48 protein-coding genes (1 of these 48 running past the window's edge) are annotated in these 57,671 nt (G+C 34.2%); 26 read left to right on the top strand and 22 right to left on the bottom strand.

The features are described from left to right. From EV145_RS00240 to porU, 6 genes are all read right to left on the bottom strand, one after another. A protein-coding gene (locus tag EV145_RS00240) for a hydrolase/aminopeptidase (protein ID WP_133523249.1) crosses the window boundary here: on the bottom strand, positions 1–374 show its 5' portion. It extends 1,474 nt beyond the left edge of the window; only the first 374 of its 1,848 coding nucleotides appear in the window; it begins with the start codon at positions 372–374; the stop codon falls past the left edge of the window. A 113-nt stretch (positions 375–487) separates the two neighbouring features. After that, positions 488–2,131: a pyruvate dehydrogenase complex dihydrolipoamide acetyltransferase gene (locus EV145_RS00235; RefSeq protein WP_133523248.1), complete on the bottom strand. Its 1,644-nt coding sequence runs from the start codon at positions 2,129–2,131 to the stop codon at positions 488–490. A 4-nt stretch (positions 2,132–2,135) separates the two neighbouring features. After that, positions 2,136–3,134, bottom strand: a complete 999-nt coding sequence (gene pdhA / locus EV145_RS00230) for a pyruvate dehydrogenase (acetyl-transferring) E1 component subunit alpha (RefSeq protein ID WP_035645485.1) — start codon at positions 3,132–3,134, stop codon at positions 2,136–2,138. A gap of 158 nt (positions 3,135–3,292) precedes the next feature. Then, on the bottom strand, positions 3,293–3,775 hold the full coding sequence (gene cdd / locus EV145_RS00225; RefSeq protein WP_133523247.1) for a cytidine deaminase: 483 nt from the start codon (positions 3,773–3,775) through the stop codon (positions 3,293–3,295). Between the two features lie 75 nt (positions 3,776–3,850). Then, positions 3,851–5,056 carry a type IX secretion system outer membrane channel protein PorV gene (gene porV, locus EV145_RS00220; protein ID WP_133523246.1) on the bottom strand — a complete coding sequence of 402 codons (1,206 nt, stop codon included), beginning with the start codon at positions 5,054–5,056 and terminating at the stop codon, positions 3,851–3,853. Between the two features lie 41 nt (positions 5,057–5,097). Further along, positions 5,098–8,934 carry a type IX secretion system sortase PorU gene (gene porU, locus EV145_RS00215; protein WP_133523245.1) on the bottom strand — a complete coding sequence of 1,279 codons (3,837 nt, stop codon included), beginning with the start codon at positions 8,932–8,934 and terminating at the stop codon, positions 5,098–5,100. 212 nt (positions 8,935–9,146) lie between these two features. Between porU and gldJ the strand changes: the two genes are divergently transcribed. Together gldJ and EV145_RS00205 are read left to right on the top strand one after the other, a co-directional pair. After that, on the top strand, positions 9,147–10,832 hold the full coding sequence (gldJ, locus tag EV145_RS00210; RefSeq protein ID WP_133523787.1) for a gliding motility lipoprotein GldJ: 1,686 nt from the start codon (positions 9,147–9,149) through the stop codon (positions 10,830–10,832). A 117-nt stretch (positions 10,833–10,949) separates the two neighbouring features. Further along, positions 10,950–12,236, top strand: a complete 1,287-nt coding sequence (locus tag EV145_RS00205) for a UDP-N-acetylmuramoyl-tripeptide--D-alanyl-D-alanine ligase (RefSeq protein WP_133523244.1) — start codon at positions 10,950–10,952, stop codon at positions 12,234–12,236. A gap of 36 nt (positions 12,237–12,272) precedes the next feature. On the opposite strand, the gene EV145_RS00200 is transcribed toward EV145_RS00205, so the two are convergent. After that, positions 12,273–15,143 carry a triple tyrosine motif-containing protein gene (locus EV145_RS00200; RefSeq protein ID WP_133523243.1) on the bottom strand — a complete coding sequence of 957 codons (2,871 nt, stop codon included), beginning with the start codon at positions 15,141–15,143 and terminating at the stop codon, positions 12,273–12,275. A gap of 345 nt (positions 15,144–15,488) precedes the next feature. On the opposite strand from EV145_RS00200, the gene EV145_RS00195 reads away from it, so the two are divergent. From EV145_RS00195 to EV145_RS00145, 11 genes are all read left to right on the top strand, one after another. Continuing rightward, positions 15,489–18,599 (top strand): SusC/RagA family TonB-linked outer membrane protein, encoded by a 3,111-nt coding sequence (locus EV145_RS00195; RefSeq protein WP_133523242.1) that lies wholly within the window; start codon positions 15,489–15,491, stop codon positions 18,597–18,599. Between the two features lie 14 nt (positions 18,600–18,613). Next, positions 18,614–20,119: a RagB/SusD family nutrient uptake outer membrane protein gene (locus tag EV145_RS00190; protein ID WP_133523241.1), complete on the top strand. Its 1,506-nt coding sequence runs from the start codon at positions 18,614–18,616 to the stop codon at positions 20,117–20,119. A 27-nt stretch (positions 20,120–20,146) separates the two neighbouring features. Then, the gene (locus EV145_RS00185; RefSeq protein ID WP_133523240.1) at positions 20,147–21,004 is read left to right on the top strand and encodes a hypothetical protein; all 858 of its coding nucleotides are present in this window, start codon (positions 20,147–20,149) and stop codon (positions 21,002–21,004) included. Positions 21,005–21,144: 140 nt separating this feature from the next. Next, positions 21,145–22,596 (top strand): glycoside hydrolase family 30 protein, encoded by a 1,452-nt coding sequence (locus EV145_RS00180; protein ID WP_133523239.1) that lies wholly within the window; start codon positions 21,145–21,147, stop codon positions 22,594–22,596. A 92-nt stretch (positions 22,597–22,688) separates the two neighbouring features. After that, the gene (locus EV145_RS00175) at positions 22,689–24,158 is read left to right on the top strand and encodes a glycoside hydrolase family 30 protein (protein WP_133523238.1); all 1,470 of its coding nucleotides are present in this window, start codon (positions 22,689–22,691) and stop codon (positions 24,156–24,158) included. A 28-nt stretch (positions 24,159–24,186) separates the two neighbouring features. Then, positions 24,187–25,662, top strand: coding sequence for a glycoside hydrolase family 30 protein (locus tag EV145_RS00170; protein WP_133523237.1), 1,476 nt, complete (start codon positions 24,187–24,189; stop codon positions 25,660–25,662). A gap of 38 nt (positions 25,663–25,700) precedes the next feature. Then, the gene (locus tag EV145_RS00165; protein WP_133523236.1) at positions 25,701–27,443 is read left to right on the top strand and encodes a cellulase family glycosylhydrolase; all 1,743 of its coding nucleotides are present in this window, start codon (positions 25,701–25,703) and stop codon (positions 27,441–27,443) included. Between the two features lie 35 nt (positions 27,444–27,478). After that, positions 27,479–28,552 (top strand): glycoside hydrolase family 16 protein, encoded by a 1,074-nt coding sequence (locus EV145_RS00160; protein ID WP_133523235.1) that lies wholly within the window; start codon positions 27,479–27,481, stop codon positions 28,550–28,552. Positions 28,553–28,614: 62 nt separating this feature from the next. Further along, positions 28,615–29,454, top strand: a complete 840-nt coding sequence (locus EV145_RS00155; RefSeq protein WP_133523234.1) for an endonuclease/exonuclease/phosphatase family protein — start codon at positions 28,615–28,617, stop codon at positions 29,452–29,454. Positions 29,455–29,456: 2 nt separating this feature from the next. Then, positions 29,457–30,881 (top strand): glycoside hydrolase family 30 protein, encoded by a 1,425-nt coding sequence (locus EV145_RS00150; RefSeq protein ID WP_133523233.1) that lies wholly within the window; start codon positions 29,457–29,459, stop codon positions 30,879–30,881. Between the two features lie 14 nt (positions 30,882–30,895). Continuing rightward, the gene (locus tag EV145_RS00145; protein ID WP_133523232.1) at positions 30,896–33,124 is read left to right on the top strand and encodes a glycoside hydrolase family 3 N-terminal domain-containing protein; all 2,229 of its coding nucleotides are present in this window, start codon (positions 30,896–30,898) and stop codon (positions 33,122–33,124) included. Between the two features lie 48 nt (positions 33,125–33,172). Here the strand turns inward: EV145_RS00145 and EV145_RS00140 are convergent, their stop codons facing one another. Beyond that, positions 33,173–33,430, bottom strand: coding sequence for a hypothetical protein (locus EV145_RS00140; protein ID WP_133523231.1), 258 nt, complete (start codon positions 33,428–33,430; stop codon positions 33,173–33,175). Positions 33,431–33,715: 285 nt separating this feature from the next. Here EV145_RS00140 and EV145_RS00135 point away from each other — a divergent pair, with 285 nt between their 5' ends. Together EV145_RS00135 and EV145_RS00130 are read left to right on the top strand one after the other, a co-directional pair. Continuing rightward, on the top strand, positions 33,716–34,480 hold the full coding sequence (locus EV145_RS00135) for an NUDIX hydrolase (protein WP_243739179.1): 765 nt from the start codon (positions 33,716–33,718) through the stop codon (positions 34,478–34,480). A gap of 52 nt (positions 34,481–34,532) precedes the next feature. After that, on the top strand, positions 34,533–34,853 hold the full coding sequence (locus EV145_RS00130) for an MmcQ/YjbR family DNA-binding protein (RefSeq protein ID WP_133523230.1): 321 nt from the start codon (positions 34,533–34,535) through the stop codon (positions 34,851–34,853). A 3-nt stretch (positions 34,854–34,856) separates the two neighbouring features. Here EV145_RS00130 and EV145_RS00125 read toward each other — a convergent pair whose 3' ends face one another. The 9 genes from EV145_RS00125 to ahcY all read right to left on the bottom strand — a co-directional run bounded on the left by EV145_RS00125 (position 34,857) and on the right by ahcY (position 43,309). Next, entirely contained in the window at positions 34,857–35,465 is a 609-nt protein-coding gene (locus tag EV145_RS00125; protein ID WP_133523229.1) for an alpha-ketoglutarate-dependent dioxygenase AlkB family protein, read from the bottom strand. Continuing rightward, the gene (locus EV145_RS00120; RefSeq protein WP_133523228.1) at positions 35,452–35,697 is read right to left on the bottom strand and encodes an Ada metal-binding domain-containing protein; all 246 of its coding nucleotides are present in this window, start codon (positions 35,695–35,697) and stop codon (positions 35,452–35,454) included. Before EV145_RS00120 ends, EV145_RS00125 begins: the two co-directional genes overlap by 14 nt. Positions 35,698–36,098: 401 nt before the next feature. Further along, positions 36,099–36,812, bottom strand: coding sequence for a 2OG-Fe(II) oxygenase (locus EV145_RS00115; RefSeq protein ID WP_133523227.1), 714 nt, complete (start codon positions 36,810–36,812; stop codon positions 36,099–36,101). 146 nt (positions 36,813–36,958) lie between these two features. Beyond that, entirely contained in the window at positions 36,959–37,801 is an 843-nt protein-coding gene (locus EV145_RS00110) for a bifunctional helix-turn-helix domain-containing protein/methylated-DNA--[protein]-cysteine S-methyltransferase (protein ID WP_133523226.1), read from the bottom strand. A gap of 269 nt (positions 37,802–38,070) precedes the next feature. Next, on the bottom strand, positions 38,071–38,532 hold the full coding sequence (locus EV145_RS00105; protein WP_133523225.1) for a GNAT family N-acetyltransferase: 462 nt from the start codon (positions 38,530–38,532) through the stop codon (positions 38,071–38,073). Positions 38,533–38,548: 16 nt separating this feature from the next. Continuing rightward, the gene (locus EV145_RS00100; protein ID WP_133523224.1) at positions 38,549–38,881 is read right to left on the bottom strand and encodes a DMT family transporter; all 333 of its coding nucleotides are present in this window, start codon (positions 38,879–38,881) and stop codon (positions 38,549–38,551) included. Between the two features lie 52 nt (positions 38,882–38,933). After that, positions 38,934–39,218: a hypothetical protein gene (locus tag EV145_RS00095; protein WP_133523223.1), complete on the bottom strand. Its 285-nt coding sequence runs from the start codon at positions 39,216–39,218 to the stop codon at positions 38,934–38,936. A 246-nt stretch (positions 39,219–39,464) separates the two neighbouring features. Next, positions 39,465–41,783, bottom strand: coding sequence for a patatin-like phospholipase family protein (locus EV145_RS00090; RefSeq protein ID WP_133523222.1), 2,319 nt, complete (start codon positions 41,781–41,783; stop codon positions 39,465–39,467). Between the two features lie 209 nt (positions 41,784–41,992). Next, the gene (ahcY, locus tag EV145_RS00085) at positions 41,993–43,309 is read right to left on the bottom strand and encodes an adenosylhomocysteinase (RefSeq protein WP_133523221.1); all 1,317 of its coding nucleotides are present in this window, start codon (positions 43,307–43,309) and stop codon (positions 41,993–41,995) included. A 366-nt stretch (positions 43,310–43,675) separates the two neighbouring features. Here ahcY and EV145_RS00080 point away from each other — a divergent pair, with 366 nt between their 5' ends. Beyond that, complete coding sequence (locus EV145_RS00080) at positions 43,676–44,326, top strand: 4'-phosphopantetheinyl transferase family protein (protein ID WP_133523220.1); 651 nt, start codon at positions 43,676–43,678, stop codon at positions 44,324–44,326. 19 nt (positions 44,327–44,345) lie between these two features. On the opposite strand, the gene EV145_RS00075 is transcribed toward EV145_RS00080, so the two are convergent. The 3 genes from EV145_RS00075 to EV145_RS00065 form a co-directional block, all read right to left on the bottom strand. Then, complete coding sequence (locus tag EV145_RS00075; protein WP_133523219.1) at positions 44,346–44,744, bottom strand: group III truncated hemoglobin; 399 nt, start codon at positions 44,742–44,744, stop codon at positions 44,346–44,348. Next, on the bottom strand, positions 44,741–45,028 hold the full coding sequence (locus EV145_RS00070; protein ID WP_133523218.1) for a hypothetical protein: 288 nt from the start codon (positions 45,026–45,028) through the stop codon (positions 44,741–44,743). The genes EV145_RS00075 and EV145_RS00070 overlap by 4 nt, the downstream gene beginning before the upstream one ends. An 81-nt stretch (positions 45,029–45,109) precedes the next feature. Beyond that, positions 45,110–45,706 carry a Crp/Fnr family transcriptional regulator gene (locus EV145_RS00065; protein ID WP_133523217.1) on the bottom strand — a complete coding sequence of 199 codons (597 nt, stop codon included), beginning with the start codon at positions 45,704–45,706 and terminating at the stop codon, positions 45,110–45,112. 93 nt (positions 45,707–45,799) lie between these two features. Between EV145_RS00065 and EV145_RS00060 the strand changes: the two genes are divergently transcribed. The 5 genes from EV145_RS00060 to EV145_RS00040 all read left to right on the top strand — a co-directional run bounded on the left by EV145_RS00060 (position 45,800) and on the right by EV145_RS00040 (position 52,125). Next, a complete protein-coding gene (locus EV145_RS00060; protein ID WP_133523216.1) occupies positions 45,800–46,528 on the top strand; it encodes a geranylgeranylglyceryl/heptaprenylglyceryl phosphate synthase in 729 nt (242 codons plus the stop codon). A 24-nt stretch (positions 46,529–46,552) separates the two neighbouring features. Further along, positions 46,553–47,176: a nicotinamide riboside transporter PnuC gene (pnuC, locus tag EV145_RS00055; protein WP_133523215.1), complete on the top strand. Its 624-nt coding sequence runs from the start codon at positions 46,553–46,555 to the stop codon at positions 47,174–47,176. Further along, a complete protein-coding gene (locus EV145_RS00050; protein ID WP_133523214.1) occupies positions 47,137–49,251 on the top strand; it encodes a DUF4301 family protein in 2,115 nt (704 codons plus the stop codon). Before pnuC ends, EV145_RS00050 begins: the two co-directional genes overlap by 40 nt. Beyond that, entirely contained in the window at positions 49,251–49,655 is a 405-nt protein-coding gene (arfB, locus tag EV145_RS00045) for an alternative ribosome rescue aminoacyl-tRNA hydrolase ArfB (RefSeq protein WP_133523213.1), read from the top strand. Before EV145_RS00050 ends, arfB begins: the two co-directional genes overlap by 1 nt. A 283-nt stretch (positions 49,656–49,938) precedes the next feature. Next, positions 49,939–52,125 (top strand): TonB-dependent receptor, encoded by a 2,187-nt coding sequence (locus EV145_RS00040; RefSeq protein ID WP_133523212.1) that lies wholly within the window; start codon positions 49,939–49,941, stop codon positions 52,123–52,125. A 44-nt stretch (positions 52,126–52,169) separates the two neighbouring features. Here EV145_RS00040 and EV145_RS00035 read toward each other — a convergent pair whose 3' ends face one another. Further along, positions 52,170–52,583 (bottom strand): Rieske (2Fe-2S) protein, encoded by a 414-nt coding sequence (locus EV145_RS00035; protein ID WP_133523211.1) that lies wholly within the window; start codon positions 52,581–52,583, stop codon positions 52,170–52,172. A 155-nt stretch (positions 52,584–52,738) separates the two neighbouring features. Here EV145_RS00035 and greA point away from each other — a divergent pair, with 155 nt between their 5' ends. From greA to EV145_RS00020, 3 genes are all read left to right on the top strand, one after another. Continuing rightward, positions 52,739–53,215, top strand: a complete 477-nt coding sequence (gene greA / locus EV145_RS00030; RefSeq protein ID WP_029271926.1) for a transcription elongation factor GreA — start codon at positions 52,739–52,741, stop codon at positions 53,213–53,215. Between the two features lie 76 nt (positions 53,216–53,291). Next, entirely contained in the window at positions 53,292–53,678 is a 387-nt protein-coding gene (locus EV145_RS00025; protein WP_133523210.1) for an HIT family protein, read from the top strand. A 68-nt stretch (positions 53,679–53,746) separates the two neighbouring features. Beyond that, positions 53,747–54,898 (top strand): transglutaminase domain-containing protein, encoded by a 1,152-nt coding sequence (locus EV145_RS00020; RefSeq protein ID WP_133523209.1) that lies wholly within the window; start codon positions 53,747–53,749, stop codon positions 54,896–54,898. Here the strand turns inward: EV145_RS00020 and EV145_RS00015 are convergent. Next, positions 54,895–56,043 carry a sensor histidine kinase gene (locus tag EV145_RS00015; RefSeq protein ID WP_133523208.1) on the bottom strand — a complete coding sequence of 383 codons (1,149 nt, stop codon included), beginning with the start codon at positions 56,041–56,043 and terminating at the stop codon, positions 54,895–54,897. The two genes, EV145_RS00020 and EV145_RS00015, sit on opposite strands and share 4 nt — an antisense overlap. Positions 56,044–56,203: 160 nt before the next feature. Here EV145_RS00015 and EV145_RS00010 point away from each other — a divergent pair, with 160 nt between their 5' ends. Further along, on the top strand, positions 56,204–57,079 hold the full coding sequence (locus EV145_RS00010; RefSeq protein ID WP_133523207.1) for a flavin reductase family protein: 876 nt from the start codon (positions 56,204–56,206) through the stop codon (positions 57,077–57,079). A gap of 31 nt (positions 57,080–57,110) precedes the next feature. Further along, a complete protein-coding gene (locus EV145_RS00005) occupies positions 57,111–57,482 on the top strand; it encodes a DUF3127 domain-containing protein (protein ID WP_133523206.1) in 372 nt (123 codons plus the stop codon). The last annotated feature ends 189 nt before the right edge of the window (positions 57,483–57,671 follow it).

Raw genomic sequence — 57,671 nt, 5'->3', positions numbered from 1 at the left:
TAGATGTTTACTTTAGTTGTATTCGGTTCAATAGTAATATGAAGCGGTTTTCCGTGAAATTCAGTTTCAGCACCCAATTCAAATTTGGTTTCTTTCTCTTCGTCGCCTAAAGTTACTTTTGTAATGTTTAAAGTGTTTTCATCAAAGATAATCTCATTTCCTTTGCTGAGATTGTCAATTTGCCAAGAAGCTTTTCCTGAGATAGTTTGTGTGTCAAAATCAACTTTAATTTCAAGATCAAGGTGTTTAACTACTGCAAGCTCTGGTTTTGAGTAGCTGTGTTCGTCTGTAACGGCTGCTGGTTTTTCTGTTTGGTCTTTTTTCTGGCAGGCAAGTGCTGTAAGAAATAAGATTAGCAAGGTTAGTTTTTTCATATTATGAAGTATTGAATTTTGAGGATGAAAATTAAACAAAAAATCCCGTTTTGAATAAACAAAACGGGATTTAATTATAAATTACCTTCGACTTCGCTCAGGTTGACAAAGAATTATGCCAACATTGTAACAGGGCTTTCGATGTATTGTTTTAATGTTTGTAAGAATTGAGCGCCAGTTGCACCGTCAATTGTTCTGTGGTCGCACGCCAAAGATAGCATCATTGTGTTTCCAACTACGATTTGACCATTTTTAACTACTGGTTTCTCAACAATTGCACCTACAGAAAGGATAGCAGAGTTTGGCTGGTTGATAATTGAATTAAATTCAGTAATACCAAACATTCCAAGGTTAGATACTGTAAAAGTACTTCCTTCCATTTCTTGTGGTCCTAATTTTTTGTTTTTAGCTCTTCCCGCAAGATCTCTTACTGAGCCACCAATTTGAGATAAACTCATAGCATCTGTAAATCTCAAAACAGGAACTACTAATCCGTCTTCAACTGCTACAGCAACACCAATATTTACGTGGTGGTTGATGATGATAGCATCTTCTTTCCAAGTAGAGTTGATTTTTGGATGTTTTTTCAATGCTAAAGCACAAGCTTTAATTACCATATCGTTGAAAGATACTTTTGTATCTGGAACGCTATTGATAGCAGCTCTTGCTTGCATTGCTTCGTCCATACTTACTTCAATCACTAAGTTGTAGTGAGGAGCTGTAAATAAAGATTCTGCAAGACGTTTAGCAATGATTTTTCGCATTTGAGAGTTTTTGATCTCTTCTGTGAAAACTTCTCCAGCAGGAACAAATACTTTTGGTGCAGCAGGAGCAGATGCTTCTTGTTTAGCAGCAGGAGCCGAAGCAGCAGCAGGTTGTGCCTGTGCAGATGGAGTAAAGTTTTCGATATCGCTTTTTACAATACGTCCGTTTTCTCCAGAACCTTTAACCTGAGTTAATTGGATTCCTTTGTCAGAAGCGATTTTTTTAGCTAAAGGTGAAGCTAAAATTCTTCCTCCGTTTGAAGTCTCAGCAACAGCTTCAGTCGCTTTTTCAGCAACAGGTGCAGCTTTTTCTTCAGTTGCAGGAGCACTTGCAGTTGCAGCGCCTCCAGCAGTATAATTTTCAGCAATTCCAGAAATGTCAGTTCCTGCAGGTCCAATGATAGCTAATAAGCTGTCAACTGGCGCAGTGTTTCCTTCTTGAATTCCGATGTATAATAATGTTCCAGCATTGAAAGACTCAAACTCCATAGTAGCTTTGTCTGTTTCAATTTCTGCTAAAATATCACCTTCAGCTACAGCATCGCCCACTTTTTTCAACCAAGTTGCTACTGTACCTTCCGTCATTGTGTCGCTCAAACGTGGCATAGTTACAACTACAACACCTTTTGGTAATTCTGTTGCAGCTTTTGCAGGAGCAGCAGTTTCAGTTTTTGCTTCAGCAACCAGAGTGTCTGCTTTTGGAGCTTCAGCAGCAGGAGCATCACCACCAGCTAAAAGAGCAGAAATATCTTCTCCTTCGTTACCAATGATTGCTAATAATGAATCAACCGGAGCAGTTTCTCCAGTCTGAATTCCAATATGTAAAAGAGTTCCTTCGTTAAAAGATTCGAACTCCATAGTTGCTTTGTCTGTTTCAATTTCAGCTAAGATATCTCCTTCGCTAATTTTGTCGCCTACTTTTTTTAACCAAGTCGCTACCGTTCCTTCCGTCATAGTATCGCTCAAACGAGGCATTGTTACTTTAATCGCCATGATGTTATAGTTTATGAGGTGTAAATGGATAGTCTTCTTGTGCGTATACTACATCGTATAATTGTTGTAAGTCTGGATATGGAGATTCTTCAGCGAATTTCTGACATTCTTCAACTAAGTCTTTAACTCTTTGGTCAATAACTTCAATTTCTTCTTCTGTAGCATATTTTTGATCCAAGATTACATCAAGTACTTGTGTAATTGGGTCGATTTTTTTGTACTCTTCAACCTCTTCTTTAGAACGGTATAATTGTGCATCAGACATAGAGTGTCCCCTGTAACGGTACGTTTTCATTTCAAGGAAAGTTGGTCCGTCTCCACGACGCGCTCTTTCGATAGCTTCGTGCATTGCTTCAGCAACTTTTACAGGATTCATTCCGTCAACAGGTCCGCAAGGCATTTCATAACCTAAACCTAATTTCCAGATGTCAGTGTGGTTTGCAGTTCTTTCTACAGAAGTTCCCATTGCGTAACCGTTGTTTTCAACGATAAATACAACTGGAAGTTTCCATAACATAGCCATGTTGAAAGCTTCATGTAAAGAACCTTGTCTAGCAGCACCGTCGCCAAAATAAGTCATAGTTACACCGCCAGTGTTGAAATATTTATCAGCGAAAGCTAAACCAGCTCCCACAGGGATTTGTCCACCAACGATTCCGTGACCTCCATAAAAACGGTGTTCTTTAGAGAAAATGTGCATAGAACCTCCCATACCTTTAGAAGTTCCTGTTGCTTTTCCTAAAAGTTCTGCCATTACGTTTCTAGGATCAACTCCCATACCAATTGGCTGAACGTGATTTCTGTAAGCAGTAATCATTTTGTCTTTAGTCAGGTCCATAGCGTGCAATGCACCCGCTAATACAGCTTCCTGACCATTATATAGGTGTAAAAAACCTCTAACTTTTTGTTGAATGTATAACGCTGCAAGTTTGTCTTCAAACTTTCTCCAAAGCAGCATGTCTTCGTACCACTTTAAATATACTTCTTTTGTAACTTCTTTCATCTGAATTCTTTCTTTTGCTAAAGTTTGTTTGTGTTATCAATTGTTGCCTATAACGCAAAATAGTTTCCTCCCACAAATTTGCGCCCGAAAGGTCGGGATGCAAAAATAAGACATTACATTTAAGAACTAAAATTTAAACGCTACTTTTTGGCTTTTTTTTACAAGAACTTTTTGTCAAACATAAAAGGAAGCAAATTTTTTAGGGATGCCGATTTATAAACTTCGCCAATTTCACCCATAAAATAGATTTCGATAGGGGTATCTTGTTTGATTTCGTATTCTGCAATTGATTGTCGGCAAGAACCGCATGGAGGAATAGGAGCGGTTGTCTGATTGGTATCTGAAGCAGCTGTAATGGCTATTTTCAAAATTTTTGCTTCTGGATAAATGCTTCCGGCATGAAAAATTGCAACACGCTCTGCACATAACCCTGACGGATATGCCGCGTTTTCCTGATTTGATCCTAAAACTATTTTTCCGTTATCAAGCAACAAAGCGGCTCCGACTTTAAATTGTGAATAGGGTGCATAGGCTTTTTTTCTAATTTCAACAGCCTGGCTCATTAAATCCTGAATTTCTTCTGAAAGTTCTTTAATGTCGTTATAAGCTAAAAATGAAGTTGTGATATTGATTTCTTTCATTGTTTTTATGGGAAAAAAAATCCAAATTCCTAAAAATAGAAATTTGGATTGTTGTTATTTTTTTATTTAGATCGTTTAATATTCGTCATATTTGTCTCCAAAGTTAAACGTTAAAGAAAAACGAAGTGTGTTTTCTAACGGATTTTTAACTTTTGAAGTTGAGAATAAGTATGAAACGTCAACTTTTACGATGTTATATTTGAAACCCGCTCCTAAAGAAAAAAACTGTCTGGCTCCTTTCTGAGGGCTTTCATGAAAATATCCGGCACGTAATGCAAATGCATCTTGGTACATATATTCTCCTGCAAGACTATAGGTAACTTCTTTCAATTCTTCACTAAATCCGCCTGGAGCGTCTCCAAAAGATTTAAAAATTCCTTCAAACCACCCTATGTCATTATATTTATTGTAAGCAATTGTGTTTGCTTGTTCTTGTGTGGTTTCTCCTGGATCAGTATAATCACCATCTCCATTTAAATCTACTGGTGTTCCAGGTCCTGGAGGAGTTGGTACAAGTAGTTTAGTGAATTCAAGACTTACTGCTACTTTATTATAGTCATCAAGTATAAAATCAAAACCACCTCCAAGACGCATATTTGCAGGTAAAAAATTACTGCTCAAATCGTCATTGTCATAGCTGATTTTTGGTCCTATATTCTGAAAATTAAATCCTGCTCTCCATCTTCCGTTAAAATCACTGTACGCGATTTCTTCAGATTGATAAAATCCGGCAACATCAACGGCAAATGAAGTTCCTGCAGTTGCATCTACATCTTCTGAAGCAACTTTTAAATTAGAGCGAATATATCGTGCTCCAACGGCCATCGAAAAGGTTTCGCTTAGCTTTTGTGAGTATGATCCGTCTAGGGCAATTTCGTTTGGTGATACGATGTTTGGAATTTCATTTGGATCACCCGTTCTTCTTAGTTCGATGTCTCCAAAACCAAAATAACGAAAACTTGCTGCAAATGCGCTTCGATCACTGATTTTATTGTAATAGGTTAATTGGCCTAATGAAATATCATTTGCTAAGTCAGTAAGATAAGGAGTGTAACTGATTGAAAGTCCTTGTGCATCTGTAGAAAATGCATATTTGGCAGGGTTCCACTGCTGCGAGAAAACGTCTGCCGAAGTAGCTACTCCTTGATCAGCTAAACCCGCTGCTCTTGCATCGGCAGCAACTAATAGGAATGGAACTCCAGTGGTGATTGGTCGAGTTTCTTGGGCTTTTGCGTACGTTATAATTAAAAAACAAATTAATAAATGTGATATTTTTTTCATTTAGGGAAATAATGGTATTTATGGTACAAATATATATATTATTATAGGATGACAAGCTTTTCGTATTTTTCTGCTTTTTTGTTTGTCAAATTTGATTTGACAGTCAATTTATAAATATAAACTCCTTTACCTATCCGATCACCATAATCGTCTTTTCCGTCCCAGGATATTTCCCTTGACAGAAATCCTTCTGTTGTAATAATTTGGTTTGTTGTCCAGACTACCTTTCCTGTAATAGTCATAACCTGTACCTGAACTTCCAATGGTTCATAAGGTCTATTGTGTGAAAACCAAAATTGTGTGTAAGTTGAAAACGGATTTGGGTAATTAAGAACGTGGGTTAAAGATAATGATTCATCTCCAACAACAATAAATTGTATTTCACTTGTAACAGGGTTGTTGTAAACATCCCATGCGGTAAAAGTTATTGTATGCAGTCCGGCTTTTAAATCTCGAAGCGGAAAGCGTAAATTTCCATTTGTATAATCATCTAATTTTGTCTGATAATAATCATTCAAAATGTATGGATTGCTGACGTCTCCATCTAGTATTGCAACAATATCGTGCCCAATTCCACTTGCGGTATTAATTCCGTTTTCATCTTCCAGAAATGCTAGAAGGAATGGAGAATCATTTGTTATACCGCCCGAAACGAATGTTTCATCGTTCATATATAACTTCACTTTTGGACTAATATTGTCCTGAGGTGCATTTTCGTTTATACCTCCTACTTTTATGGTGGTGTTATATCCAGACTGATTTTCTAATCCTTGATTTTTCTTAGAGTAAAAACTGATTCGGCCATAATCGACAGCGATTCGAATGTCTCTTGGAACAACAAAACTAAATTCGAACTGGCCGTTTGTGACAGTGGCGTTTCCTCTAAAAATAGTTTCGCCTAAAGTTTTAAATGACATTACTGGGCTGAATCCGTCATTATTTAGGGTAGATGCCGTGATTAGTTTGTCAAAAATTGCCGTTGCTAATTCACCATTGTAATTGCTTAAAAGCGTATTGTTTTCATCGGTAATTTCGCCAGAAATCTTAATTTTTGAAAGAGACTTCAAATCTGGAATGGGTTGAGAAATCACAATATCATTTACTTTTGTTAAATTGATTCGGGGTTTTGGAATGGCAAGCATTATTGCTGGATCTCCAATATAAAAAATGACATTGCTAGAAGAACTTGGGTTTTCGTTTTTTGAAATTCTAAGCGCTTCGGCAATGGTTGTATATTGATTCGATCCGTACGAAAGTAAATTTTTGCTCAGGCTGTCGTTGAAATTTTCTGCGTTAAACTGACCAATAGAACGAATTGTAGTTAACATTGAAATTGCACCTCCTTTCGGATTCCAATACGTGTATTCTCCTGCAGTAGGTCGAGTTGGGTCATCAAATCTGGAAAATTCGCAGGTAATTGTAATAAATAAAGGATACTTATATTGATTATTAAGATTTTGTCCGTCTGATTTCTCCCAAATTCGTTCACTTGCTAATCCATCTTCACCGCCGTGTCCGAGATAATTGAAAACTAAAGCGCCTTTTTCAAAAGCATTAAACAAATCGGTTCGAGCTTTAGGGTATCTCGATCCTCCTGCTGAAGCTTCCTGTGTGTAGGAGTCTAAAATGATTTTGTCAATATTGAAAAAAGGTTTTTGCGTAGCAATAACATCTGCTAAAGTATTTTGGCGCGATTGGAGTGTGGCGTCAGAACTTTGGTCAGAATCATCGCTTATTAATACAAAATTGTTTCTCCAGTTTCCGTATGATTTTATATCGTGATATTCCAAAACTTTATTTACCATTTCGCTGGCCTGTGCATTGTCAGAAACAAGCATTCTGCCTGTTGCAATGTCAATTCCGCCAAAAAAATTGGTAATATTTCCTTCATCAGCATCCATTAATCCGTAAAAATCATCAGATGCAAATGAAGCTTCGCCTGTGGTGTTGCTTATTATGGAATGATATATAGGTACAATATTAGTATTATTTGAAATTCTGTCTTTATAATCATATGAAGCATCTCCAAATAAATTTACATACCTAATTCTTTTATCTGGCGAAGATGCGTTTTCGTAAATATATTTGATGCAATTTCTGATGGCGGCAATGTCTTGTTTTCCTGATGAAAATTCCTGATAGATATTTTCTAAAGGAATCACTTTTACATTCAGATTTGAGTAGCTTCGGTGAAAAGCGGCTAATTTTTCGGCCTGCGAAACTAAAGATTTAGGTGAAATAATTACATAATCAATATCCTGAAAGCTGTTTTGAGCATTTTTGAAAAGAGTTCCTTTTAGATTTTGGTTAGTAACCTTTGACTGACTCTCTTTTAGAGGTGTAAAATAATCTGAAGCATCAATGGCAATATATTTTCTGATTTCTCCCAGCGATGCTTTGAAGCTAAAATTGGCTTGATTTGAGTTTTCAACTTTAGAAACATTATAGGTGTCGGTAATATCCCAAATCTGAGATACTCCGGCTGCGTTTCCAATGGTGTAATTTACAATTCCAGGTGTCGAGCCAGCCAAATCATATTGGAACTTGAATTGTTTTCCTATTCCTAATAGTTTTCTTTTTGCGGTTATATTAATGTAATCGAGATATCCTTTTGATCCTGGTACGCCGTTATTATTATAGGTAAGTTTTATTTTAACGCTTTCAGAACCTGTAAAAGTGGTGTTTGCGGGTAATTTGCCAGTATAAAATTTAATATCTGAACTAGAGACGAGTGTGTTGAAATTGATATTTCCAATACTTTGTCCATTTGCGCTTACTGCAAACGAAGTGGGAGTAAAGGCAGCAGAAGCGGCAACAACTTCTATTTTTGCTGGAACTGATGTGTCTAAATTTGGAAAGGCAAAAGTAAATTCCTGTTCTTGATTAATATCAAATGATTCTCCAAACCATTGGCGGCCTAAATGTGCAATATTGGTTTGGTCAATTTCGTGGTATTGATAGTCATCAAACGTGTTCAGTTCTAAAGTAGTACTGCCAGAAGGCTGACCTAAGTTTAAAATTCGTTTTCCATCGCCACCAACAGTTGTGATATAATAATAAGATTTTGAGTCAAATAAATTAAGATTGGTCTGGCTTTCAGAGTTCCAATTCTCAACTCCTTCGGCATAAAACAGGATATAATCTTCATTGTTGAAGATTCCGTCTGTTTCGCCAATAATTTGAATTGCATTTTCTGTTAAATCATTTGGGTAATAAGTGTTGTTGGCTAAAGGAAGCATTCTTCCTCCGTTTCCATATATTTTAATTCTTCGTGGATCTGTTTTGCTAGGATCAAAGCCTAAACTTTGCAAGAAAGATTTTGAAATTTTGTAAACGCCTGATTTTTCGATGTAAAAGCGATACCAATCTCCAGATGCTAAAACAGAATTAGATATGATGTTGGTTTTTTGAGACGAAAAAGTGCTGCTATTTTTTGATGTTGTCCCGATTGAAGAATACGAAAAAGATTTGATTCGTTTAAAGCTATTTCCTTCTCGGATAATTGGTGAAAGCGATAGAAAAATTTGCCTTTGACCTCTCGAAGAAGTCGTTTTTAACGTTTCATTTGGTTTTTCAGGAATGTTTTCTGTGGTTAAATCACCAAGATCATTAACTGAAATTGCTTCATAAATAATATTCGATAATTGAATTGAAGTGTTTGCCGTGTAGTTCGATTCGCTTACATTAAGGAGCAGTGTTATGTTTTTTTTAGTAGTATCATACCGAAAGCTGTTTCCAGAAAAATAAGGAATTGTAGTTTTGAAATCGCCAAAACTCATTTCTTTTTTGCCTTGCCAATCTATCGTTAAGCTCCCATTTACCTGAGAAAAAGTAAGAATGGGAATTAAAAAAAAATATAAAATCAAGGCTTGTTTCATAGGTTGAGAAAACGAAATTATTTACAAAATATTTTAGTAAGTAAAAATATAGTATTTAATGTTATAGTAATAATAAAAAGTATATTTTTGCGTTCGTAACTATAGGTTATTTTCTGGTAAAAAACAGCTAAATAAAATTATTAGAACAGATGTTGCTAATTAAATGTTAATTATTATATTGCAACACCTAAATTTATCACCTAAGAATGAGTATGAAAGTAAACAAAATTGTAGTCTTGCAATTAATGATGTCAATGGTATTGATGTTGGGCACGGCTAGTTGTAGCAAAAAATCGAGTTCCTCTCACGCTTCTCGAGCGACAGGATGGGATGTAGATAGTCAGAATGGAACGGCTGCTAGAAATGCAGGGAAAAAACAACAGGCTGGTCCTGGTTTAGTTTTTGTTGAAGGAGGTACATTTACTATGGGTAAAGTACAGGATGATGTTATGCACGATTGGAATAACACGCCAACTCAACAACACGTTCAGTCATTCTATATGGATGAAACCGAAGTTACGAATGGTATGTACTTAGAATACCTTGAGTGGTTGAAAAAAGTTTTCCCTCCAACAGAAGAAAATTACAAAAACATTTATGAAGGAGCGTCTCCTGATACATTGGTATGGAGAAATCGTTTAGGATATAACGAAACGATGACTAATAACTACTTAAGACATCCTTCTTATGCTGAATACCCTGTAGTTGGTGTAAACTGGATTCAGGCTGTTGAATTCAGCAAATGGAGAACAGACCGTGTAAACGAAGCTGTTTTAGAAAAAGACGGATACATCAAAAAAGGTGCTAAAACCCAAGATGTAAGCGCTGAAAGTTTATTTAATACTGAGGCTTACTTAGCTTCTCCATCTACATCTTACGGAGGTAATGAAGAAATTGTATTAAAGAAAAACCCTAGCGGAAGAAGACCTAAAGCAGGAAAAGATGGAGTAGTTCCAGAAGAGAAAAATGTATATGCACAACGTTCTTCAGGAGTTATTTTGCCAGAATACAGACTTCCAACTGAAGCAGAATGGGAGTATGCGGCAGCTGCTGATGTTGGACAAAGAGAGTACAATATTTACAAAGGACAAAAGAAATATCCTTGGTCTGGAGATTATACTCGTTCATCTAAACGTAAAAACAGAGGCGATCAATTAGCTAACTTTAAACAAGGAAACGGTGATTACGGTGGAATTGCAGGTTGGTCTGATGACGGAGCTGATATTACTAATAAAGTAAAAAGCTATGCAGCAAACGATTTTGGATTGTATGACATGGCTGGTAACGTTGCAGAATGGGTAGCCGATGTTTACAGACCTATTATCGATAACGAAGCAAACGACTTCAACTACTTTAGAGGTAACCTTTATGCTAAAAATAAAATTGGCAAAGATGGTAAAATCGAAATCGTTTCAACTTCTAACATTAAATATGATACTTTAAGCAACGGTAAAGTTGTAGCAAGAAATCTTCCAGGAGAAATTGCTCAGGTTCCAGTTGATGAACAAGAGACTTATTTGAGACAAAACTTTAGCACAAGCAATAATATCAACTATAGAGATGGTGATAAACAATCTTCTAGATATTTTGACTTCGGTGATTCAGAGTCAGGTCCTAAAGCTGATCAGGCAATGTACAACTCTCCTAAACATAATGTTACTACTGACAGTTTAGGAACAATGATCAGAAAATATGACAACTCAAGTAAACGTACTACTTTAATCGATGATAAAGTAAGAGTTTATAAAGGAGGTTCTTGGAGAGACAGAGCTTACTGGTTAGATCCAGCTCAAAGAAGATATTTCCCTCAAGATATGGCAACTGATTACATTGGTTTCAGATGTGCAATGTCTAGAGTAGGTTCTAAATCTGAAAAAAGAAAATCACCAAGGAATTAAGATTTAGAAATTCCAATATAAAAAATTCCAAATTCCAAAAGCTGTATATTCAGTTTGGAATTTGGAATTTTTTTGTTGTTTTTTTTCTACTTTTATCATCTATTAAAAAATATATAAATGAATATTCAAGACATTCATAATCTTTTTTTGCAGTGCAAATCGCTTTCAATTGATACAAGAAAAATTGAAAACGAGTCTATGTTTTTTGCTATTAAAGGAGAAAATTTTGACGCGAATACCTTTGCAGAAGAAGCATTGAAATTAGGTGCATTATTTGTTGTTATAGACAATGAATCCTACTTTGTAGACGAAAGGACTATTCTGGTTCAAAATAGTTTAGAAACATTGCAGGAATTGGCTAAGTTTCATCGATCTTATTTAAAATTGCCTATTGTGGCATTAACGGGAAGCAATGGAAAAACGACAACTAAAGAGCTTATCAATGTTGTTCTTTCCAAGAAATACAAAACAAAGGCTACTGTTGGAAATTTAAACAACCATATTGGTGTGCCTTTGACTTTGCTTTCTTTTACTAAGGAAACGGAAGTGGGGATCGTAGAAATGGGCGCCAATCATAAAAAAGAAATTGAATTTTTATGTGAAATTGCGCAGCCAGATTATGGTTATATAACCAATTTTGGAAAAGCACATTTGGAGGGTTTTGGAGGTGTTGAAGGTGTGATTCAAGGCAAAAGTGAAATGTATCAATATTTGGCAAAAAACGATAAAACTGCTTTTGTAAATCTTGACGATCCAATTCAGATTGAAAAATCTGCTGGAATAAAATCATTTACTTTCGGATTAAATAATAAAGAGGCCGATCTAAATATCAAAAAGATCGAAGCAAATCCTTTTGTTGTGATCGATTATGAAAATTTTAGTGTTGAATCGCATTTGATTGGCTTATACAATTCAAATAACATAAATGCCGCAGTTTCTATTGGCCATTATTTTAAAGTGGCTGACGAGGCAGTTAAAGAAGCAATTGAGAATTACATTCCAGAAAACAATAGATCTCAATTATTAAAAAAAGGTTCCAATCAAATTATCTTAGATGCTTATAATGCTAATCCTAGTAGTATGGCTGTGGCAATCGCTAACTTTCTACAATTAGATAATCAGAATAAAATAATGATTTTGGGAGATATGTTTGAATTAGGAGCAGAAAGTCCTAAAGAGCATAAAATTATTGTAGAATCTTTATCAAATCAAAGCGAATCACTTTGTTATTTGATAGGGAAAATGTTTTATGAGAACAAGATTTCGAATGATAGACTTCAGTTTTTTGAAACATTTGATGATTTTTCAGTTTACTTAAAAACGCTTCATTTTAAAGATAATACAATTTTGATAAAAGGTTCCAGAGGAATGGCTTTGGAACGAACATTGGAATATATCTCATAAAAGAAAGCCATTCGCAACAACGAATGGCTTTTTTATTTAGATACTCATTAAGAATCCAATTAGATTTTCCTTTTTATTAAGTCCAAGTTTTTTTCTCAGACGATATCGGGCTAATTCAACTCCGCCTGTTGAAATATTCATAATTTCTGCAATTTCTTTTGTAGACATATTCATTAATAAATAAGTCGACAAATCAAGTTCGCGTGGTGAAATAGTTGGGTATTTTTCTTTTAGTCGTTTTAAGAATTCAAAATGAACATTTTTGATGTGTTTTTCTAAGTCTTTCCAGCTTTTATCTGTGTTTACTTCTTTTACAATACTTTTGTTAAGCTTGCTGACTTGAAATTTCGTTGAATCATCAAGTGCTTCAACATCAATCTCTTTTAATTTGTGAATAATCCCGTTCAAGATTTTGTTTTTCTTTACAACCTGCAAAGAGTTGTTTACTAGTTCTTTGTCTTTTGCTAAGATTTTGATTTGAAGTTTATCATTCTTCAGTTTTTCAATTTCTTTTTCAAGATCATATTGTTCTTGTCTAATTCTTGATTCTTTTTCAAGATACAATCTTCTTTGTTCGATTGTTTCATAATATTTGTTTTTTCTGATCTTCATTTTTATTCGATCAGAAATCACATAAATAGCAATAATGATTAAAATAAAGTAAATCATTAATGCCAAGAAATGTCGGTACCAAGGCGGAGAAACAGTAAATGATATTGTCGACGGTTCAGATTGAATCCCGTAACTGTTTCTTACTTTTACTTTCATGGTATATTCTCCCTCGCGAAGGTTGGTATATTCTTTTATGGAAATAGTTGACCAATTGCTCCATTTGTCGTCAAAAGGTTCTAATTGGTAGGAGAATTCAACATTTTCTAAATTTTCATATGTTGGAGATGAAAATGTGAAACGCACGTGATTTGAAGAGTATGGAATTCGGATGTTTTCAATTTTATTCTGGTTATTTCCTAATATAATGGTGTCGCCAGGAAATGAAAAACTTCGAATAAAAGCTTTTGGTTTGGTAACAAAATTATTTAGCAATTCCGGATCATAATGCGCTAATCCGTCCGTTAATCCAATAAAAATATTGTTTGAATCAATGGTATTAACAGATAAATAACTGCTCACTAAATTACCAGTCAAATTTGAAAACGGCGCAACAATATTAGTATAGTAATTGTTTTTTTTCATCAAAACGCCAAGAGATTCGTCAAAGGCATACCATAAATTTGACTGAGAATCTTGAGTTAAACTATTTATAATTGGAATATTTTTGAACAATTTAGACATGTTTTTGTCTTCATAAAACAAATCTTGTTCTTTAGAATATTTGTAAAAATGATTATTTGTCTGGAAATATAATTGATGGTCAATTTTTTGAATACTACCTATGTTTTTGAATTGTGGCGTAATTTGATCAATTTTTTTGATTGAGGAGAATCTTGTCAAATCATTGCTAAGAGACATTCGGTAGATGGATTCATCTTTTTTAAGCCATAAATAAGAATCATCAAGCTCAAAACTATTTGACGATTTATCAAAGCCAATCACTTGGCTTTTATGTACTAAGCCATTCGCTGTTTTCTGAAAAATGGCAAAACCGTCATAATTCGAACCAATAAAATATCCAGGATGATTTGGAATACTTTTAAAACCAAAATATCCTTTAGAATCAATTGTATTGGTAACTCTTCCTCCTGAAATAACCAACGCTCCTCGGTTGTTGGAACAAATAAGTTGGTTGTCAATTATTTGAACGTTCCACGATTGTGCCGTTGTTCCTTCAACAAGCTTAAAAGTATCTTCTTTGAAGCTATTATTCCATGCATGATAAAATACACCTTGATTCGTTGCTACATAAAGGTTTCCTTGGTGAACCACTGATGCATAAACAGTACTAATGTCATAGCTGAAGCCAAAGTAAGTAAACGGAGATCCTTCGTTTACGAATGCAATACCATTGTCGAGACCAAGCCAAAGATTGTTTTTGTTGTCTATAAAAGATGTTAAAACGGTATTGTTTTGCAAGCCTTTCTTTCGATTTAAATGCTGAATTATTTTTCCATTATAATCGCATATTGCAATTCCGTCCAAAACAGAATTTAAAACAATAAAGTTGTTGTTTATTGTAACACCGCCTAGTGAGTTGTTTTTTTTGACAAAATTATTTGCTTCAGTATTCCAAGGTTTTACAGTATTGTTTTCATATATAAACAAGCCCTTTTCAAGTGTTATTACTAAGATTTTGCCTTTTGTTAAGCTGTACATGGCCCAAATCTCAGTATTGTTAAAGCTTGTAGTGTTGGGTAGTGAATATAGCTTACCGTTTTTATATTCTAATATTCCTTTTTCAATATCCTGAAAATAAAGTTTATTATTTACAACGAAAGAAAACTGAAATCGTTTAGGAGCTTTTAAAATTGTCAGTTTATTGTTTTTAAAGATATATGCTCTTGCGAAAGATTGAAAAATGGTCTGATTTCCGATGTTGTGAATCTTCCAGATAAAGTCGATTATCTTGATTTTATTTTTATCTACCTGTTTAGATAATGATGTGTATTGTAGTCTTCCTTTTTCGTTTGGTTTGAAATATCCAAACTCATTATAACCGCCCACAAAAATTTTCCCATCATCAGCAATTTTTAAACATCGTACAGAAGTTAAATTAGGAAGCGGATATTTTCTCCAAGAAGAACCGTCAAACTGTAAAAGACCGTTATTGTTTGCGAAATAAAGGTTTCCGTTCTTATCCTGTCCAATATTCCAGTTTTGAGTTCCTCCTTTATATTCATTTCGTCTGTAATTTCTTACATCAGGTAGGCCAATGTTTTTAACTTGGCCAAAAAAACTGATTGTGAATAATGTAAAAAAAGTAATAATAAAATATGATTTTCTCAATTTCATAAAAATTTTTGGAATTTTAAAATTTTACACGTTAAATGTCTTATTTGTAGTGTTTTATAAAGTAAACATCGCTACTATCTCGTTGTAGAAAGCTATTTTATTGATAAAAATAAGCAATCTTGTACAACTGTAGTGTTTATTTTTATAATTAACATTTTGATAACATCTTAAATTTTAATTTCAATTTATTGAAAATCAATTATTTGAAAAAAAAATGATGTGTTTTTGTAATGTATAAAAAATTGACTTGATGTGTTTTTGTAGTGAATTTTACTTGCTAATAGTAAAAAAATAACATTATTATTGCATCAAATTACTAATTAATTAACCAAAATTTTTAGAAAAATGAAATTAACAAAATTACTTATTTTTTGTATTTCATCTCTGTTATTCTCGGTTATAGCTGTGGCTCAGGATGTCACGGTAAACGGAATAATAAATGATGAGAGTGGAATGCCAGTTCCTGGTGCAACTATTGTATTAAAAGGTACAAAAAAGTCTACTGCATCAGACTTTGATGGAAAATTCCAGATTCAAGTACCGTCAAATGGTGTTTTGACAGTTACTTTTATTGGTTACAGCACAATTAGCGAAGCTGTAAACGGAAGGACAAAAATTAATTTTCAATTAAAACCAGAATCACAGTCATTAAATGAGGTTGTGGTTGTTGGATACGGTACTCAAAAGAAATCAGTAGTTACTGGAGCAATTTCTAGTGTTAAAGCTGCAGATTTAGAGAAAGTACCAAACGGGCGCGTTGAACAGTCTTTACAAGGTAGAGTTGCAGGGGTTTCTGTTGCTTCTACTTCTGGACAGCCAGGTTCAGCTTCGAAGGTACGTATTAGAGGTATAACTACTTTTAGAGAAGGTGGAAATGATCCTCTATGGGTTATTGATGGTATTGCAGTAGATGCTGGTGCAATTGGTTTCATCAATCAAAGTGATATCGAATCTATTGAGGTTCTTAAAGATGCTGCTTCGGCTGCGATTTATGGAACTCGTGCTGCAACTGGAGTTATCTTGGTTACTACTAAAAAAGGTAAATCAGGTAAAATTTCTGTAAACTATAATGGATTTGCAGGTGTTTCTGCTCCAGCTAAAGTATTAAATATGCTTAATGCTACTCAGTATGGTGCAATTATGAATGAAAAATCTTTAGCTGATGGTGGTCCTATTAAATATGCAAATCCGTCTGCTTTAGGTAAAGGTACTGATTGGCAAGATGCAATTTTCAATAAATCAGCTTTCAGATACACGCACGAATTAAGCTTCAGCGGTGGTGGTGAAAAATCTACTTTTTATGCTTCTTTCGGAATCCAAGATCAAGAAGGTATTGTTACAACTGATATTTCTAACTATACAAAGAAAAATTTCCGTTTAAACTCAACTCATAAAATTTCGGAGTATTTTACTTTCGGACAAACTTTTGGATATACACACCAAAAATCTGCTTCACTTGGAAACACAAATAGTGAGTTTGGAGGACCTTTAAGTTCTGCAATCAACTTAGATCCTATTACTCCATTAGTTGAAACAGACCCTGCTATTACTAATACAGGTTTTTATACAAATCCAAATGTTGTTAGAGACGCAAATGGAAACCCTTACGGAATCTCTACTTTAGTTCAGCAAGAGATGAGCAACCCATTGGCTTATACTCAAACAAGATTAGGTGGCTATAACTGGTCTGATGATTTTGTTGGAAACGCTTACTTAGAGGCTAACATTACATCTCATTTAAAATTTAGAACTACACTTGGTGGTAAATTAGCTTACTGGGGAAGTCAGGCATTTACTCCTGTTTTCTTCTTGAATCCAAACGTTAAAGCGGATAGAAACAATTTCAATCAGAATAATGAGAAATCATTTGCTTGGACTCTTGAAAACATTTTGACTTATTCTAATAAATTTGGTGATCATACTGTAAATGTATTAGCTGGACAAGGTGCTTATGTTGAAAATATTGGTACTACTGTTAATACTACAATGTTTGGTCTTCCAATAACAAGCTACAGAGATGCTTCTTGGAACTTCGATATTCCACAGACTGATAGATCGACATCAACAAGTGATAAAACTGAGCACAAATTGGCTTCATTATTCTTGCGTGCTAACTACGATTTTCAAGAGAAATACCTTTTCACTGGAATCGTTCGTCGTGATGGATCAACTCGTTTTGGTGAAAACAAAAAATTCGGAGTTTTCCCTTCATTCTCTTTAGGATGGGTTATTTCTAAAGAAGGATTCTGGAAAGAAAATAATGTGGTTAATACATTAAAATTACGTGGAGGTTACGGAGTTGTTGGTAACGATAACATCGATGATTTCAAATATAGAGCTTTAGTTGTTGGAGGTTATAACTATGCAGTTGGAAACACTGGTAATATTACAACTGGTTACGGAAACTCTACTTTGCCAAATGCTGATTTAGGTTGGGAAGAAACTGCACAAACAACAATTGGTCTTGATGCAAAACTTTTCAATGATTTCACACTTACTGCAGATTACTACAAAAAAACAACTACAGGAATCTTAAGAAATGTTGTTATCCCTGGATATGTAGGAGTTGTTGACGCTCCTTCTGCAAACATTGCAGATATGAATAACAGCGGTTTTGAGATTGAATTAGGTTACAAGAAAAGACTTGGTGACTTTAACTTAGGAGTTAATGGTAACGTTGCTTACTTAAAAAATGAAATCACTTATGTAGGTTCATCTACAAACTACATTGTTGGTGATGCTTCTTTCCAGTCTATGGGACCTGTAACAAGAACTCAAGTAGGACACTCTTTCAATGAATTCTATGGTTACAAAACTGCTGGAATTTTCCAAAATGAAGGCGAAGTTGCAGCTTACAAAAACGCATCAGGTGGTTTAATCCAACCAAATGCTAGACCTGGAGATTTCCGTTGGGTAGATTCAAATGGTGACGGAGCTATTTCTGATGATGATAAACAATTCTTAGGAACTAACTTGCCTAAATATACTTTTGGTCTTACTGTGAACTTAGATTACAAAAACTTTGATTTCATGGCATTTGCTCAAGGATCTGCAGGAAGTAAAATTTTCCAAGGTTTAAGAAGACTTGATATCTTGAATGCAAACTACCAGACTAAAGCTTTAGAGCGTTGGGTTGGTGAAGGAACTTCAAATGATTATCCAAGATTAAGTAATAATGATCCAAATAAAAACTTCACTAACATGTCTGATTTTTATTTAGAAAATGGTAATTACTTACGTTTAAAAATTGTTCAACTTGGATACACAATGCCAGGTAGTATATCTTCTAAAATTGGTGCTGATAAAGTTCGTTTCTACCTAACAGGAGAAAACTTAGTCACTTTCACGAAATATACTGGATATGACCCAGAAATTGGAGGTCAGGTTTATGGAGTAGATAAAGGAGTTTATCCACAAGCTAGATCGATTCTGTTTGGTGCAAACATTCAATTTTAAAAAATTAAAGAATTATGAAAACTAAAAATTTTAAATACATATATATTGCATTGGCAATGGCAGCTTTAGGATCTTGTTCTGAAGATTTCGTAACCATTGACCCGCAAGGAAAATTCGATACTAGTACTTACTTTTCTAATGAATCAGAGTGTTATGCCGCTTTGATTGGAACCTATGATCCAATTAGAAAAAATACTGGTGGTTTTGAAAACTTAGTAGCAATGCTAAATGCTGGATCTGATGATTTCTATGCTGGTGGAGGAGGTCCTACAGATGGAACTGGAATTCAAAATTTCTCTACACACTCGCTTAGCTCTATACTTATTCCGGGAAGTTTTTGGAGTGATCATTACCAAGGTGTTTCTAGAGCAAACATTTTGATTGAAAAAATTCCAGCTGCCACTATGGATGCTAATAAGAAAACGAGATTTATTGCAGAAGCAAAAACACTTCGTGCTCTTTACTACTTCAATTTGGTAAGATTGTTTAAAAATATTCCTTTAATCTTGGAGCCTTTGAACACTGGTACTATTTACAGCCCAGAACAAGCTACGCCAGAAGCAGTTTACGCACAAATCGAAAAAGATTTGCTTGAAGCAATTCCTGCTTTGCCAAATACGGTTGATGTAGCAACTGAAGGTGGAAGATTTAATAAAGGTGCTGCACAAGCATTACTAGGAAAAGTATATTTATTTGAAGGTAAAAAAGCTGATGCAGCTGCAGTTTTGGCTCAAGTAAATGGAACTCCAGGACAGACAAATCAATACGGAAATAAATTGCTTGCTAAATTCAGTGATTTATGGGTAGTGGCTAACAAATTCAATGCAGAGTCTTTAATTGAAGTATCTCACTCTAGTGCAGGTAACTCAAACTGGGATTTCTGGGGTTCTGGAAGAGATGAAGGAAACTCATTAAACGTTATGGTTGGACCTAGAGGTTATTCTAAAAAAGGATCTAACGCGCCAGATCTTCCAGCAGGATGGAGTTTTAGTGTTCCTACTCAAAAATTGTACGATTTCATGAAAAACGATCCACGTTTTGCAGCTACAATTCTTGACGTAAAAGCACTTAAAACTGCAGGTGAAGCTGACTATATCGGAGGTTACCAAGACACAGGTTATTTCTTGAACAAATTCCTTCCAAGAACAGCTGATGTTCGTACAGGTGGAGGTGCTGCGGAGTTAAACTACAAACAAGATTCTTACATCATCAGACTTGCTGATACTTACTTAATGGAGGCAGAAGCATTAGGTTCTGGGCCTAGAGCGCAAGCATTGCTTGATGCAGTTAGAGCTAGAGTTGGTTTGGCATCTGTTCCTGTAACTTTAGACGCTATCAAAGCTGAAAGAAGAATGGAATTAGCTGGTGAAGGACATAGATTTTTTGATTTAGTAAGATGGGGAGATGCAGCTGCTGCATTATCTGACAGAGGTTTCAATGCTGGTACAGATGAAATTTTCCCAATACCATACACTGAACTTAATGGTACTAAATTGAAACAAAATCCTAACTATCAATAGTAGAATTAACCAAAAAAACCGAAAAAAATGAACCTAAATATAAATATAAAAAGAAGTGTATACCTAATGCTAGCTTTAGCATTAGGAACACTAACAAGTTGCGATGATGAAGTAAATCCAAATACTTTAGTTGCTTCAAACGTTGATGCTTCGTTTACTTTTACACCAGTTGCTGGTGCAGTAAACACTTACCTTGCAGTTGCGCAGCCTAAAGGTGTAATCTCATCAATGTGGGATACTGGAACTGGTGCTTCGCCAGGAAAAATGACTGAAACTATTGTTCTTCCAGATGCAGGAACTTACACAATTACACACACAGCTGTTGGAGCAGGAGGAGCTTTGGGTACTGCAAGTACTCAAGTTGTTGTTGCAACTTCAGATCCTGTAAAAGGTAACCTTGTAAAAGGTGGTTCTTTCGCAACTGCTGCTGATCAAGCTAACTGGAAAAAAGTTATTTATGGTGCAGGCGCAGATTGGACATATAGTGCAAAAGGTGCTACTGTAAACGGTGGTCATGCTGGAATCTATCAGGCAATCGATGTTATTAAAGACAAAGAATATACAATTGACATGGTTGTTTCTGGCGGTGCTTCAAAAGATATGTGGTTTGAAGTTTATGCTGGTAAAGTTGACCCTGCAACAATTACTGGAGATTACGCCGATGGAGGAAAAGTAATGGGTCTAAATACTTGGGATGGTTGTGGAAACACTCCAGTTTCTGGTAAATTATCTGCTATAGGATGTACTAAAAATGCAAAACTAGATAAAATCAGTAATGTTGTAAAATTTGATATTACAGGTAAAATTTATTTAATGATTAGATGCGGTGGTGGAATTGCTCCTGGCGGTATCACAATCAAAGGCGTGGAATTACGCGGAAAATAATAAAGTTAAGTTAAGTTTAAGTTTGGTTGTAAATAGCCCATAATCGTTATGAGTATGGGCTATTTTTTAAATCCTTCCTTAAGCTGTCAGAAAGTGAGTTTTCTGAGAACTTGTATTTCGAATTTAATAATAAGGAAAGAATGAAAAATAATAGTTTAAAAATTCTATGTTTTTTGTTTTCAGTGGCTGCTTTTGCCCAGCCCAAAGCAAAAAAAGAATTTACAACCAATGGAAAAAAAGTAACCGTATATACGACAGCTGAGAATTCTAATTTAAGATTAACTTCTACTGATAATTTAACTTTTTCAGCCTCAAAACAGCCTCTTGAAGTAGAATCATCTGTATTTGTTGAGCCTTCAAAAAAGTTCCAGACTTTTATGGGAATCGGTGGTGCGATTACAGACGCGAGTGCCGAAATTTTTGCTAAACTTTCAAAAGAAAAACAACAAGAATTCTTAAATGCTTATTACGATGCACAAAAAGGGATAGGCTATTCTTTGCTAAGAACAACGATACAGAGTTCTGATTTTAGCAGTGGAAGCTATTCTTATATCAAAGAAGGCGATAAGGATTTAAAAACTTTTTCTATTGAGCATGATAGACAATTTCGTATTCCGTTAATCAAACAAGCTATTGCTAAGGCTGGTGGAAAATTAACAACGTATGTTGCTCCATGGTCGCCAAATGCTTTCATGAAAGACAATAAAAATGTTCTTAAAGGCGGAACATTATTGCCTGAATATTATCAGACTTGGGCCAATTTTTATGCCAAATTTATAAAAGAATATGAGAAAGAAGGAATTCCAATTTGGGGAACTTCAACTCAAAATGAGCCAATGGCAGTGCAAACTTGGGAATCTTGTATTTATACCGCTGAAGCCGAAAGAGATTTTATCAAAAACTTTCTTGGGCCAACTTTGAAAAAAGAAAAACTGGGTGATGTAAAAATCATTGTTTGGGATCACAATCGTGATTTAATGAACTACAGAGCAAATGTTATTTATTCTGATCCAGAAGCTTCAAAATATGTTTGGGGTATGGGATTTCATTGGTACGAAACTTGGTCTGGTGGAGCATCAATGTTTGACAATGTTGGAAAAGTAAATGAAGCATATCCAAACAAAGGTCTTTTATTTACTGAAGGATGTGTTGAAAAATTCGATGCCAAAAAATATCAGTTTTGGGGTAACGGTGAGAGATACGGTATTTCGATGATTAATGATTTCAATAATGGTACAGCAGGCTGGACAGATTGGAACATTCTTTTAGATCAAAATGGAGGCCCTAACCACGTAGGCAACTTTTGTTTTGCACCAATTCACGCAGATACAACAACTGGCGAATTGATCTACACACCATCTTATTATTACATAGGACATTTTTCAAAATTCATTCGCTTAAATGCAGTTCGTGTTAGTACTGCAGTAAGCAGAAGTGCTTTATTGAGTACTTCATTTTTAAATACTGATGGTACAATGGCAACAATTGTCATGAATCAGTCAGATAAAGAGATTACCTATAACTTAATTATAGCTGCTGAAAAGACTGTAGTTAAGATTCCTGCGCATGCTATACAAACACTTGTATATTAATATTATTTGTAAATAAGGAGGGTTGATTTGAATCATCCAAATTGACCCTCAATTTACTTTTTCTAAATTAAATCGTTTTTTTTGAAAGTATAATGAAAGCCATAAGCAGCATTTTAATCGCCCCAATACTAATTTTGCAATTTAGTTGTAATTCATCAAAAATTGCAGATGCTTCTGTGGTTTCTGGTTCCAAATCAAATAAAAAAATAGCGGTTTATACTACAGCCGAAAACACGAATTTTAAATTATCACTATCGAATAATTTAATTTCGAACAACACATCACAACAAACAATTTCATCAGTTTCTATCAATGTAGATCCTGAACATACTGATCAGACTTTCCTTGGGATTGGAGGTGCAATTACTGATGCAAGCGCTGAAGTTTTTGCCAAATTATCTCCAAAAAAGCAGCAGGAATTTTTAAACGCTTACTACGATAAAGATAAAGGAATTGGTTATTCATTAGCCAGAACCAACATTCATAGCTGCGATTTTAGCAGCAACAGTTATACCTATGTTGCCGACGGTGACAAGGAATTGAAAACCTTCAGTATTGACCACGATCGAAAATACAGAATTCCACTTCTAAAAAAAGCAATTGAAACAGCCGGCGGGAAATTAACATTATTTGTCAGTCCGTGGAGTCCCCCAGCTTTCATGAAAGACAATAACGATATTTTGCACGGCGGCGTTTTGTTGCCAGAATTTGCGCAGTCATGGGCTAATTACTATGTAAAATTTATAAATGCATATGAAAAAGAAGGGATTCCAATTTGGGGATTAACCATCCAAAATGAGCCAATGGCTAAACAAAGATGGGAATCCTGCATTTACACTCCTGAAGCCGAAAGAGATTTTCTGAAAAACTTCCTTGGTCCAACTTTACAAAAAGAAGGATTGGCATCAAAAAACGTAATTATTTGGGATCACAACCGTGGCGAAATGCTGGAAAAACGTGCTAATCTTGTTTTCTCTGATCCTGAAGTATCAAAATTTGCCTGGGGAATTGGATTTCACTGGTATGAAACTTGGAATGGCGGACCGCCAAGATTTGAATCTGTTGGCGAAGTTCATAAAGCTTTTCCAAATAAAGGGCTTTTATTTACAGAAGGCTGTGTTGAAAAATTTGACGCCACAAGATTTCAGTTTTGGGGAAATGCCGAACGTTACGGTCTTAATATGATTAATGACTTTAATAACGGAACAGCAGGCTGGACAGATTGGAACATTCTTCTCGACCAAAATGGAGGACCAAATCATGTAGGCAATTTTTGTTTTGCACCAATCCACGCCGATGTTACAAAGGATGAACTGATCTATACACCAATGTATTACTATATTGGCCATTTCTCAAAATTTATTCGCGCAAATGCAAAACGCATAACACAGACCATTAGTGATAAAACCCTTTTAAGTACGTCATTTAAAAATACCGATGGAAAAATTGCCACTATTGTTATGAACCAATCTGATAAAGATGTTGTTTACAATTTAACCAGCAACGCTTTAAAAACCACTATTACTATTCCGGCACACGCTATTCAAACAATTGTTTACTAGCGGTACTATTAACTAAAAAACTATAAAAATGAACTTCAATTTAAAAACCACTATAAAAGCATTATTTTTTGCTTCGGCAATATTTGCTCAAGTTAAATGCTCATCTTCAAATGATGCTACAGATCCACCTCCCGTAACTCCACCGGTTGTAACTCCGCCAGTGACAGTAACAAATGACGTTGATTTCTGGCTGACAAAAGGTAATCAAAGTGTTCTTTTGGCTAAGCAAACTACAACATTAGGGTTTGGAACTACTTATAATACGTTTCCTAACATTGTAGTTGATGAAGCAATAAAATACCAAACTGTTGATGGTTTTGGATATACGCTAACTGGCGGAAGTGCCGATGTAATCAATCAAATGATTCCGGCGAAAAAGAGTGCTCTTTTGCAGGAACTTTTCGGCTCAGGCGAAACTTCAATTGGAATCAGTTATATCAGAATCAGTATTGGTGCATCAGATTTAAATGCTTCTCCTTTTACATATGATGATCTTGCAACAGGCGAAACTGATTTGGATTTAGCAAAATTTAGTTTAGATAAGGATAAAGCGGGTGTAATTGCACTTTTGAAGGAAATTCTAGCAATTAATCCTAAGATTTTAATTTGTGCAACTCCATGGTCAGCACCGCTTTGGATGAAAGACAAAGACAGTTTTATTGGAGGAAAATTACAAACAAAATATTATGATGTTTATGCGAAATATTTTGTGAAATATATTCAGCAAATGAAAGCTGAAGGTATTACTATTGATGCTGTAACGCCACAAAATGAGCCGTTGCACGATGGCAATAACCCAAGTATGTATATGTCTGCTTTAGAACAAGCTAATTTTATAAAAACAAATTTAGGGCCTGCATTTAAGGCGGCTGGTATCAAAACAAAAATTATTGCATATGACCATAACTGCGATCAGCCTAGTTATCCAAAAACTATTTTGGCTGATGCCGATGCATTTCCTTTTGTAGATGGTTCTGCATTTCATTTATATGCTGGAGATATCAGCGCTCTTTCAAATGTTTACAATGCTTTTCCAACTAAAAATGTGTATTTCACTGAACAGTGGACTTCGTCAACAGGTGAATTTGGAGGCGATTTAAAATGGCATCTTAAAAATGTAGTTATCGGTTCGATGAGAAATTACAGCAAAAATGCATTAGAATGGAATTTAGCCAACAACGGTTCTTTTGAGCCTCATACTGCTGGTGGATGTAATATGTGCAAGGGAGCGTTGACGGTGACTTCAAGTGAAAGTTTTCAGCGTAATGTTGCTTATTATATTATTGCTCACGCCTCAAAATTTGTTCCGGCTGGTTCTGTTAGAATTGGAAGTAACATTAGTGGCAATCTTCAAAATGTTGCTTTTGTTACACCAACAGGTTCTAAAGTTTTAATTGTTGAAAACGACGGATCAGATATGCAAATTTTCAATATTAAATTCAATGATAAATGGGTTACCGTTACACTAGATGGAGGATCGGTAGGAACATTTACGTGGAAATAATAGCACAATTTAGAACGGAGAATAAATAAGTTTTCGGTATGAAAAAAATAATTACAGGGGCATTTCTTTTATTGACTGCTGCTTCATTTGGACAAGGTTTTTTGCATAGAGATGGACAAAACATTGTTGATGGAAACGGCAAAAATATAATTTTAAGAGGATTGGGTCTTGGTGGCTGGATGGTTCAGGAAGGATATATGCTGCAGACACAGCCATTTGCCAGTCCGCAATATCAAATTAAGCAAAAAATTCAGGATGTTATTGGCGAGCAGGGAACTAAAGAGTTTTATGCCGCTTACAAAGCAAATGGAATCACGAAACGCGATATTGATTCATTGGCAAAATGGGGTTTCAATTCTGTGCGTCTTCCTATGCATTACAATTTATATACACCATCAATTCAGGAAGAAAAAAATGATGAAATTACCTTTTTAGAAGAAGGTTTCACAATGACCGATAATTTATTGAAATGGTGTGCCGAAAATAAAATGTATCTGATTTTAGATTTGCACGCCGCGCCGGGAGGTCAGGGAAATGACGCTGCAATTTCAGATTACGATACTACAAAACCGTCACTTTGGAACAGTGAAGCTAATCAGAAAAAAATGATTGCTTTATGGAAAAAATTAGCTTCTCGTTATAGAGACAATCCTTGGATTGGCGCTTATGATATTATTAACGAGCCAAACTGGAACTTTACCGGAACCAATAAAAATGGTTGCGACGAAAATTCAAACGGACCGTTAAGAGATTTGATGGTTTCCGTTACAAAAGCAATTCGCGAAGTAGATACCAACCACATGGTTATTATCGAAGGAAATTGCTGGGGTAATAATTATAATGGAATTTTTCCTTTATGGGATGAAAATATGGCGTTGAGTTTCCATAAATATTGGAACTATAATACAACAGGTTCTATTCAGAAAATGCTGGATTACAGAAAACAATACAATGTACCAATCTGGTTAGGTGAAAGTGGAGAAAATTCAAATGTTTGGTTCAAGGATGTTTTGACTTTGGTAGAAAGCAACAACATTGGATGGGCTTTTTGGCCAATGAAAAAAATCGAGAATATTGCTGGTGTGGCTTCGGTAACGAAAATTCCAGAATATGATGTTTTATTGAAATATTGGAAAGATGGAGGTCAAAAGCCAACTCCCGAATTTGCAAAGAAAGCGCTGATGAAAATGGCGGATAATTACAAAATGGAAAACGTAACGGTTAAGCCAGACGTAATCGATGCAATGTTTAGACAAGTTCAGACAAACGATACAAAACCTTATAAAAAGCATAATATTCCTGGAAAAGTTGTTGCAACACAATATGATTTAGGAACAAACGGATATGCTTATTCAGATAAAGATTTTATAAACTACAGAGTTGAAACTGGAAATTTTGATGAGTGGAACAAAGGAAATACCATGAGAAATGATGGTGTAGATATTTTGCCTTGTAAAGATTCTGGATCAAATGGTTATCAGGTTTCTTTTATCGAAGATGGAGAATGGCTACAGTTTACATCAGAAGTTAAAAAACAAAATAAATATAAAGTTGCGATTCGTTATTCAAGCGAAAAAGCAGAAGGAAAATTGCATTTTGAAACAGCTGACGGGAAAAAATCACAATCTATTGTACTTCCTGCAACTGGAGGAAATGACAAATGGAAAACGGTTGTTTTATCTGGAGTAGAATTACAAGAGGGAACAACTAAAATTAAAGCAGTTTTTGAAAAAGGAGGCTTCAATTTGAATTATTTAGATTTTTCTGAAGGAAAAAAATAAGCTTTAAAACTAGAAACTAATCTAAACAACAACCAATGAAATTATACAATTTAATAAAGAAAACCGGTTTTTTGCTTGCTTTACTATTTGTTAGTCAGTCTTGCAGCAGTGGAAATGATTCTGGAGATGAGACCCCTGCCGCAACAGGACCTTCAAATCTTTCTGTTACGGTAGAAGTAATTGGTAAAACTGCTGATAAACCTAACGGTGACGGTAGCGGAAAAGTGAAATTGACAATTACGGCGACAAATGCAACGTCATATAAAGTGGTGATTGATAATAAGTCACAAGATATTACAGCAGGTGATTTGACATATGAATTTACAACTTCGGGAACTAAAAATTATCCAATTATAGTTTCTGCATATAACGGCTTACAGTTTGTGAGCACAACAACTTCGGTAAATGTTTTTGTTGCTCGAAAATTGCTTTGGGCTGATGAATTTGATGTCAATGGTGCGCCAAATACTTCAAAATGGGGATACAATACCGGAACTGGAAACGGTTGGGGAAATAACGAACTAGAATATTACACAACTCGTCCTGAAAATGTAATTGTTGAAAATGGATTTTTAAAAATTAAAGCAATTAAAGAAGAATATATGGGAAGCCATTATACTTCGGCAAGATTGCTTACAAAAGGAAAATTCTCTTTTAAATATGGTCGTGCCGAAGTTCGTGCAAAATTGCCAGTTGGTGGCGGAACGTGGCCTGCTTTCTGGATGCTGGGCGACAATATTGATACGGCTCCCTGGCCAGCGTGTGGCGAAGTTGATATTTTGGAATCGGTTGGAAATAATCCAAATGTAAACCATTCTTCTTTGCATTCACCTGGGCGCTCAGGAAATACTCCTGACACTGCTATAACAACGGTTCCAAATTCAGCCACAGAATTTCATGTTTATGCCGCCGAATGGAGCGCAGAAAGCATTAAGTTTTATGTAGATGACAATTTATTTTACACATATGGAAATACTAGTTCATCACCATTTAATGCCAATTTTTTCTTGATTTTGAATTTGGCTATGGGTGGAAATTTTGGAGGAACAGTTGATCCTAATTTTACCAATGCAACTTTTGAAGTTGACTATGTAAGGGTGTACAATTAACATAAAATTTTTTCTGTAAAGCTCCGGAAACAGTAGCTTTACAGATTAAAATTTTTTAAAATATGAAAAAGGCAAGTAAAGTTATTTTAGTAGTATTCCTACTTTTTGTTAGTGGTTCATTTTATGGTCAGAATCTAAAAATTATGACTTACAATATTCGTTTGGATATTGCTTCTGACGGAGAAAATGCATGGCCAAACCGAAAGGATTATTTTGCTTCTCAAATACAATTTTACAGTCCTGATATTTTTGGAGTTCAGGAAGCAACTCCAAATCAGGTTACAGATATTGCTTTGGCTTTGCCAGAATATAAAAATTTTGGAGTTGCAAGAGAAGGCGTTGGAAAAGGAGAAGCTTGTACGATTTATTACAAAAAAAGCCGTTTTCAGCTATTGCATTCAAATACATTTTGGCTGTCAGAAACACCAGATGTAATTTCGAAAGGTTGGGATGCGGCTTACAATAGAATTTGCACGTATGGTCTTTTTAAGGATTTAAAAACTAAAAAAGTATTCTATGTTTTTAATCTGCATCTGGATCATATGGGCGAGGTTGCGAGAGTAAAGGGTGTTGATCTTGTTTTGTCAAAAATTGCAGCAGTCAACACAAAAAAATATCCTGTTTTTTTAATGGGAGATTTTAATTCGGAGCCGGATACAAAACAAATTGTGGCAGTAAAAAAAGTGATGGATGATACAAAAGATGTTTCAGTAGAAAAACCTTTTGGGCCCTCTGGAACGTTCAATGATTTTAAACACGACAAACCTGTAACATTATTGATTGATTACATTTTTGTTTCAAAAAATAGCGGGCTTAAGATTTATAAACATGCAGTTTTAAGTGATTCTAAAGATTTAAAATATCCTTCAGATCATTTACCTGTTTTAATAGAAATAGATTAGATATGAAAAATAGCATCAAAAAACTTCAAATTTTACTTTTACTGCCTTTAATAGCGGTTCAAATAAAATGCGGTTCTTCAAAAAATGCAACGTCCAATTCTGGAAAAGCTGCTTCTTGGATTACAACCACAGATGAAACATCAAAATTGAAAAAACAGCCAGATTTGGTTTTTAACTCAGATGTAAATTCAAATCAGACCATTTTGGTTGACGCTTCACAGAAATTTCAGACTATTGAAGGTTTTGGATTTTCTTTAACTGGAGGAAGTGCTCAGACTATTTTGAAACTGGATAAAGCAAAAAGAGAAGCATTGCTTCAAGAGCTTTTTTCTAGAAAAAATGATGCTGTAGGTATAAGTTATTTACGAATCAGTATTGGTGCTTCAGATTTGAATGAAACAGTTTTTTCGTATGATGATATGCCAGAAGGCCAAACCGATTTAAAATTGGAACATTTTAATCTTGGTCCAGATTTAAAAGATGTGGTTCCGGTTTTAAAAGAAATTTTAGCCATAAATCCGAAAATCAAAATTATGGGTTCTCCGTGGTCGCCTCCAGTTTGGATGAAAGATAACGGAAGTTCAAAAGGTGGCAGTTTACAGCCAAAATATTATCAGGTTTATGCCGAGTATTTTGTAAAATATATCCAGGCAATGAAAGCGCAGGGAATTGTAATTGATGCGATTACGCCTCAAAACGAACCTTTGCACCCAGGAAATAATCCTAGTTTGCTAATGTTGGCGGAACAGCAGGCAGATTTTATTGGAAACAATTTAGGCCCAGCATTTAAAGCAGCAGGAATTAAAACTAAAATTATTGTTTACGATCATAATTGCAATAAGCCAGAATATCCTTTGACGATTTTAAAAGATCCAAAAGCAAATCCATTTGTTGCTGGTTCTGCTTTTCATTTGTACGAAGGTGATATCAGCGCTTTGACAACAGTTCATGATGCGTTTCCAAATAAAGATTTATATTTTACAGAACAATATACAGGATCAAAAAGCAGTTTTGAAAACGACTTGAAATGGAGTGTGAAAAATGTTGTAATTGGTTCAATGCGAAATTGGAGCAAAAATGCACTTTCATGGGGATTAGCAAATGACGAATACTACAAACCGTTTACGCCGGGAGGATGTTCTACATGTAAAGGTGCTTTAATGATTGATCAAAATCAGAATATTAAAAGAGAAGTAGGCTATTATATTATTGGACATGCTTCGAAATTTGTTCCTGAAGGATCCGTAAGAATTGGAAGTAATATTGCTGGAAATTTGCATAATGTTGCTTTCAAGACGCCATCAGGTCAAATTGTCCTAATTGTAGAAAATGACGGAACTACAGCAGAAACATTCAATATCAAATACAATCAAAAACAAATTTCAACTACTTTAAACGCTGGTGCGGTAGCAACTTACGTTTGGTAATCAAAATTAAATTCATGAAGAAATTAACCACATTTACCTTGTTGATGGTATCGTTTTTTGCGGTCGCTCAACAAGAAACAATAGACCAGAAAGTAGATGCTCTATTGAAGAAAATGACTATTGAAGAAAAAATAGGTCAGCTTAATCAATACACTGGTGATAATCAGGCAACAGGGCCAATTACCATAAACCCCAACAAACAATCTGAAATTAAACAAGGTTTAATAGGTTCGATGTTGAATATCATTGGAACAAAATATACTAGACAATATCAGGAATTAGCTATGCAGTCGCGTTTAAAAATTCCGTTGTTGTTTGGTCAGGACGTTATTCACGGTTACAAAACAACATTTCCGATTCCGTTAGCCGAAGCAGCGAGCTGGGATTTAGCAGCAATTGAATTAGCAGCAAGAGTTGCAGCGACTGAAGCATCTGCAAGCGGTATTCACTGGACATTTGCTCCAATGGTTGATATTGGACGTGATCCAAGATGGGGAAGAGTTATGGAAGGCGCCGGAGAAGATACGTACTTAGGTTCTAAAATTGCTTATGCACGCGTAAAAGGTTTTCAAGGAAATAAATTAGGAGATTTAAACTCTGTTATGGCTTGTGTAAAACACTTTGCGGCTTATGGCGCAGGTGTTGGCGGAAGAGATTATAACTCTGTTGATATGAGTGAAAGAATGTTGCTTGAAACGTATTTGCCTCCTTTTAAATCGGCTTTAGATGCTGGTGCGGCGACATTTATGAATTCATTTAATGATTTGAACGGAATTCCAGCAACAGGAAATGCACATTTGCAACGTGATATCTTAAAAGGAAAATGGAATTTTCAAGGTTTTGTAGTTTCTGACTGGGGATCAATTGGAGAAATGGTGGCGCACGGTTACTCAAAAGATCTTAAAGAAGCTGCGTATGCTGCTATTACTGCAGGAAGTGATATGGACATGGAAAGTAATGCGTATCGTAACAATCTTGTGGCTTTAGTAAAAGAAGGAAGAGTTTCTATCGATTTGATTGATGATGCGGTAAAGCGTATTTTACGCAAAAAATATGAGTTAGGATTATTTGATGATCCTTATCGATATTCAGATGAAAAAAGAGCTGAGAAGGTTTTGGCAAATCCGGAAAATAGAAAAGCGGCGCTTCAAGTAGCAGAGAAAAGTATTGTTTTATTAAAGAATGATAACCAAACGTTGCCACTTTCTAAAAGTTTAAAAACAATTGCATTCATTGGACCAATGGTAAAAGAATACAAAGCCAATATGGGATTTTGGTCTGTTGAATTGCCAAATGTAGATTATGATAAATGGGTTGTTTCGCAATGGGATGGTTTGCAAAATAAAGTGGGTAAAAATACCAAACTGCTTTACGCTAAAGGTTGTGACGTTACTGGTGACAATAAAGATGGTTTTGCAGAAGCAGTAGAAACGGCAAAACAAGCCGATGTTGTTATTTTGAGTATTGGAGAAAGGCACGACATGAGCGGTGAAGCAAAAAGCCGAAGCGATTTACATTTGCCAGGTGTTCAGGAAGATTTAGTAAAAGCAATTCAGGCAACAGGAAAACCAGTTGTGGTTTTAGTAAATGCAGGAAGACCACTTATTTTCAATTGGACAGCAGATAACGTTCCTGCAATTGTTTATACGTGGTGGTTAGGTTCAGAAGCAGGAAATGCAATCGCAAATGTTTTATTTGGAGATTATAATCCGTCAGGAAAATTACCTATGAGTTTCCCTAGAGAAGTTGGTCAAATACCAATTTATTATAATCACTTTAGCACAGGAAGACCAGCTAAAAATGAAGATTCTAAAAACTATGTTTCAGCTTATATTGACTTAAAAAACTCACCTAAATTTCCATTTGGATACGGTTTGAGTTATACAAAATTCGATTATTCTGGTTTGAAATTATCTTCAACAAAAATTAAAAGCAACGAAACAATTAAGGTTTCTTTCCAATTATCAAATGTTGGAAAAGTGGCAGGAGAAGAAGTTGTGCAATTGTATTTGAAAGATAAATTTGGATCTGTTGTTAGGCCAGTTTTAGAATTAAGAGATTTCCAAAAAGTGAAATTAAATGCTGGAGAATCTAAAACAATTGAGTTTACGATTGATAAAGAGAAACTTTCATTCTATAACAATAAATTAGAATGGGTTGCTGAACCTGGAGATTTTGAAGTAATGATAGGAGCTTCGTCAGCAGATATAAAACTTAGAGCAGACTTTGAATTAGTACAATAGTAGAAGTCAATTTTAAATTGGCGTTATGGATTTTATAAAGGTTTTGAATTATTTCAAAACAGTATTTATAAAATCCATAGCGCCAATTCCTTTGTATGAAGCGTATAAAGCCTTGTCAAAAGCTTCGCGTTTTGCCTTTTTATCTTTTGCCTCAGTTTCAACAATCATTTCGTTGAAAATTTTTTCTTGTTGTTGGCTGTATTTTATTGATTCTTCTAATAAATAAGTTTTCGAAACAAATCCGAAAGAAGTCCAGATTTTGGTTCTTATTTTTTTATTTATATTTTTTAATGGATTAGTACTCATATCTCTCGCATTGACTTTCTGACTAAATAAGTAAGAAGCAAATATATAATTTATTATACTAATTTTCTTACTTTTATTTTTAAACAATAACAAAATTATTTAAATGTGTTATTATGACGCAATGTACTTATTTTTTTTATATTTGATTTTAATTTTAAGTTAAAATTGTGAGAGACACACTTATTTAACAAGTGCTAATTTTGTCTTATAATATCTAAATTGTTTTATTTTTATAAAAATAGAGTAAATTGCAGGGTTATTTGATAAAGAAAAAGGCGCATATAAATGTCAAAAATGTTAAAAGACATCATAGAAAATAATGAAAATTATCAGCCGGGACTGTCGATTGACTGTGTAATTTTTGGTTTTCATGACAATCAGCTTAAGGTTTTATTGATTAAAATTCCGCATCGCGAAACGTGGTCTTTGCCCGGTGGATTTATTCCGGTAGATCAGGATATTGATGTGGCGGCGGTTACCGTTTTAAATGAAAGAACTGGAGTTGACGGTATTTTTTTAAGACAATTTGCCACTTTCGGAAAAGTAAAACGAAACGATCAGCATTTTGATAAAAAGATATTAGAGCATTTAAAAATTGAAGAAGAAAAAGGGAAATGGCTGATGCGTCGTTTTGTTACAATTGGATATTATGCGTTGGTAGATTTTTTGAAAACCATTCCAAAACCAGCCAATAAAGACGAAATAATTGAATGGATTGATCATAAAGAAGTTCCAGAATTAATTTTAGATCACAAAGAAATTCTTGATAAAGCATTGGACACTTTGAGAACAGAATTGAATTTAATGCCGATTGGATATAATTTACTGCCCGAGAAATTTACGATTCCAGAGCTTCAAAAATTATACGAAACGATTTTAGATAAAAAATTAGACCGGAGAAACTTTCTTAGAAAAATAACTAACATCGGAATTCTTAATAAGCTTGACGAGAAGAAAAGCAACGTAGCACACAAAGCACCAAATTTATATTCTTTTGATAAAGAAAAATATGATGAAGTCTTAAAAAACGGATTAAATCAAGGTTGGTAATTGAGACCTAACAGGTTTTTAAAATCTGTTAGGTCTGTTAAAAGACTATACTATGATAGCAATTGAAACATTTAGAAAATTAGCCATGTCGTTTCCGAATGCAACAGAAGAGCCACATTTCGAGAAAACTTCTTTTCGTGTCAATAAGAAAATCTTCGGTACTTTTGATGAAAAGAATAACAGAGCGGTTTTAAAATTAAACGAAATCGACCAATCTGTTTTTTGTGCGTCAAGCGAAATGATCTTTTATCCAATTCCGAATAAATGGGGAAAACAAGGATGGACAATTGTCGAACTTTCAAAAGTAAGACCCGAAATGTTTGAAGACGCTCTGATACGATCTTATGAAAATGTAATCTCAAAAAAGAAATAATTTTTATCTCACAATTGTTCTAAAAGTCAAATTTACTCTTGGTTTTGAAGTCGTTTTGGTTGGAGGCAAACGATGTAACCAATACGTTTGTGTTTCATCTTTCATTACTAATAAACTACCGTGTTCCAGAATTAAGGAAACAACTTCTTTGGTTTCTTTATGTTTAAATCCAAACTTGCGTTCCGCACCAAAACTAACCGAACCAATGGCGCCATTTTTCTTTAAATCTTTTTCAGCATCACTGTGCCATGCCATTCCTTCTTCTCCGGAATGATATAAATTTAAGAGACAAGAATTGAAAGTTTCACCCGTTTCCTTTTCAATAATTGCTTTTAATTCTAATAATTCCTTTGTCCACGGAAGTGCTTTTTTGGTTGTATTCGAATAGGTATATTCAAAACCCGAATCGCCGTACCAAGCCACTTTTCTTTTAGTCAAAATTAATTTTCCGAAGATAATCGCTTCGTCATTTTTCCATTCGATAGTATTCAAAAGAATATCTAAATAATGGTTTGAATCTTCACGAGAAAATAATTTTCCATAATAATTCACCGTTCCATCTTTTGGAAGCAGGTTTGTATTTTCGTCTGTATGCGGATTAAATAAGTCCATTTTTCCAGTTTTGATATTCGGTTTTCATGCAATGTCCGCAAGGCCTGAAACCATTTTTTTTAGCTTCATCTTCCGATAAAAAGAAAACCCGATTTTCGTGTTTCATTCTTTTTCCGGAAGCACATTTTAATGTTCCGTAAATTTTTAGTTTTCGGTTTCCACCGAAGCAAATTTCTGCATTTTTAATTTTATTTCTAAGATCGGAATCAAGAATTTTGTTGTGTTGTATCATTTGTTTTGTTATTGGAAAGGCGCAAAATGTTGCATTATTGGCGCGAATTAATCTCGCAAAGTCGCGGAGACGCAAAGTTTATATTGAAATATTAAGATTAATAAGGATTTGTGAAAATCAGACCAGATTCCTTAAAAACTTAAAACGTTAGTAATGCATTATTTCTTAGCGACTCTGCGACTTTGCGAGATTCAATTTATCACGATAGTGCATCATGAAAAATAATCCCCAAAGTATGCCGTTCACCAGAATTAATCTCGCAAAGTCGCGGAGACGCAAAGTTTATATTGAAATATAGATTAATAAGGATTTGTGAAAATCAGACCAGATTCCTTAAAAACTTAAAACGTTAGTAATGCATTATTTCTTAGCGACTCTGCGACTTTGCGAGATTCAATTTATCACGATAGTGCATCATGAAATATAATTCCCAACGTATAACGTTCTCCCGAATGAATTTCGCTCACACCATGTTTCATATTGACACGATAATATCCTTTTGTGCCTTTTACAGGTCTGAAATTGGTTGTAAAAACCAAAGCATCACCTTTTTTAGGTTTCAAAACAATCGCTTTTGATTGCGCTTTTGGCGTTTGCTGTGTTAATACAAATTCTCCTCCCGTAAAATCTTCATCGGGTTCGTTTAGGAAAAGAACTATTTGAATAGGAAAATAAACATCTCCATATAAATCCTGATGCAAAGTATTAAAACCACTTTCACCATATTTTAAAATTAAAACCGTTGCTTTTAGTTGATTATTTTCGTGACATTCTTCGAGTAATTTTTCGTGTGTTTCCGGAAAAATGGTGTCCATGTTTAACACTTTCATCCACGCATTGGCAATTGGAGCCAGTTTTGGATAAATAGATGAACGTATGTTTTGAATCAAATCCGGAAGTGGATAATTAAAGTATTTATATTCTCCTAAGCCAAAGCGATAACGCTCCATAACAACTGTTTTTCGGTATAAATTTGGATTATCATAATCGAATTTCAAGTCTTCGCATTCTTCGTTATTCAGTAAATTTGGAATGATTGTAAATCCATTTTCGTGCATAGATTCGGTTATGCTTTCCCAGTTTTGAGAAGCAATTTTTGATTGTATATTTTGCATAAATAAATTATTATGTGGTTTTTTTTCATCGTAGAGGCGGACAGCAGTGCGCCTACGCAAAGATTGTCGCAAAGATTGAAAGTAGAAATACGTGACGTTAGACGCACTGCAGTGCGTCCCTACGGATATGCTTTGTGTAAATTAAATTAAAGATTTATCTGCGCACCTTCCCAGCCAATTATAGCCGTTTTACGTGTGTTTCCCCACATATAACCGCCAAAGGTTCCTGTGGATTGGATAACACGATGACACGGAATTAAAAATGCTACAGAATTGCTTCCAATTGCAGTCCCGACAGCGCGTGAAGCACTCGGTTTTTCAATTTGATGCGCAATGGAACCGTAAGTCGAAAGTTGTCCCATTGGAATTTTTAGCAACGTTTCCCAAACTTTCAATTGGAAATCAGTTCCTTTTAAATGCAGTTTGATTTCAGATAATTTACTCCAGTCGTTTTGGAAAATAAACAAGGCATTTTGTTGTACTAAATCCAGTTTTCTAGAGAATGTTGCATTCGGAAATTTGTGTTTTAAATCTTCAAATCCGATTTCTTCGTTTTCGGCGAAAGCCATAAAACAAACCCCTTTTTGGGTCGAAGCGACAATTATATTTCCAAACGGACTTTCGGCAAAACTGAAGTTGATTTCTAAATTCTTTCCGCCATTTTTATATTCGGCCGGAGTCATTCCTTCGATGTTTACGAATAAATCATGAAGACGGCTTGTTCCGGAAAGTCCTGTTTCGTAGGCTGTTTCAGAAATGGTTGCCTGATTTTCTTTGAGTAATTTCTTTGCGTGTTCAAGACTTGTGTACTGTAAAAATTTCTTCGGACTTGTGCCTGCCCAATCGCTAAAAAGCCTCTGAAAGTGAAACGGACTCAAATGTACTTTATCCGCAACCTCATCAAGATTGGGCTGATCTTTAAAATTTGCTTTGATATAATCGATAGCTTCGGCTATACGATTATAATTAATGGTTTCTTGTGTGTTCATTTTTATTCCATTTTATAAGGCAAAGATCGATTGGTTTTTGCTGGCATAAAATCCGAAACTTGCTGCGTTTTTTTAAACCGCAAAGTGCGCTAAGATTTACGCAAAGATCGCAATGTTTTTAATCTCGCAAAGACGCGAAGTCGCAAAGATTTACTTTTTAAGTTTGCTTATCTTTATGGAATTACTTTGCGATCCTTAGATTTCGCTCAGGATGACAATAGCAAGAAAAATTTTTTCGACTTCGCGTCTTTGCGAGATTATATTGTTCGTTATAATTCTTTTTCCATTTTGTAATTTATAATCTCAACGCCTTTTACTATGTTTTTTTGTTTTGCTTTTATAACAAATCCTTTCTTTTCGAAAAATGGTTTTGCGGTTATGCTTACATCAGAAGTTATACTTTTTGAATGATGTTTTTTAGCTTCAAGTTCTAATTCGGTAAAGATTTTGTTGGCAATTCCTTGTCTTTGAAAGTCTTTGTGAATGAAAAAGAAGTCGATATAATTGCCATCTTTCAGAGTTCCGAAACCAGCCATTTTGTTTTCAATTATTACAAGTAAAACAAATTGTTTTTCAACAACATCAATCCAGCGTTGTGTGATTTTTGCACCAGAAGTCCAAGCGTTAATTTGTTCAGTATTATAATCGTTTTTACAAACCGATTGGATGGTTTGGACGAACAATTCCTTCATTTCGGGAAGATCCGAAATTGTAGCTTTTCTGAAATTCATTTTTTAATGTTTGAAATTAATGTGCCACAGTTTTAGAAAAAACATTAATTATAATAACACCAATTACAATTAAACTCAGCCCAATTATTGCTGGCAAATCTGGTATTTCTTTGAAGAAAATAGCACCAATTGCTGTAATTAAAACAATTCCGACTCCAGACCAAATGGCGTAAGCAAAACCAACGGGAATTGTTCTGATTGCAAAACTCAAACAATAAAATGCACCACAATAACCAATTACAGTAATAATACTCGGAATTAATTTAGTGAATTCTGAAGATTTTTTTAATGCCGAAGTTGCTATGATTTCGAAAATTATGGCAATGAATAAGAATAAGAAGTTCTTCATGATTCGTGTTTTTTACAAAGTTAAGCTTTGTTTGAAACCGAAAAGTATTTATTTATCGAATATGAATTTCTGTTTCATTGCTTTTTACTTCATCAAAACAATCAATACATAACATTTTAAAATCGGCTTTGGCTTGAAAAACTTCAGTCCATACTTCTCCATTATCAAGAAGCCATTGTTCGCATTGTCTGCACCATGCAATTTGTGGAAGATCTTCTTTAACTTCTGAATAGTAAAAACCTACTTTTTCTTTTGAGTCTATTGCCATTGCAATGTGAATACAGGCGAAAGTCATTTCTTTTGAACCATGTATTTCACATAAAATTTTTTCGATCATATTTTTTTGATGTTCTGGGGTTCAAATTTAAATTTTAAATTTAAGGAGACACAAAATAATATCAGAATATTTAAAGTTCTTGGTCTACGTGTGCGTGAGGGATAGGAGGAAGCTACCGAAGTAGCCCGGATAGCCCGACAGTGTTTAAGAAAAGGCCTAATGAGCGCAAAGTATATTTAGGCCTTTTTTTAAATAATGGCACGCCCTAATTATTTTAGATTTTAGAAAATATACTTTTAAAATCAACTACGGATTGAGTGATAATCCTACGCTAAAAAACAATCGCACTTTATCAATGTTGTTTATCCACGACATATCAAAATGAATAGGACCTAAAATAGACTGATAAGAAATCGCTGATCCTCCAGACAATATAAGGCTAGGCTCGGTGTTTTCGTCCCACTTTCCTTTTGGGCTAAATACATGACCGATATAATCGTCAAAAGTATCAAAACCTACACTAGCAATATTAAAGTGTGGAGTAAGGTAAATTTTTCCGGTTAGATTTATTTGAGAGCCGAGTCTAAGTCCCATATATTGCGTGACATTGACTTCGTCTTCATTTAGACCGGCAAATGAAAAACGATTGCTGCCAGAGCTTGGAATAATACCTCCTAAAAAATATTTTGTAGCATAACCAAATCCTGAAAACGGAATTTGATCGTCTTTAAGTTTATCCTGAAAAATAAAATAGGAATCAAATCCTACAATGCCTGTAATTCTCTTTTTTAAGAGTGCCCTCTTTTCAAAACTAAAACCAAATTTTGTGTAGCCATTTGTTGAACCGGAAATATTTATTAAATCAGGAGCAGAAAAAGAGGCGTCGACATCACTAAGGAATGATCTCGCTACATTTGCTTTTATAATGTTTCCGCTTGTCGCAAAAAATACCTTGTCCATATCATTATAGGAATAATGCATGTTGAATTCGATATTATTAGCTTTGTAGTTGTTTATATTGACGGAGTTTGGATTGTATTCCCGGTCATATTTTGGTTTTAGGTTAGAGTGGATATAGTTTAAGCCAAAACCTGCATAACTTTTCAGCGAATTTAAATTTTTGTTGACCTCGTTATTGATTTCAATAGCATTATAAAGTATATTGTCTGATGCTTTGCCATTGATGTAAATTTCTTGTCGCAGCAAGGCACCATAAGCTTCAGACATCCACCACCATTCTCTGTTTTGCCCGAAATTTTTCTGATAATTGATTCTTGCTTTTGGCTGTTCTGCAATATCCAAAGTTAAAAGAAGACGCGATGCATCGGCGAGAATATTTCGGCCGGTGTAATTAAAAATGATCCCAACGCCTCTGTAAGTGTCATAATGTATTGAGGTGTTGAGCTGATTTTTGGCGCGTTCAAATCCAAACAATGTAATTCCTAATTTGTCTCCGTCTTTGATGAAATAGCTATAGGTTATCTGATCAAAAAGATTGGTACCCATAGCCCTGTTAATTCCGGCTATTAAATCTTTTGTGGTGTATTTTACATGTGTTTTAAGGTTTGCTCTTCCTAATACCAAAGGCATATTCTCAGGACTTATATTTTTATAAACAATTGTGTCCAGGACAAATTCTTTTGGCATATCAGGCAACGCGTGCGTGCGTTGCGGAAATGCTTTTAGTTTTTCTGATAAGGCAATTAAAGCAGGAAGATTTTGATTTGTAGCGATTTTACCGTCTTTGTAAATTTCGTCACTATCTGCAAAATCAGCGGTAGAGAAACGTAAGTTGGGTAAGTGATCGACTAATATTGTACAACGATCACGATTTGCAGGATTCTTAATATTGCTCGGAAACATACTGGTCTGCATCAATATTGTCATGACATTGTTCAGTTTGTCAATTGGTTCCAATCCGCCACCTACATCACTTCCAATAATAATATCGGCGCCCATTTGTTGGGCAACATCAGTCGGGAAATTATTTAATACCCCTCCATCTACTAAAATTGATTTTTCGTAAGGCATTGGTTTAAAAACGGCTGGCAATGACATACTTGCCCGCATAGCATAAGCTAAACTACCTTTGCTTAAAATAACTTCTTTCCCCTCAACCAAGTCGGTAGCCATAGCTCGAAACGGAATAGGGAGACTGTCAAAATCTCTAACATTATATACAGGAAAGGTTAATTCAGAAAGGTATTCTCTTAGGTTTTGATCATTTAATAGAGAACCAATACTATTAAGTTTTCCATCTTTAACACCTATTCCAACTAAATATCTTTGAAATTCTCGTTTTTCTTCTGCACTTACAGATCGCAACGATTGGCCTCCGCCAAGGAGTTTATCCCAATATATATTTTTAGTGATTTTTTCGATACTGTCACCAGAATATCCCATGGCGTACAAACCTCCAATGATGCTTCCCATACTGTTTCCAACGATAAGATCAGGGACAATGTGTAAGGAATCGAGTTTTTGCAAAAGCGGAATATGGGCAACTCCTTTTGCTCCACCACCGCTTAATACTAATACGACTTTAGGTTTCTTTTCCTGAGAAAAAATGATTTGTGGAAGACTTAGTAAAAAAAAGAAGACGATTAAATAAGTAGTTTTTTTCAAGCTTGTACTGTTTAAGTGTTTGAGAAATAGAACCTTATTTTAATTATTAAAAGTAAGTAGATATTTGTAAACGTGCAATTTTTTGAGAGAAATGTTTTTTTGTTGAATTACAAAAAGAAAAAACCCGACAGTTTTTTTGAACTTGTCGGGTTTGAAATATGTATTAAAAATCTAATCCCGATAGCTATCGAGACAGAAATCTAAATTTACTAGTATCTGTAGTATTCTGGTTTGAATGGACCTTGAACTTCAACACCAATATAAGCAGCTTGATCTTCTCTTAGAACTTCAAGTTCAACGCCTAATTTAGCTAAGTGTAAAGCAGCAACTTTTTCATCTAAGTGTTTAGGCAACATATAAACGTCATTGTTGTAAGCAGCACTGTTGTTCCATAATTCGATTTGTGCCAAAGTTTGGTTTGTAAATGAGTTACTCATTACAAAACTTGGGTGACCTGTAGCACAACCAAGGTTTACTAAACGGCCTTCAGCAAGAATAATGATATCTTTTCCAGCAATGTTGTATTTGTCAACCTGAGGTTTGATTTCGATTTTAGATGCACCGTGGTTTTTATTCAACCAAGCCATATCAATTTCGTTATCAAAGTGTCCGATGTTACAAACAACAGTTTTGTCTTTCATTTGCTCGAAGTGCTCTCCAAGAACGATATCTTTATTTCCTGTAGTTGTAATGATGATATCAGCATTAGCAATAACAGTGTTTAATTTTTTAACTTCATAACCGTCCATTGCAGCTTGTAAAGCACAAATTGGATCGATTTCAGTAACAGTTACAATAGATCCTGCACCTCTGAAAGAAGCAGCAGTTCCTTTTCCAACGTCACCATATCCACAAACAACAACTCTTTTTCCAGCTAACATTAAGTCAGTTGCACGACGAACTGCATCTACTGCAGATTCTTTACAACCGTATTTGTTATCAAATTTAGATTTAGTAACAGAGTCATTAATGTTGATTGCAGGCATTGGTAAAGTTCCAGCTTTTACTCTTTCGTAAAGTCTGTGAACACCAGTTGTAGTTTCTTCAGATAAACCTTTGATTCCAGGAACTAATTCTGGGAAACGGTCAATAACCATGTTTGTTAAATCTCCACCATCATCAAGAATCATGTTCAATGGTTTTCTGTCTTCACCAAAGAATAAAGTTTGCTCAATACACCAGTCAAATGATTGCTCATCAAGACCTTTCCAAGCATAAACCTGAATTCCAGCAGCAGCAATAGCAGCAGCAGCCTGATCCTGAGTAGAGAAAATGTTACAAGAAGACCAAGTAACCTCAGCACCAAGAGCAATTAAAGTTTCGATCAAAACAGCAGTTTGAATCGTCATGTGCAAACATCCAGCGATACGAGCACCTTTAAGAGGTTGTTCGTCTTTATATTCAGCACGAAGCGCCATTAAACCTGGCATTTCAGCTTCAGCTAGTTCAATTTCTTTTCTTCCCCAAGCCGCTAGAGAAATGTCTTTTACTTTGAAAGCCACATAAGGCGTAGTTGTAGTACTCATTTATAGTATATTTGTATTGTAAAATTTTTGCAAATTTACGGAATACCTTTGGAATTTTTACTATTTCTATAAGATTTGTGAAATCTTTAATTTCTTAATCTTTAGAACGTTAGTTTGTAAATTGTTTTTTACGATATAAGTAATATAAGTTCATTTAAAAAAGATTCTTAAATATGCTTTTGAAACCATTTAAGTAATATAAGTTCATTTAAAAAGATTCTGAAACTATTACCTTTGCTGTGAATTGCTTATATTTACTATTACATCTTTTAACCCAGAGTTATATTTTCTTAAATAACTTATATGTTTTAAAATTTACACCCAATAATTTATAATTAACCATTTACAATTTATAATTAAAAAATAATGCCTTTATTTCAGACCATACAATTCAACGAAACGACTAAAATTTTAATTTGGGAAATAACAGAATCTCTCGAAGAATTATTGAGTAAAGTTGTGCTGAAAGAAAAAACACAAAAGCGATTGGACGGAATGAAATCTCAATTGCATCAACGTGCTTTTTTAAGCGTTCGAATGTTGATTCAGGAAATGGGTTTTACAGATAAAGATTTGCATTATGACGAATTCGGAAAACCTTATTTTGATTGTCATAATTACATTTCAATTACACATTCGTATCATTTTGCAGCAATCATTATAAGTCACGAAACCGTAGGAATCGACATGGAATTACAGCGTGAAAAAATTCAGAAAATTGCAGATAAATTTACTGACTTTGAATGCAGTTATTTAAAACCAGAATTTACACAAAAATACATCCAAAAATTAACTGTTATATGGGGAGCTAAAGAAGCGATTTTTAAAATCAGAAATGAAAAAGGTATCAGTTTTAAAGACCATATTCAGGTTGAGGATTTTTCTTTAGAAAAAGCTCAAACGCAGGCAAGTCTTCATTTTGATGATTTAGTAAAAGATTTTAATGTGCATTACCAAGAAGTTAAATCAGATAATTTTGAAGGGACTTTTACGTTGGTTTATGCTTTTGAGAAGTAGTTTTTTAGGCTTTCAGTTTTTAAACTTCACTTTCCTTCTGTCTGTGCTGAAACATACTCATATGCAAAAAAGTGCTCATTTTTCTAGCTCTACGTTTTAGCGTTTCTACATTTTCGCCTTCAAAATGTTCATCTAATGTCTGCGCCCAATAATTTAGCCAAATTCCGAATTCATTTGCCGTAATCTTACTGCCAAAATGTTCGTCAACGTCATTATGAACCGCATGCGGATTTCCTTTATACTTACGAACAGCAAATAAATTAGTTTCCCAAAAATCAGTGAGTTTTTCAAGATGCGCGTCCCAATCGGTAATCATTTCGTTAAAATAAAAGCCGATTTCTTTATCGGCCCTTATTTTAGCATAGAACTGATGTACTAGAAAAGAAACATCAGCTCTATTTTCTATTTGCTTTTTCATAGTACAAAACTATTCAGAAATATTAGTAAAACACTTAATAAGGCGCTTAAAATAATAAGGTTAAAAACTACTTTGTGTTTCATTTGTGCTAAAATTGAAGTGTTGGCAAAAACACAAGCTAAAACAATAATTGCCAGTTGAATCATTTGTCCAATAGAAGTTCCGTGTGAAAGAATGTACATTGCAGCAGCGCCACCTAAACAGCTTTGACCAATTACAGCCATTGCTGCAGAACCCATGTAGTTTTTATTGAAATTTTCGAATGTTGTTTGATATAGTGTCATGATATTGTGATTTTTATACTACAAAGGTACAGGCACAATACCACTGCATTTTATGATTAAAATCATAAAACAAGAATTTTTTTATCGATATACTTTTCGGTTTATGATCTTTAATTCGCCCTTTTTTTCCAAAGTTTTAATTGTTCGGATGACTGTTTCTACCCGTAAACCTGTTAAATCACCAATTTGCTGTCGGGTAAAATTGATGAGATAGCCATTGGCTTCTTTTTTAAAATTAAAATAAGCAATTCCGTGATCGATTAATTTTAAAACACGGTGTTCTGGCTCGTGTGTCGAAATTTCAGCTGCCATTACCGATTTATAATATAAGCGCTGTGCCAGATTTTCGATTATCTTGATACTTATTGCCGCATTTTCTTCAAGAAGCGTCATGAATTTAGATTTTGGCAGAAGAAAAATTTCACAATCTTCAACTGCAATAGCATTGGCTGGGTATTTTTGATTTAAAAACAATGGAGGTTCTCCAAAAGATTGTTCTTTATAAAAGATACCCTGAATAAATTCGCGTCCATCATCATTGTAATTGCTCATTTTGATTTCGCCCGAAATAATCTGGTAATAATGCGTTGGCAGGCTTCCTTCTTCAAAAATAATGTCATTTTTCTCGAAGGATTTTTTTAAGGCGCCATATTTTTCTAATAATGAAGCAGCAATCATAATTTTTTCATTGGTTGTCAGTGACGATTGTACAAATATAATTCATTCAAAATAGTTCTTCTACGTTAAAAACTTTTTACTTTTACGGCCATTATGGAGCAAAAATTACTCAATATACACCAACAGATTTTAGATGCTAAAAAAAATGGACAAAAATTATTGGCCATTTTACTAGATCCTGATAAAATCGTATTGGAAAATCTAGATCATTTAGTACTTAAAATAAATCAATCTCCTGCTACACATATTTTTGTGGGAGGAAGTATTGTAGAAAATACAATTTTAGAAGAATTAATTGCGCAGTTAAAAGAAAAAACAAATTTGCCAGTGGTTATTTTTCCAGGTGATCCATCGCAGATTTCACCTCAGGCCGATGCGATTTTGTTTTTGGCGTTATTATCAGGCCGAAATCCTGATTATTTGATTGAATATCAGGTTCAGGCAGCACCAATTCTTAAAAAGACAAATCTAGAAGTTATTTCTACCGGATATATTCTGATTGAAAGTGGCAATGAAACTGCAGTCGCACGCGTTAGTAAAACAAAACCGCTCAACCGTGAAAATTTTGATTTGGTTTTGGCAACTGCTCAGGCTGGCGAGATGCTCGGAAATAAATTAATGTATTTAGAGGCTGGAAGTGGTGCTAAGAACGCAGTGCCACTGGAAATGATACAGTTAATTTCGCAAAATGTAGAAATTCCTATAATTGTTGGAGGAGGAATTGTAGATTTGCACGGAATTCAAAATGCCTACAAAGCCGGAGCCGATTTAGTAGTTATTGGAACTGCTTTTGAAAACGACAGCCATTTTTTTGAATCATAAAAAACAACCAAAATAACCAGACAAATGATCGATTTTTTTCTTGACAGTTACAAAAATGCTCCATTGTGGCATATTGCTCTAGAGTTTTTGGTATTTGTTTTCGGAATCTTAAGTGTTTGGTTTGCTAAAAAAGAGAATATTTGGGTCTATCCAACAGGATTAATTGCCACTGTAATTTCGGTGTATTTATTGTATGTTGCAGGTTATATTGGCGATATGATTATCAACGGATATTTCTCAATTATGAGTATTTATGGCTGGTATGTGTGGGCGAAAGGAGGTACAGTTGAGGATAATTTACCTATTACTCGTACAAGTTTTAATGAAAAAATAATCGGAATCGCACTATTTATTGTGACCGTTTTTGTAGTTTTCGGGATTTATAAATATTTCGGCTATAAAATTAATCCAGACAATTATGTAGATATGATTTCGTCGGGAATATTTTTTGCAGGAATGTGGTACATGGCCAGGAAAAAAATCGAAAACTGGACACTTTGGATTATTGGCGATATAATTGTTGTGCCTCTTTATGCTTATCGCGGCTTAGGGATGCTGTCACTTCAATATTTAATTTTTACAATTTTGGCTATTTCAGCTTATTTAGAATGGAGAAAAATCTTAGACAGCAAAAAACAACTATCATAAAAATTGCTTTATTTGGGCCCGAAAGTACGGGAAAAACAACTTTAGCAAAACAGCTTGCAGATTATTACGAAACCGAATGGGTTCCTGAATTTGCACGCGATTACCTACAAGAAAAATGGGAGGAAAATCAGCATATTTGTGTGGCTGATGATATGATGCCAATTGCATACGGACAAACTGCTTTAGAAAATGAAAAACTTTCTCAGGCAAAAAAATACCTGTTCTGCGATACTAACTTAATGGTTACCAAAGTTTTTTCTGAAATGTATTACGGCTTTTGTGATCCGCTTTTGAATGAAGCTGCACTGGAACATGAATACGATTTGTTTTTCTTGACGGATATTGATGTTCCTTGGGAAAAAGACGACATCAGAGATTCTCCAAATGGAAGAGAAACAGTGTTTTCTGTTTTTAAACAAACTTTAATTGATACAAAAAAGCCCTTTATAACATTATCAGGTGATAAAGAAAGTCGCTTGTCAAAAGCAACTGCAATCATTGATGAACTTGCTATGGCTAAAGAAAGTGGCTTTTCTTCGGAAGATTTTGTTCAGTTATATGAACGCGGAATTTCTGTAGATGCTATTCTGAAACAATTAAAAATTTTTAAAAAAGGAATTGCAAAAAGTAATTTAATAAGTCCGGCAACAATTGACAATGGAATTTTAGCTTTTTCAGAATCTGAATTTGAAGAAAAGGCTGCTTTTTTTGATTCACAAAAAGAAAAGTTTAAAATCAAAAAATTTGTTCCGGCTTCTGGTGCTGCTACAAGAATGTTTAAATTTTTAAGAGCTTTCTTAAATGACTTTGATATTGAAAAAGAAACAATAAACGCCTATATAAACAGACAAAAAAACAAAGAGCTGTCCATCTTTATTGTAGCAATGGATAAGTTTCCGTTTTTTAAAGCAATGGAAAAAAAACTGAAATCAATTTATCCTGATTTTGAAAGTTTAGAACGCGATTATAAGAATTACTATTTTATAAAAACATTGCTTTCTCAGGATTATTTTGCTTTTGCAGATAAACCAAAAGCAGTTTTGCCTTTTCATAAATACAAAGATCACATCGCAAACCCAATTGAAGAACATTTAAATGAATGTGTTCATTATGCTTCTTCAAATAAAGTTTCGAATCTCCATTTTACAGTAACCGAAGCTCATCAGGGATTATTTGAAAAAGAGGTCGAAGTGCTTAAGCATAAAGTAGAGAAGGATTCTGGTATTCAAATTAATATTGCTTATTCCTATCAAAATGCTGGTACAGATTCTATTGCTGTTGATACAAAAGACAGATTGGTAAGAGACAAAAATGAAGCATTGATTTTCAGACCAGGCGGACATGGCGCTTTGATTCAGAATTTAAATGCACTGGAAGCTGATGTTATTTTTATTAAAAATATTGATAATGTGATTCAAAATCATATTGACAAAATTACATTGTATAAAAAAGCATTAGCGGGAATTTTGATTGAAGTTCAACAAAAAGTTTTCAATTATTTAAATGCAATTGAGCAGAAAAAAATAGGAGAAAATCAATTAGAAGAAATGATTCTTTTTTTATCAGAAAAGCTAAATATTGAAATTTCAAGCGATTTTGGTATGTTTACTTTTGAGAATAAAATCAGCAAGATTAAAGAACTTTTAGATCGACCTATCAGAGTTTGTGGTATGGTGAAAAATGAAGGAGAACCAGGCGGAGGACCGTTTTGGGTTATGAATGATAAAGGAATAAAATCACTTCAAATTGTCGAAACTTCGCAAGTTGATTTATCAGATAAAAAACAGTCTAAAATTTTAGCAGAAGCAACGCATTTTAATCCAGTAGATTTAGTCTGCGGCATAAAAAATTATAAAGGTGAGAAATTTGATTTGCAAAACTTTGTGGATCAAAAAACTGGTTTTATTGTAGAAAAAAGCGTTGAAGGCATAACGGTTAAAAATTACGAATTGCCAGGATTATGGAATGGTTCAATGGCGCACTGGTTGACGATTTTTGTTGCAGTTCCGTTAATTACTTTTAATCCGGTGAAAACGGTAAATGATTTACTGAAAGCGCCACATCAGCCACAATAATGGATATTGATAAAATCATATCAGAATTAAATTTTAAAGCGGTTAGAAGCAGTGGAGCCGGCGGACAAAACGTGAATAAAGTTTCATCAAAAGTGGTGTTATCTTTTGATGTAAATGCTTCGCAAGCTTTATCTGACGATGAAAGACTGCTTTTGCTGACAAATATTGCACATCGTTTAACGACCGAAAATATTCTGATTTTAAATTGTGATGAAGATCGCAGTCAGCTTAAAAACAAAGATATTGTTGTAAAACGTTTTTTAGAAATCATAAAAAAAGGATTGTTTGTTCCGAAGGTTAGAAAAGCAACTAAAATTCCAAAATCTGTCATCAAAAAACGAATTAAGGATAAAAAGAATATTTCTGAAATAAAACAATCGCGCAAGAAGCCAAACATAGATTAAATCAAAAAAAGCAAATTCCAAATTCCAACAGAAAATCATTTAAAAGTGAGTTTTTGGAATTTGGAATTTGTTTTTTTGGAGTTTGATTTTTTAACATTACATTTGTACCGTCTCAAAGGGGTGCTCTAAATAACGAGCTGAGATCATACCCAAAGAACCTGAGCGAGTAATGTTGCTAAGGGAAAAAACGACACTATCGAGCGTGCACACTTTATTTTGTCGTGAAACAATTTATTAATTTAACAAAAGAATAATTCCCCCTTTTATTCGTAATTTTTTACGAATGAAAACTATTTTTAAAGGTACTTTTAGAGGTACAAAGGTTCAAAGATGCAAAGGTTCAAAGTTGAACAAATCTATTTTCTTCACTCTATTCTCTATTTTCTTTACTCTAATTTCTTTTTCTCAGGAACAAGATTCTACAAAAGTCAATAAACTTGATGATGTGTTAGTTTCCGCTGTACGTGTTACAGCAAAAACTCCGGTTACTTTTAGTAATATGGATAAAAAAGAAATTAAATTCAGAAATCTGGGACAAGACATTCCTACTTTAATGAATTATCTTCCTTCAGTGGTCACTACATCAGATGCTGGAAACGGAATAGGTTATAGCGGTATTCGTGTTCGTGGAAGCGATGCAACGAGGGTAAACGTTACAATCAATGGAATTCCATACAACGATGCTGAGAGTCAAGGAACTTTCTGGGTAAACATGCCCGATTTTGCTTCTTCGGTAGAAAGTCTTCAATTACAAAGAGGTGTTGGAACATCTACAAACGGTTCTGGCGCTTTTGGAGCAAGTTTAAATATGCTGACAGATAATTATGCTTCAAAAGCAAATGGTGAAATTTCAAGCTCTTTTGGAAGTTTTAATTCTCAGAAAAATACGGTAAAGTTTAGCACTGGTTTACTAAATGATCATTTTGAACTTGCCGGACGTTTGTCAAGAATCAAATCGGATGGTTATATTGATCGAGCGAGTTCTAATTTAAAATCTTATTTCTTGCAGGGAACTTATGTAGGTAAAACAACTTTAATTAAAGCATTGGTTTTTGGTGGAACCGAAAAAACATACCAATCCTGGAATGGAATCGATGCCGAAACTTTAAACGAAAATCGTACTTTCAATTCTGCAGGGATGTACACAGACGAATCTGGAAAAATTCGTTTTTATGATAATGAAACCGATAATTATCAGCAAGACCATTATCAATTGCATTGGAGTGAATCTTTTTCGGATAAATGGAGTACAAACCTAGCTTTTCATTATACAAAAGGAAAAGGGTACTATGAGAATTACAAATACGATGAACCAGTAGATGGCTACGGGCCAATTCAGCCAACAAAGACGGTCGAAGACAGTAACGGAGATCTAGTTCCGGGAACTGACTTGATTCGTCAAAAATGGCTAGATAATGATTTTTACGGAACCACTTTTTCCATAAAATATAAAGATGAAAAACTGGATGTTATTTTTGGCGGAGGCTGGAATAAATATGAAGGCGATCATTTTGGAAAAGTGATTTGGGCAAGATATGCTTCAAACTCAGAATTAGGCGATCATTATTACGATGATTTTTCAACAAAAACAGATGGAAATATTTTCGCAAAAGCCAATTATCAGTTTACTGAAAAATTAAGTTTCTATGGCGATTTGCAATATCGAAATGTAAAATACAAATCCAATAGTGCAGACACTGGTTTAGTTGATGATAATTTCAATTTCTTCAACCCAAAAGCTGGTTTGAACTACGAAATCAATCAAAAAAACACTTTGTACTTTTCGTATGCACGCGCTAACCGTGAGCCAAACAGAACAGATTATGAAGGCGGAAATGTAAAACCAGAAAAACTAAATGATTTTGAACTAGGTTGGAGATTCAATTCGGAGAAATTTCAGTTGAATTCTAACTTCTATTATATGGCATATAAAGATCAGCTAATTTTAACTGGAACATTAGATGATGTTGGAGCGCCAATTCGTTCTAATACAGATAAAAGTTACCGTTTAGGGTTTGAATTTGATGCTACAATCAAACTTTCAGAGCAATTTATCATTCGACCAAACTTTACGCTAAGCAGTAACAAAAATGTTGATTTGGCTGTTGAAGGACAAAATTACGGAACAACTAAAATTGCTTATTCGCCAGAAGTAATCGCTGGAAATATAATTGTGTACAGCCCAATTAAGAGTTTGCATATTTCATTATTGCAAAAATATGTTGGCGAGCAATACATGAATAATATCGAATTGCCATCGGCAAAGCTGGCTGATTATTTTGTAAACGATTTGAATGTGTCTTATGAAATAAAACCAAAGTCTGTTTTCAAATCCATTATGATTACAGGTTTGGTAAATAATATTTTAGACAAGAAATATGTTTCAAACGGATATATGTGGGATGTTTATCCGTATTATTATCCTCAGGCGGGAATTAATTTCTTAGCCGGATTAACCTTGAAATTTTAAAAAATAAAAAAGCCTGAAAATTTAAACTTTCAGGCTTTTTTATTTTAATTATAAACGTGAATCACAGATCCTATTACTTCGACACGATATTGTTTCAACGGATATTCTTTTCCTCCCAGACCAGTAAACAAACTGTATTGAGCCTTATCGCAAGAACAGACTGCATTTATGCCGTCAATTGTCATTGCTGTACAAGAAGTAAGTTCTTGATTAGGGCAGGCAGCGTCAAAAGCATTATAACCGCTTCCCGCATTAAAAATAATAATTCCTTTTGCTCCAAAGTTAGGAACAATGACTCCATTACTTACAAATTTTAAATTCGAATAAGCTGGCAAATTCATATCTACAGATAAATTCACAGAGTAGTTTGGAATGTAAGGATTATTGTTGCTGCGTTCGCTGTCACTGCAAGCAGAAAGTGCACAAACAAAGACGATTAAGAGCCAGATTTTTTTCATTATTTTAGTAAGGATTAAAGAAACAAAAATAAAATATTTAGTTTTGATTTTTATATGATTAACATATAATTATGTTCTATTAAAAATAATAGTATATTTGTAATACAAAATCCCGTCCCGATGGGATTTTTTGTATTTATATAAACGATGAAGTTATGAGTAAAGTATCTTATTATACAGCAGAAGGATTAAAAAAATTAAAGGATGAGTTGGAGCATTTAAAAAGTGTAATGCGTCCAAAGGCATCTCAAGATATAGCAGAGGCAAGAGATAAAGGTGATTTATCTGAGAACGCAGAATATGATGCAGCAAAAGAAGCACAAGGTTTATTAGAAATGAGAATTGCTAAGCTGGAAGAAGTATATTCTAATGCCAGATTAATAGATGAATCACAATTAGATGTTTCGAAAGCTTTGGTTTTATCTAATGTAAAAATCAAAAATCAAAGCAACGGAATGGAAATGAAGTACACGCTTGTTGCAGAAAGTGAAGCTGATTTGAAAACTGGAAAAATCTCAGTAACTTCTCCTATTGGAAAAGGTTTATTAGGAAAATCAGTTGGAGAAGTAGCCGAAATTACGGTTCCAAATGGTGTTTTGAAATTTGAAATTCTTGAAATTTCAAGAGACTAAGTCATTGCGAAGAACGAAGCAATCCTACGATTAAAGTTCAATCGGTTAAACGGTTAACCAAATAAACGAATAAACAATGTCTATATTCACAAAAATAGTAAACGGAGAAATTCCTGCATTTAAAGTTGCTGAAGATGAAAACTTTTTAGCTTTTTTAGATGTTAACCCAAATGCAAAAGGACACACGCTTTGTATTCCAAAACAAGAAATCGATAAGATTTTTGATATGGATGACGAACTGTATTTAGGTTTGATGAAGTTTTCTAAGAAAGTAGCAATTGCTTTAGAAAAAACAGTTCCATGCAAAAGAGTAGGTGTTGCCGTTGTAGGATTAGAAGTTCCTCATACGCATGTGCATTTGATTCCGTTAAACCATATGGATGAAATGCGTTTTCAAAACAAAGTAAAACTTTCAAAAGAAGAGTTTGAGGATTTGGCTGAAAGTATTCATGCAAATTTGTAAAAAAGAAAAGAATTATATTAAAAAAGATCACAACTAAAAATTGTGGTTTTTTTTTATGCAGAGGTCTAATGAAAAAGTATATAATCTTAATAACTGTATTTTATTCGATAATAAGTGCAGGACAAGTTAAAAACAAATATGAATTTGTAGATAACAAAATCAATACTATTCCTTCCAGTTCTACTAATTCAACAGAAGATATTGCCAATTATATTAAATTAAATTTTAAGACTGATGATGAGAAGATAAGGGCTGTTTATTATTGGACAGCTTCGAATATCATCTATGATGTTGAAAACATGTTTGCCGTAAATTTTAATGAAAGCTCACGTGACAAAATTGAAAGAGCTCTTAAAACGCGAAAAGGAGTTTGTATTCATTACGCTGAAATCTTTAATGAAATTGCAAACAAAGTTGGAATTGAATGCTTTGTAATTGAAGGATTCACGAAGCAAAAAGGTTTTACAGATTACATTTCACACGCATGGTGCGGGGCAAAAATAGATGGTAAATGGTTAATTTTTGATCCCACTTGGGGTTCAGGAGCCATAGTAGGCGGGAAATACATAAAAAAGATAAATAATTATTATTTTAAGACTGATCCATCTAAAATCATAACATCTCATATGCCTTTTGATTACATGTGGCAATTTCTTAATTATCCTGTAACAAACCAGGAATTCTACAATGGTAATTTTGCTGTAAATAAATCGAAAGAAACATTTGATTTTGAAGTTGAAATCGAAAAGTATAAGTCGCTCTCCTATATTGATCAATTAATAAGTTCTGCAGACAGAATTGAGAAAAATGGTGTTAAAAATGCCATGATTTTTGATCGATTATCCTATAAAAGAAGCGAAGCTGAAAGATTGAAATTTAATGAGATTGTAAACTTGTACAATGATGGCATAAATGAATTTAATTCATTTGTAACATTTAGAAATAATCAATTTAAGCCAAATGTTTCAGATGAAGAATTAAAAAAAATGATTGACTCGCCTAAAACAAAACTCTTAAAGAGTAAAGAATTATTAGATAATTTAGGTACAGTTTCACAAAATAATCAAGCCAATGTAAACTCTTTAAAAACGGGAGTAAATAATATATTAAGTCAAGTAGAGGACCAGGTTTTGTTTGTTGATAAATATTTAGGCAAATCGAAGATGATGAGAAAAACAATGTTTAACAAAGTAACTTTCTTTGGAGTGCCAGTAAATTAATTACTTTTATTCAACTGAATCTGAAAAGTAGTTCCTTTTCCAATTTCAGAATGTAAAACTTTGATTTTACCGTTATGGTATTCTTCCACAATTCTTTTGGTTAGCGAAAGTCCCAAGCCCCACCCACGTTTTTTAGTTGTAAAGCCAGTTTCAAAAACTGTTTTAAATTGTTTTTTTGGAATTCCAGTTCCGGAGTCTTTTACATTTATTTTTACATGATGTACATCTTGTTCAATTTGCAGTTCCAAACTTCCTTTTCCTTTCATTGCATCGATGGCATTTTTTACAAGATTTTCGATTGTCCAGCTATAAAGAATTGGATTTATCTGAACCATAATTGGATCTATAGGAGTATGATAAGAAAAAGCAACCTGTTTTGAAAAACGTGATTGTAAATATTTAAAGGCGTTTAAAGTCTCTGAAACAATATCGTGAGTTTCTAAAACAGGAACAGACCCAATTTTAGAAAAACGATCTGTAATAGTCTGCAGACGCGTAATATCTTTCTCAATTTCTGAAGTGATAGACGAATCAATATCTTCTGTTTTTAGAATTTCAATCCACCCAATTAAAGACGACAATGGCGTACCAATTTGATGTGCGGTTTCTTTTGCCATACCAGCCCACAATTTATTTTGTGTGGCCATTTTTGTGCTTTTGTAAAAATTATAAATTAAAGCAACAAACAAAAATACAATAAGCAAGAGCGCAACTGGATAATATTTTAATTTGTTAAGCAATGCCGAATTTCCGTAATAAAGTTTTTGGTATTTTCCTGGCGCATACTCAAAAGTTATGGGTTCGTTTTCGTTGCTTAAATTCTTTAAAAATGTTTTTAGTTTTTTCTTGTCATTTAGGATTTCATCGGGAACATTTTTTGAACTTACTACATTGTCATAAAGCATCAATACAACCGGGATTGAAGTATTATTGCTGAAAATTTGAAGAGGCAATTCGACATCCGTATTTTCGTCTGCGTTTACAATTGTAATTTGTGCATCGGCAAAAAGCTTCATTTTCAGACGTTCTTCATTTTTGAAAATCTGAAAAAAAGTATACGTATTCCAAAGAATCAAAGTAATGATTAAAAAGGAAATAAGAATTATAACCCAACGAGTTGTATTTCTGCGTTCAGAAAAGTGCATAAATTAATTTTTGAGGTATAAATATAACGAAATAAACGCATTTTATATTTTGCTTTTGTTTAAAGATTTTTGTTTTTATGTCTGAAAGAATTTCTTCGGATTAAACCATTTCTATACTTTTGCAGTTACCAAAATGAGGTTTGGTTAAAAAGAAAAAATTATGATTAGCATCGATCCAAAAGAGATACCAACCGCAAAATTGCATGGTTATCTGCAAAGTTCTGTAGGGCCGCGTCCAATTGCATTTGCAAGTACAATGAGTGCAAAGGGAATTCCTAATTTGTCACCTTTCAGTTTCTTTAATGTATTCAGTGCCAATCCGCCAATTTTGATTTTTTCGCCTGCAAGACGAGTTCGCGACAATACTGTAAAACACACTTTAATTAATGCCGAAGCAACGCGTGAAGTTGTAATTAATGTCGTGAATTATGATTTGGTGCAACAGACATCTTTAGCAAGTACAGAGTATGCAGAAGGTGTAAACGAATTTATAAAAGCTGGATTAACACAGATTCCTTCAGATTTGGTCAAACCTTATCGCGTAAAAGAATCTCCAGTGCAATTTGAATGCAAGATAACGCAAATTATTCCGTTAGGAACAGAAGGTGGAGCAGGAAACTTGATCTTGTGTGAAGTGGTTAAAATGCATATTCATGAGTCAATTTTGGATGAAAATGGAGCAATCGATCAGCATAAAATTGATTTGGTTTCAAGGTTAGGAAAAGATTGGTATTCAAGATCTAATCAAGGACTTTTTGAAGTGCCAAAACCGCTGACAACTCTTGGTGTAGGTGTAGATGCAATTCCGAATTTTATCAAGGAAAGTTCCGTTTTTACTGGAAATGATTTAGGAAAATTAGGAAATATAGAGGCCTTGCCTACAATGGAAGAAGTTAGTATATTTGTGAAAGAAAATTTTTCTGTGAAAGGAGTTTTGAGCTCAGATGATCAGGAAAAAGTGCATTTAGAAGCCAAAAAATATCTGAATGATGATGATATTGAATCCGCTTGGAAAGTACTTTTGGCTAAAAAATAAGAATAGAAACAATAATTAATTATAGACGAAGATGGAAGTTATAGGAAAAGTAAAAGTGGTTAATCCTGAGCAACAAGTTAGTGCTGCATTCAAAAAAAGAGAGTTGGTTGTTACAACAGACGAACAATATCCTCAACACATTTTGATTGAATTTACACAAGATAAATGCGATTTATTAAGCAGCTATAAGCAAGGTGAAGCAGTAAAAGTTTCTATCAATTTAAGAGGAAGAGAATGGGTTAACCCACAAGGTGAAACTAGATATTTTAATAGTATTCAAGGATGGAGAATTGAAAGATTAGCTCCAGAAGGTCCAGCACAAGGAGCTCCAATGCCAGCAGCAGAGACATTTGCGCCAGCAGCTAGCATTAACGAAGACGAACCAGACGATTTGCCTTTCTAAGAGTTTAGAAATTATAATATTTTAAATTCCAAATTCCAAATTCAGTTGAAATTGGAATTTGGAATTTTGTTTTTTTGTTGAAAGTGAACGTATTTTTGTCATTTCTGTAAAGGTTAGATAATTCGGTAACAAAATTTAACTTTAATAAATTTTGTTACGATGAGAAATAATAGTCAAGATTCGACTTTA

Origin of the sequence: Flavobacterium sp. 245, from assembly GCF_004362055.1 — a bacterium.
Taxonomy (GTDB): domain Bacteria; phylum Bacteroidota; class Bacteroidia; order Flavobacteriales; family Flavobacteriaceae; genus Flavobacterium.
The sequence above is the reverse complement of the archived record's forward strand: the minus strand, read 5'-3'. Positions and strand labels throughout refer to the sequence as shown.

What these genes read in the sequence shown, in the direction of transcription:
- EV145_RS00100 (WP_133523224.1), bottom strand. Translation starts at nt 38,881, where the DNA reads ATGAAGAACTTCTTATTCTTATTCATTGCCATAATTTTCGAAATCATA.
- EV145_RS00205 (WP_133523244.1), top strand. Translation starts at nt 10,950, where the DNA reads ATGAATATTCAAGACATTCATAATCTTTTTTTGCAGTGCAAATCGCTT.
- EV145_RS00075 (WP_133523219.1), bottom strand. Translation starts at nt 44,744, where the DNA reads ATGAAAAAGCAAATAGAAAATAGAGCTGATGTTTCTTTTCTAGTACAT.
- EV145_RS00190 (WP_133523241.1), top strand. Translation starts at nt 18,614, where the DNA reads ATGAAAACTAAAAATTTTAAATACATATATATTGCATTGGCAATGGCA.
- EV145_RS00115 (WP_133523227.1), bottom strand. Translation starts at nt 36,812, where the DNA reads ATGCAAAATATACAATCAAAAATTGCTTCTCAAAACTGGGAAAGCATA.
- greA (WP_029271926.1), top strand. Translation starts at nt 52,739, where the DNA reads ATGAGTAAAGTATCTTATTATACAGCAGAAGGATTAAAAAAATTAAAG.
- pnuC (WP_133523215.1), top strand. Translation starts at nt 46,553, where the DNA reads ATGATCGATTTTTTTCTTGACAGTTACAAAAATGCTCCATTGTGGCAT.
- EV145_RS00025 (WP_133523210.1), top strand. Translation starts at nt 53,292, where the DNA reads ATGTCTATATTCACAAAAATAGTAAACGGAGAAATTCCTGCATTTAAA.
- EV145_RS00150 (WP_133523233.1), top strand. Translation starts at nt 29,457, where the DNA reads ATGAAAAATAGCATCAAAAAACTTCAAATTTTACTTTTACTGCCTTTA.
- EV145_RS00125 (WP_133523229.1), bottom strand. Translation starts at nt 35,465, where the DNA reads ATGGACTTATTTAATCCGCATACAGACGAAAATACAAACCTGCTTCCA.
- EV145_RS00185 (WP_133523240.1), top strand. Translation starts at nt 20,147, where the DNA reads ATGAACCTAAATATAAATATAAAAAGAAGTGTATACCTAATGCTAGCT.
- ahcY (WP_133523221.1), bottom strand. Translation starts at nt 43,309, where the DNA reads ATGAGTACTACAACTACGCCTTATGTGGCTTTCAAAGTAAAAGACATT.
- EV145_RS00070 (WP_133523218.1), bottom strand. Translation starts at nt 45,028, where the DNA reads ATGACACTATATCAAACAACATTCGAAAATTTCAATAAAAACTACATG.
- EV145_RS00060 (WP_133523216.1), top strand. Translation starts at nt 45,800, where the DNA reads ATGGAGCAAAAATTACTCAATATACACCAACAGATTTTAGATGCTAAA.
- EV145_RS00140 (WP_133523231.1), bottom strand. Translation starts at nt 33,430, where the DNA reads ATGAGTACTAATCCATTAAAAAATATAAATAAAAAAATAAGAACCAAA.
- EV145_RS00135 (WP_243739179.1), top strand. Translation starts at nt 33,716, where the DNA reads ATGTCAAAAATGTTAAAAGACATCATAGAAAATAATGAAAATTATCAG.
- EV145_RS00235 (WP_133523248.1), bottom strand. Translation starts at nt 2,131, where the DNA reads ATGGCGATTAAAGTAACAATGCCTCGTTTGAGCGATACTATGACGGAA.
- EV145_RS00170 (WP_133523237.1), top strand. Translation starts at nt 24,187, where the DNA reads ATGAACTTCAATTTAAAAACCACTATAAAAGCATTATTTTTTGCTTCG.
- EV145_RS00130 (WP_133523230.1), top strand. Translation starts at nt 34,533, where the DNA reads ATGATAGCAATTGAAACATTTAGAAAATTAGCCATGTCGTTTCCGAAT.
- EV145_RS00110 (WP_133523226.1), bottom strand. Translation starts at nt 37,801, where the DNA reads ATGAACACACAAGAAACCATTAATTATAATCGTATAGCCGAAGCTATC.
- EV145_RS00105 (WP_133523225.1), bottom strand. Translation starts at nt 38,532, where the DNA reads ATGAATTTCAGAAAAGCTACAATTTCGGATCTTCCCGAAATGAAGGAA.
- EV145_RS00165 (WP_133523236.1), top strand. Translation starts at nt 25,701, where the DNA reads ATGAAAAAAATAATTACAGGGGCATTTCTTTTATTGACTGCTGCTTCA.
- gldJ (WP_133523787.1), top strand. Translation starts at nt 9,147, where the DNA reads ATGAAAGTAAACAAAATTGTAGTCTTGCAATTAATGATGTCAATGGTA.
- arfB (WP_133523213.1), top strand. Translation starts at nt 49,251, where the DNA reads ATGGATATTGATAAAATCATATCAGAATTAAATTTTAAAGCGGTTAGA.
- EV145_RS00095 (WP_133523223.1), bottom strand. Translation starts at nt 39,218, where the DNA reads ATGATCGAAAAAATTTTATGTGAAATACATGGTTCAAAAGAAATGACT.
- pdhA (WP_035645485.1), bottom strand. Translation starts at nt 3,134, where the DNA reads ATGAAAGAAGTTACAAAAGAAGTATATTTAAAGTGGTACGAAGACATG.
- EV145_RS00195 (WP_133523242.1), top strand. Translation starts at nt 15,489, where the DNA reads ATGAAATTAACAAAATTACTTATTTTTTGTATTTCATCTCTGTTATTC.
- EV145_RS00180 (WP_133523239.1), top strand. Translation starts at nt 21,145, where the DNA reads ATGAAAAATAATAGTTTAAAAATTCTATGTTTTTTGTTTTCAGTGGCT.
- EV145_RS00005 (WP_133523206.1), top strand. Translation starts at nt 57,111, where the DNA reads ATGGAAGTTATAGGAAAAGTAAAAGTGGTTAATCCTGAGCAACAAGTT.
- porU (WP_133523245.1), bottom strand. Translation starts at nt 8,934, where the DNA reads ATGAAACAAGCCTTGATTTTATATTTTTTTTTAATTCCCATTCTTACT.
- cdd (WP_133523247.1), bottom strand. Translation starts at nt 3,775, where the DNA reads ATGAAAGAAATCAATATCACAACTTCATTTTTAGCTTATAACGACATT.
- EV145_RS00020 (WP_133523209.1), top strand. Translation starts at nt 53,747, where the DNA reads ATGAAAAAGTATATAATCTTAATAACTGTATTTTATTCGATAATAAGT.
- EV145_RS00155 (WP_133523234.1), top strand. Translation starts at nt 28,615, where the DNA reads ATGAAAAAGGCAAGTAAAGTTATTTTAGTAGTATTCCTACTTTTTGTT.
- EV145_RS00050 (WP_133523214.1), top strand. Translation starts at nt 47,137, where the DNA reads ATGGAGAAAAATCTTAGACAGCAAAAAACAACTATCATAAAAATTGCT.
- EV145_RS00010 (WP_133523207.1), top strand. Translation starts at nt 56,204, where the DNA reads ATGATTAGCATCGATCCAAAAGAGATACCAACCGCAAAATTGCATGGT.
- EV145_RS00040 (WP_133523212.1), top strand. Translation starts at nt 49,939, where the DNA reads ATGAAAACTATTTTTAAAGGTACTTTTAGAGGTACAAAGGTTCAAAGA.
- EV145_RS00035 (WP_133523211.1), bottom strand. Translation starts at nt 52,583, where the DNA reads ATGAAAAAAATCTGGCTCTTAATCGTCTTTGTTTGTGCACTTTCTGCT.
- EV145_RS00145 (WP_133523232.1), top strand. Translation starts at nt 30,896, where the DNA reads ATGAAGAAATTAACCACATTTACCTTGTTGATGGTATCGTTTTTTGCG.
- EV145_RS00080 (WP_133523220.1), top strand. Translation starts at nt 43,676, where the DNA reads ATGCCTTTATTTCAGACCATACAATTCAACGAAACGACTAAAATTTTA.
- EV145_RS00200 (WP_133523243.1), bottom strand. Translation starts at nt 15,143, where the DNA reads ATGAAATTGAGAAAATCATATTTTATTATTACTTTTTTTACATTATTC.
- EV145_RS00015 (WP_133523208.1), bottom strand. Translation starts at nt 56,043, where the DNA reads ATGCACTTTTCTGAACGCAGAAATACAACTCGTTGGGTTATAATTCTT.
- porV (WP_133523246.1), bottom strand. Translation starts at nt 5,056, where the DNA reads ATGAAAAAAATATCACATTTATTAATTTGTTTTTTAATTATAACGTAC.
- EV145_RS00160 (WP_133523235.1), top strand. Translation starts at nt 27,479, where the DNA reads ATGAAATTATACAATTTAATAAAGAAAACCGGTTTTTTGCTTGCTTTA.
- EV145_RS00175 (WP_133523238.1), top strand. Translation starts at nt 22,689, where the DNA reads ATGAAAGCCATAAGCAGCATTTTAATCGCCCCAATACTAATTTTGCAA.
- EV145_RS00065 (WP_133523217.1), bottom strand. Translation starts at nt 45,706, where the DNA reads ATGATTGCTGCTTCATTATTAGAAAAATATGGCGCCTTAAAAAAATCC.
- EV145_RS00120 (WP_133523228.1), bottom strand. Translation starts at nt 35,697, where the DNA reads ATGATACAACACAACAAAATTCTTGATTCCGATCTTAGAAATAAAATT.